General features: G+C 68.6%; 56 protein-coding genes and 2 pseudogenes (2 of these 58 running past the window's edge). 21 read left to right on the top strand and 37 right to left on the bottom strand.

All coding sequences use genetic code 11. The features are described from left to right. Positions 1-176, top strand: partial view of a nuclear transport factor 2 family protein gene (locus tag ACFVJ5_RS01310; RefSeq protein ID WP_379217922.1) — the 3' portion only. Its footprint begins 217 nt before the window's first position; 176 of the gene's 393 nt are visible here — the last part of the coding sequence; the start codon falls outside the window, past its left edge; the stop codon is at positions 174-176. A 45-nt stretch (positions 177-221) separates the two neighbouring features. On the opposite strand, the gene ACFVJ5_RS01305 is transcribed toward ACFVJ5_RS01310, so the two are convergent. Beyond that, complete coding sequence (locus ACFVJ5_RS01305; protein ID WP_379217921.1) at positions 222-815, bottom strand: TetR/AcrR family transcriptional regulator; 594 nt, start codon at positions 813-815, stop codon at positions 222-224. 81 nt (positions 816-896) lie between these two features. On the opposite strand from ACFVJ5_RS01305, the gene ACFVJ5_RS01300 reads away from it, so the two are divergent. Next, positions 897-1,742, top strand: a complete 846-nt coding sequence (locus tag ACFVJ5_RS01300; RefSeq protein WP_379217919.1) for an SDR family oxidoreductase — start codon at positions 897-899, stop codon at positions 1,740-1,742. A gap of 21 nt (positions 1,743-1,763) precedes the next feature. On the opposite strand, the gene ACFVJ5_RS01295 is transcribed toward ACFVJ5_RS01300, so the two are convergent. The 7 genes from ACFVJ5_RS01295 to ACFVJ5_RS01265 all read right to left on the bottom strand — a co-directional run bounded on the left by ACFVJ5_RS01295 (position 1,764) and on the right by ACFVJ5_RS01265 (position 8,830). Beyond that, positions 1,764-3,938, bottom strand: coding sequence for a primosomal protein N' (locus tag ACFVJ5_RS01295; protein WP_379217917.1), 2,175 nt, complete (start codon positions 3,936-3,938; stop codon positions 1,764-1,766). 62 nt (positions 3,939-4,000) lie between these two features. Then, positions 4,001-5,212, bottom strand: a complete 1,212-nt coding sequence (gene metK, locus ACFVJ5_RS01290) for a methionine adenosyltransferase (RefSeq protein ID WP_379217915.1) — start codon at positions 5,210-5,212, stop codon at positions 4,001-4,003. A 215-nt stretch (positions 5,213-5,427) separates the two neighbouring features. After that, on the bottom strand, positions 5,428-6,645 hold the full coding sequence (gene coaBC, locus ACFVJ5_RS01285) for a bifunctional phosphopantothenoylcysteine decarboxylase/phosphopantothenate--cysteine ligase CoaBC (RefSeq protein ID WP_379217913.1): 1,218 nt from the start codon (positions 6,643-6,645) through the stop codon (positions 5,428-5,430). Between the two features lie 28 nt (positions 6,646-6,673). Further along, entirely contained in the window at positions 6,674-6,952 is a 279-nt protein-coding gene (gene rpoZ / locus ACFVJ5_RS01280) for a DNA-directed RNA polymerase subunit omega (protein WP_056810542.1), read from the bottom strand. Positions 6,953-6,979: 27 nt separating this feature from the next. Further along, positions 6,980-7,564 carry a guanylate kinase gene (gene gmk / locus ACFVJ5_RS01275; protein WP_056810544.1) on the bottom strand — a complete coding sequence of 195 codons (585 nt, stop codon included), beginning with the start codon at positions 7,562-7,564 and terminating at the stop codon, positions 6,980-6,982. A 6-nt stretch (positions 7,565-7,570) separates the two neighbouring features. Next, positions 7,571-7,891, bottom strand: a complete 321-nt coding sequence (gene mihF / locus ACFVJ5_RS01270; protein ID WP_056815410.1) for an integration host factor, actinobacterial type — start codon at positions 7,889-7,891, stop codon at positions 7,571-7,573. Positions 7,892-8,239: 348 nt separating this feature from the next. Continuing rightward, positions 8,240-8,830, bottom strand: a complete 591-nt coding sequence (locus ACFVJ5_RS01265) for a TetR/AcrR family transcriptional regulator (protein WP_379217911.1) — start codon at positions 8,828-8,830, stop codon at positions 8,240-8,242. Positions 8,831-8,860: 30 nt separating this feature from the next. On the opposite strand from ACFVJ5_RS01265, the gene ACFVJ5_RS01260 reads away from it, so the two are divergent. Further along, the gene (locus tag ACFVJ5_RS01260) at positions 8,861-9,205 is read left to right on the top strand and encodes a DUF6463 family protein (RefSeq protein WP_379217909.1); all 345 of its coding nucleotides are present in this window, start codon (positions 8,861-8,863) and stop codon (positions 9,203-9,205) included. A 4-nt stretch (positions 9,206-9,209) separates the two neighbouring features. On the opposite strand, the gene ACFVJ5_RS01255 is transcribed toward ACFVJ5_RS01260, so the two are convergent. The 3 genes from ACFVJ5_RS01255 to ACFVJ5_RS01245 are packed head-to-tail and all read right to left on the bottom strand — an operon-like array spanning position 9,210 to position 11,628. Beyond that, positions 9,210-9,866 carry a response regulator gene (locus ACFVJ5_RS01255; RefSeq protein WP_378627026.1) on the bottom strand — a complete coding sequence of 219 codons (657 nt, stop codon included), beginning with the start codon at positions 9,864-9,866 and terminating at the stop codon, positions 9,210-9,212. Then, positions 9,857-10,981, bottom strand: a complete 1,125-nt coding sequence (locus tag ACFVJ5_RS01250) for a sensor histidine kinase (RefSeq protein ID WP_379217907.1) — start codon at positions 10,979-10,981, stop codon at positions 9,857-9,859. The genes ACFVJ5_RS01255 and ACFVJ5_RS01250 overlap by 10 nt, the downstream gene beginning before the upstream one ends. Beyond that, positions 10,978-11,628 (bottom strand): DedA family protein, encoded by a 651-nt coding sequence (locus ACFVJ5_RS01245; protein WP_379217905.1) that lies wholly within the window; start codon positions 11,626-11,628, stop codon positions 10,978-10,980. The genes ACFVJ5_RS01250 and ACFVJ5_RS01245 overlap by 4 nt, the downstream gene beginning before the upstream one ends. Positions 11,629-11,831: 203 nt before the next feature. Here ACFVJ5_RS01245 and ACFVJ5_RS01240 point away from each other — a divergent pair, with 203 nt between their 5' ends. Continuing rightward, positions 11,832-12,887 carry a serine hydrolase domain-containing protein gene (locus ACFVJ5_RS01240; RefSeq protein ID WP_379217903.1) on the top strand — a complete coding sequence of 352 codons (1,056 nt, stop codon included), beginning with the start codon at positions 11,832-11,834 and terminating at the stop codon, positions 12,885-12,887. Between the two features lie 81 nt (positions 12,888-12,968). On the opposite strand, the gene pyrF is transcribed toward ACFVJ5_RS01240, so the two are convergent. The 9 genes and pseudogenes from pyrF to ACFVJ5_RS01195 all read right to left on the bottom strand — a co-directional run. Then, on the bottom strand, positions 12,969-13,790 hold the full coding sequence (gene pyrF / locus ACFVJ5_RS01235; protein WP_379217902.1) for an orotidine-5'-phosphate decarboxylase: 822 nt from the start codon (positions 13,788-13,790) through the stop codon (positions 12,969-12,971). A 1-nt stretch (position 13,791) separates the two neighbouring features. Continuing rightward, on the bottom strand, positions 13,792-17,154 hold the full coding sequence (carB, locus tag ACFVJ5_RS01230) for a carbamoyl-phosphate synthase large subunit (protein WP_379217900.1): 3,363 nt from the start codon (positions 17,152-17,154) through the stop codon (positions 13,792-13,794). Continuing rightward, on the bottom strand, positions 17,154-18,269 hold the full coding sequence (gene carA / locus ACFVJ5_RS01225; RefSeq protein WP_379217898.1) for a glutamine-hydrolyzing carbamoyl-phosphate synthase small subunit: 1,116 nt from the start codon (positions 18,267-18,269) through the stop codon (positions 17,154-17,156). Before carA ends, carB begins: the two co-directional genes overlap by 1 nt. After that, entirely contained in the window at positions 18,266-18,781 is a 516-nt protein-coding gene (locus tag ACFVJ5_RS01220) for a transporter (protein WP_379217896.1), read from the bottom strand. The genes carA and ACFVJ5_RS01220 overlap by 4 nt, the downstream gene beginning before the upstream one ends. 12 nt (positions 18,782-18,793) lie before the next feature. Next, positions 18,794-20,092, bottom strand: a complete 1,299-nt coding sequence (locus ACFVJ5_RS01215; RefSeq protein WP_379217894.1) for a dihydroorotase — start codon at positions 20,090-20,092, stop codon at positions 18,794-18,796. Next, on the bottom strand, positions 20,089-21,042 hold the full coding sequence (locus ACFVJ5_RS01210) for an aspartate carbamoyltransferase catalytic subunit (RefSeq protein ID WP_379217892.1): 954 nt from the start codon (positions 21,040-21,042) through the stop codon (positions 20,089-20,091). The genes ACFVJ5_RS01215 and ACFVJ5_RS01210 overlap by 4 nt, the downstream gene beginning before the upstream one ends. Positions 21,043-21,118: 76 nt before the next feature. After that, the gene (pyrR, locus tag ACFVJ5_RS01205; protein ID WP_379217890.1) at positions 21,119-21,754 is read right to left on the bottom strand and encodes a bifunctional pyr operon transcriptional regulator/uracil phosphoribosyltransferase PyrR; all 636 of its coding nucleotides are present in this window, start codon (positions 21,752-21,754) and stop codon (positions 21,119-21,121) included. A gap of 308 nt (positions 21,755-22,062) precedes the next feature. After that, positions 22,063-22,221 (bottom strand): hypothetical protein, encoded by a 159-nt coding sequence (locus ACFVJ5_RS01200; protein WP_379219817.1) that lies wholly within the window; start codon positions 22,219-22,221, stop codon positions 22,063-22,065. 152 nt (positions 22,222-22,373) lie between these two features. Further along, a pseudogene (locus ACFVJ5_RS01195) lies at positions 22,374-22,664 on the bottom strand (class I SAM-dependent methyltransferase); the annotation flags it as partial. Here ACFVJ5_RS01195 and ACFVJ5_RS01190 point away from each other — a divergent pair. From ACFVJ5_RS01190 to ACFVJ5_RS01180, 3 genes are all read left to right on the top strand, one after another. Then, positions 22,603-22,926 carry a hypothetical protein gene (locus ACFVJ5_RS01190; protein WP_379219816.1) on the top strand — a complete coding sequence of 108 codons (324 nt, stop codon included), beginning with the start codon at positions 22,603-22,605 and terminating at the stop codon, positions 22,924-22,926. The pseudogene ACFVJ5_RS01195 and the gene ACFVJ5_RS01190 sit on opposite strands and share 62 nt — an antisense overlap. A 65-nt stretch (positions 22,927-22,991) precedes the next feature. Then, the gene (locus tag ACFVJ5_RS01185; RefSeq protein ID WP_379217888.1) at positions 22,992-23,594 is read left to right on the top strand and encodes a GNAT family N-acetyltransferase; all 603 of its coding nucleotides are present in this window, start codon (positions 22,992-22,994) and stop codon (positions 23,592-23,594) included. 176 nt (positions 23,595-23,770) lie between these two features. Continuing rightward, on the top strand, positions 23,771-24,061 hold the full coding sequence (locus ACFVJ5_RS01180) for a hypothetical protein (RefSeq protein WP_379217886.1): 291 nt from the start codon (positions 23,771-23,773) through the stop codon (positions 24,059-24,061). A gap of 179 nt (positions 24,062-24,240) precedes the next feature. Here the strand turns inward: ACFVJ5_RS01180 and ACFVJ5_RS01175 are convergent, their stop codons facing one another. The 5 genes from ACFVJ5_RS01175 to ACFVJ5_RS01155 all read right to left on the bottom strand — a co-directional run bounded on the left by ACFVJ5_RS01175 (position 24,241) and on the right by ACFVJ5_RS01155 (position 29,234). Continuing rightward, the gene (locus tag ACFVJ5_RS01175) at positions 24,241-24,510 is read right to left on the bottom strand and encodes a hypothetical protein (protein ID WP_379217884.1); all 270 of its coding nucleotides are present in this window, start codon (positions 24,508-24,510) and stop codon (positions 24,241-24,243) included. 65 nt (positions 24,511-24,575) lie between these two features. Further along, positions 24,576-25,487 (bottom strand): DMT family transporter, encoded by a 912-nt coding sequence (locus ACFVJ5_RS01170; protein WP_379217883.1) that lies wholly within the window; start codon positions 25,485-25,487, stop codon positions 24,576-24,578. A gap of 151 nt (positions 25,488-25,638) precedes the next feature. Then, positions 25,639-27,162 (bottom strand): FAD-dependent monooxygenase, encoded by a 1,524-nt coding sequence (locus tag ACFVJ5_RS01165; protein ID WP_379217881.1) that lies wholly within the window; start codon positions 27,160-27,162, stop codon positions 25,639-25,641. Positions 27,163-27,306: 144 nt separating this feature from the next. Beyond that, positions 27,307-28,641, bottom strand: coding sequence for a DoxX family protein (locus tag ACFVJ5_RS01160; RefSeq protein WP_379219739.1), 1,335 nt, complete (start codon positions 28,639-28,641; stop codon positions 27,307-27,309). Then, entirely contained in the window at positions 28,641-29,234 is a 594-nt protein-coding gene (locus tag ACFVJ5_RS01155; RefSeq protein WP_379217879.1) for a D-alanyl-D-alanine carboxypeptidase family protein, read from the bottom strand. Before ACFVJ5_RS01155 ends, ACFVJ5_RS01160 begins: the two co-directional genes overlap by 1 nt. Before the next feature lie 90 nt (positions 29,235-29,324). Between ACFVJ5_RS01155 and ACFVJ5_RS01150 the strand changes: the two genes are divergently transcribed. Both ACFVJ5_RS01150 and ACFVJ5_RS01145 read left to right on the top strand, forming a co-directional pair. Next, a complete protein-coding gene (locus ACFVJ5_RS01150; protein WP_379217877.1) occupies positions 29,325-29,999 on the top strand; it encodes a response regulator transcription factor in 675 nt (224 codons plus the stop codon). A gap of 10 nt (positions 30,000-30,009) precedes the next feature. Beyond that, complete coding sequence (locus ACFVJ5_RS01145; protein WP_379217875.1) at positions 30,010-31,095, top strand: sensor histidine kinase; 1,086 nt, start codon at positions 30,010-30,012, stop codon at positions 31,093-31,095. A gap of 22 nt (positions 31,096-31,117) precedes the next feature. Here ACFVJ5_RS01145 and ACFVJ5_RS01140 read toward each other — a convergent pair whose 3' ends face one another. After that, the gene (locus ACFVJ5_RS01140; protein WP_379217874.1) at positions 31,118-31,693 is read right to left on the bottom strand and encodes a TetR/AcrR family transcriptional regulator; all 576 of its coding nucleotides are present in this window, start codon (positions 31,691-31,693) and stop codon (positions 31,118-31,120) included. 99 nt (positions 31,694-31,792) lie between these two features. Here ACFVJ5_RS01140 and ACFVJ5_RS01135 point away from each other — a divergent pair, with 99 nt between their 5' ends. The 6 genes from ACFVJ5_RS01135 to ACFVJ5_RS01110 all read left to right on the top strand — a co-directional run bounded on the left by ACFVJ5_RS01135 (position 31,793) and on the right by ACFVJ5_RS01110 (position 38,668). Beyond that, positions 31,793-32,758 carry a zinc-binding alcohol dehydrogenase family protein gene (locus ACFVJ5_RS01135; RefSeq protein WP_379217872.1) on the top strand — a complete coding sequence of 322 codons (966 nt, stop codon included), beginning with the start codon at positions 31,793-31,795 and terminating at the stop codon, positions 32,756-32,758. A 94-nt stretch (positions 32,759-32,852) separates the two neighbouring features. Beyond that, positions 32,853-33,524 (top strand): HD domain-containing protein, encoded by a 672-nt coding sequence (locus ACFVJ5_RS01130; protein ID WP_379217870.1) that lies wholly within the window; start codon positions 32,853-32,855, stop codon positions 33,522-33,524. Positions 33,525-33,742: 218 nt separating this feature from the next. Continuing rightward, complete coding sequence (locus tag ACFVJ5_RS01125; RefSeq protein ID WP_379217868.1) at positions 33,743-34,180, top strand: VOC family protein; 438 nt, start codon at positions 33,743-33,745, stop codon at positions 34,178-34,180. 63 nt (positions 34,181-34,243) lie between these two features. After that, a complete protein-coding gene (locus ACFVJ5_RS01120; protein ID WP_379217866.1) occupies positions 34,244-34,867 on the top strand; it encodes an alpha-ketoglutarate-dependent dioxygenase AlkB in 624 nt (207 codons plus the stop codon). Between the two features lie 252 nt (positions 34,868-35,119). Then, positions 35,120-36,313: a serpin family protein gene (locus ACFVJ5_RS01115; RefSeq protein ID WP_379217865.1), complete on the top strand. Its 1,194-nt coding sequence runs from the start codon at positions 35,120-35,122 to the stop codon at positions 36,311-36,313. Positions 36,314-36,424: 111 nt separating this feature from the next. Next, a complete protein-coding gene (locus tag ACFVJ5_RS01110) occupies positions 36,425-38,668 on the top strand; it encodes an NERD domain-containing protein (protein WP_379217863.1) in 2,244 nt (747 codons plus the stop codon). 156 nt (positions 38,669-38,824) lie between these two features. Here ACFVJ5_RS01110 and ACFVJ5_RS01105 read toward each other — a convergent pair whose 3' ends face one another. The 5 genes from ACFVJ5_RS01105 to ACFVJ5_RS01085 form a co-directional block, all read right to left on the bottom strand. Continuing rightward, positions 38,825-39,838, bottom strand: coding sequence for a hypothetical protein (locus ACFVJ5_RS01105; RefSeq protein ID WP_379217861.1), 1,014 nt, complete (start codon positions 39,836-39,838; stop codon positions 38,825-38,827). A gap of 174 nt (positions 39,839-40,012) precedes the next feature. After that, on the bottom strand, positions 40,013-40,279 hold the full coding sequence (locus ACFVJ5_RS01100) for a YciI family protein (RefSeq protein WP_379217860.1): 267 nt from the start codon (positions 40,277-40,279) through the stop codon (positions 40,013-40,015). Positions 40,280-40,282: 3 nt separating this feature from the next. Further along, complete coding sequence (gene nusB / locus ACFVJ5_RS01095) at positions 40,283-40,801, bottom strand: transcription antitermination factor NusB (RefSeq protein ID WP_379217859.1); 519 nt, start codon at positions 40,799-40,801, stop codon at positions 40,283-40,285. 2 nt (positions 40,802-40,803) lie between these two features. Further along, positions 40,804-41,367, bottom strand: coding sequence for an elongation factor P (gene efp / locus ACFVJ5_RS01090; protein WP_067452307.1), 564 nt, complete (start codon positions 41,365-41,367; stop codon positions 40,804-40,806). A 64-nt stretch (positions 41,368-41,431) separates the two neighbouring features. Continuing rightward, positions 41,432-42,553, bottom strand: a complete 1,122-nt coding sequence (locus ACFVJ5_RS01085; protein ID WP_379217858.1) for a M24 family metallopeptidase — start codon at positions 42,551-42,553, stop codon at positions 41,432-41,434. 160 nt (positions 42,554-42,713) lie between these two features. On the opposite strand from ACFVJ5_RS01085, the gene ACFVJ5_RS01080 reads away from it, so the two are divergent. The 4 genes and pseudogenes from ACFVJ5_RS01080 to aroB all read left to right on the top strand — a co-directional run bounded on the left by ACFVJ5_RS01080 (position 42,714) and on the right by aroB (position 47,192). Then, on the top strand, positions 42,714-43,187 hold the full coding sequence (locus ACFVJ5_RS01080; RefSeq protein ID WP_379217856.1) for a prepilin peptidase: 474 nt from the start codon (positions 42,714-42,716) through the stop codon (positions 43,185-43,187). 182 nt (positions 43,188-43,369) lie between these two features. Beyond that, entirely contained in the window at positions 43,370-44,578 is a 1,209-nt protein-coding gene (gene aroC, locus ACFVJ5_RS01075; RefSeq protein ID WP_379219738.1) for a chorismate synthase, read from the top strand. A 56-nt stretch (positions 44,579-44,634) separates the two neighbouring features. Beyond that, a pseudogene (locus tag ACFVJ5_RS01070) lies at positions 44,635-45,189 on the top strand (shikimate kinase); the annotation flags it as partial. Between the two features lie 884 nt (positions 45,190-46,073). Further along, entirely contained in the window at positions 46,074-47,192 is a 1,119-nt protein-coding gene (gene aroB / locus ACFVJ5_RS01065; protein WP_101467074.1) for a 3-dehydroquinate synthase, read from the top strand. 100 nt (positions 47,193-47,292) lie between these two features. On the opposite strand, the gene ACFVJ5_RS01060 is transcribed toward aroB, so the two are convergent. The 5 genes from ACFVJ5_RS01060 to alaS all read right to left on the bottom strand — a co-directional run bounded on the left by ACFVJ5_RS01060 (position 47,293) and on the right by alaS (position 53,395). After that, positions 47,293-47,733: a B-4DMT family transporter gene (locus ACFVJ5_RS01060; RefSeq protein WP_379217854.1), complete on the bottom strand. Its 441-nt coding sequence runs from the start codon at positions 47,731-47,733 to the stop codon at positions 47,293-47,295. Between the two features lie 107 nt (positions 47,734-47,840). Then, entirely contained in the window at positions 47,841-48,659 is an 819-nt protein-coding gene (locus ACFVJ5_RS01055) for a shikimate dehydrogenase (RefSeq protein ID WP_379217852.1), read from the bottom strand. Position 48,660: 1 nt separating this feature from the next. After that, the gene (gene mltG / locus ACFVJ5_RS01050; RefSeq protein WP_379217850.1) at positions 48,661-50,187 is read right to left on the bottom strand and encodes an endolytic transglycosylase MltG; all 1,527 of its coding nucleotides are present in this window, start codon (positions 50,185-50,187) and stop codon (positions 48,661-48,663) included. Beyond that, entirely contained in the window at positions 50,184-50,732 is a 549-nt protein-coding gene (gene ruvX, locus ACFVJ5_RS01045; RefSeq protein ID WP_379217848.1) for a Holliday junction resolvase RuvX, read from the bottom strand. The genes mltG and ruvX overlap by 4 nt, the downstream gene beginning before the upstream one ends. Continuing rightward, positions 50,732-53,395 (bottom strand): alanine--tRNA ligase, encoded by a 2,664-nt coding sequence (gene alaS, locus ACFVJ5_RS01040; protein ID WP_379217847.1) that lies wholly within the window; start codon positions 53,393-53,395, stop codon positions 50,732-50,734. Before alaS ends, ruvX begins: the two co-directional genes overlap by 1 nt. A 96-nt stretch (positions 53,396-53,491) precedes the next feature. Between alaS and ACFVJ5_RS01035 the strand changes: the two genes are divergently transcribed. Beyond that, positions 53,492-54,211 carry a helix-turn-helix transcriptional regulator gene (locus tag ACFVJ5_RS01035; RefSeq protein WP_379217845.1) on the top strand — a complete coding sequence of 240 codons (720 nt, stop codon included), beginning with the start codon at positions 53,492-53,494 and terminating at the stop codon, positions 54,209-54,211. A gap of 56 nt (positions 54,212-54,267) precedes the next feature. Continuing rightward, the gene (locus ACFVJ5_RS01030) at positions 54,268-54,663 is read left to right on the top strand and encodes a nuclear transport factor 2 family protein (protein ID WP_379217843.1); all 396 of its coding nucleotides are present in this window, start codon (positions 54,268-54,270) and stop codon (positions 54,661-54,663) included. A 12-nt stretch (positions 54,664-54,675) separates the two neighbouring features. Here the strand turns inward: ACFVJ5_RS01030 and ACFVJ5_RS01025 are convergent, their stop codons facing one another. Further along, positions 54,676-56,039 carry the 3' portion of a replication-associated recombination protein A gene (locus ACFVJ5_RS01025; RefSeq protein ID WP_379217841.1) on the bottom strand. It continues 13 nt past the right edge of the window, so only the last 1,364 of its 1,377 coding nucleotides appear in the window; the start codon falls outside the window, past its right edge; its stop codon occupies positions 54,676-54,678.

Here is a 56,039-nt window from a genome sequence, read left to right as displayed (position 1 = left end):
TCGTCGACTCCGGTCGCGACCACATCGGCGACAAGCTCGCGATGCACTGGCTGGTCCGCATGCGCCCGGCCAACGGCACGCCTCGGGTCGCCGACCAGCGCGTCTTCCTGACCACCGCCGACGACGCGATCACCGGCATCGACCTGCTGTGCTCGGGTTGGCAGCCCACCGACTGACCCAGCACTACGGCGCCGACCGAACGCCCCGAGCCCGCGCAGGTGCTATCCGGGCTCCTGCGCCAGCTCGTCGATCCAACGTTCCAGCCGGGCGCCTTCGGTGACCATCAGCTGCGGGTCGCGGAAGGTGTTGGTGAGCAGCGAGATTCCCTGGTACGCGGCCACGAAGGCGACGGCCAGCTCGGCGGCGTCGGCGCGACCGAGGGCCACGAACTGTTCACGCGCCCACTCCACGAGCAGCCCGATCACGCGGGCGGGCTGTCCACCGAAGGCGTCCTCGCGCTTGTCGAGTTCGGCGGCGAGTGAACCGGTCGGGCAGCCGAAACGCGCCGCCATCTCACGTTGCTCGACCCAGCTGCGCACCATCGCCTTCAGCTTGTCGGCGGGCCCCGGCAGTTCGGCGAGTTCGGTGACGGCACCCGCCAGCACCTGCGCGTGCAACTCGATGACGGCGGCGATGAACTGATCCTTCGTCTTGAAGTAGTAGTAGACGTTGCCGACCGGGACGTCGGCCTCGCGCGCGATATCGGCGATCGTCGTCTTCTCGATGCCCTGCTCGTAGAACACGCGCATCGCCGCTTGCACCAAGCGTTCCCGCTTCCCGATCTTCGGGCTCAGCTGCGCGTCCGATTTAGTCATACAACTAACTATAGACAGAGTGCGGTCGGTCGGATACATTGGCGTCCAGCAAGTCAGTCAGCCAACTAACTAAGGATTCAGATGATCGTCGTCACCGGAGCAACCGGCAATATCGGCAGCACCCTGGTCGGACTACTCGTAGACGCGGGAGCGCAGGTCAGGGCGGTATCACGCGGCACCCGCCCCGTCGAACTGCCGGCAGGTGTCGAGCACACGGTCGCCGACCTGGGCGATCTCGACAGCCTCTCTTCCGCGCTACAGGGCGCTGACGCGCTGTTCCTGCTGATCACCGGCGAGCAGCTGATGACCGGCCCCGAGCCTGCCCTGCTGCTGAAAACCGCCGCGGACGCCGGCATCCGCCGAGTCGTCTTCGTCTCCTCGCAGGGCGCGGTCACCCGCCCACAGTCCGACGGCTACGCCCGAACCATCGCGTTCGAACAGGCTCTCGCCGAATCCGGCCTGGAGTGGACGGCGCTGCGCCCTGGCGCGTTCTTCTCCAACACCTTCGCGTGGATCGAACCGGTGCGCACCCAGCGCGTCATCCCGGCCCCGTTCGGCGATATCGGCCTGCCCGCGGTCGACCCGGCCGACATCGCCGCCGTCGCGTCCGTGGCACTGCGCGAAGACGGCCATCACGGCCGTGCCTACACCCTGACCGGGCCCGCCGTGATCACCCCGCGCGATCAGGCCGCGGCGGTGGCCGAAGCGATCGACTCCCCGATCACCTTCCGCGAACTCACCGTGGACGAGGCCAAGCAGAACATGCTGCGCTTCATGCCCGAGCCGGTCGCCGACCACACACTGACCATCCTCGGCATGCCCACAGCGGAAGAACAGCAGGTCAGCCCCGATATCGAGGATGTGCTCGGTCGACCGGCGACAACCTACGCGCAGTGGGCCAGGCGCAATCGGGCGATGTACGCCTGACCGAAACGCCGGGCGCCCTCGTCAGCCGATATCGACTGGGTCGATCTGCACGCGCAAGGGCGCATCGGAGCGGTGCGAACTACGGACGGCTTGGGCGGCGGTGAGGGCGCGAGCCAACGGAGCGCCGTCCGAGCGGGCCACCCGCAGCAGCATGCGTTCGACCTCGGCGGGAGAATCGGTGCCGGAGAACGGTTTACGGGCCGTCGGCGGAAGCGGTACCGGGCCGAGGATCTCGGTACCGTCGGGAAGTGTCGTGGCGTCGAGTAATTCCGCGATCGACGCGGTGGTGCCGTCGATGGCGGCGAGCCGGACCGCAGGCGGAAAGCCGACGTCCGCGCGAGCCTCCAGTTCGGCGGCGGCATGGTTGACGGGATCCCACCGAACCAGCGCCTGGACGGTGGCGAGGGACGGCTCGGCCATGACGATGACCTGGCCACGGGGGCGGACCAGGGCGGCCGCACCCATCCACCGGCGCAGGGTGTCCTCGCTCGCGCGCAGGTCGGCGCGACCGAGCAGCGCCCAGCCGTCGAGCAACAGCGCGACGCCGTAGCCACCGCGAACGAGGGGTTCCGCGCCGACGGTGGCGACGACCACCTGGGCGCCGGGTTCGACCGTGTCGAGCACTTCCCCACCGCCCGAAGTACGGATCGGGACGCCCGAGAACGCGCGCCCGAGCTCTTCGGCGGTGCGGGCCGCGCCGATCACCGTCGCTCGCAGCGCTCGCGCACCGCAGGCCTGACAGCGGAACGCGGCTTCGGTGATGCCGCACCACTTGCACTGCGGGCTCGCCGCTTCGCCATTGCCCGAATGCGGTAACGCCAACGGTCCGTTGCAGTGCCGGCAGCGCGCGGGGGTACGGCATTTCGCGCAGGCCAGCGATGGAACGTATCCTCGCCGCGGCACCTGGACCAGCACCGCCGCGTTCTCCTTGATCGCGGAGCGGGCGGCCGCGAACGCGACGCCGGGCATTCGCACCGAGCGGGCCAGCGCGTCGCGCTCCAGCGCGTAGTCGCTGTCGCCGGGCGCGCTGATCCGGGGCGTCACCTCGCGCAGCGTCTGACGATCGGCGAGAAGGTCTCGCGCCCACCCGGATTCGACCACCGCCTGGATTTCGGCCGTCCGCGCGAAACCGGCGGCGACGAACGCGGCGCCTGTCTCGTGCGCCCGCAACATCGCCACTTCGCGGGCGTGCGGATACGGGGAACGTGGCTCGGCGTAGGTGTCGTCGCCGTCGTCCCAGATCGCGATGAGCCCGAGGTCCCGTGCCGGCGCGAAGACGGCCGCGCGCGTCCCCACCACAATCCGCGCCTGCCCGCGCAACACCGCCAGCCAGCGCCGATACCGCGCCGCGGGCCCCAACCCGGCCGACAGCCCGACAGCCGAATCACCGACCAGCGCAACACATTCGGCGAGCAACCGATCGAGATCCCGCTGGTCCGGCACCATCAACACCGCACTGCGACCGTCGGCCACCACCGTCGCCGCCAACTCCGCCAGCCGCGCCGCCCAGTCCTCCCCCGGCAACGCCTGCCACGCCGCCCGCACACCCTTACCCTGCGCCAGCGCGCCGACGAACCCCCTGCCGTGCGCATACCGGCCCCAGGCCGACGCGTCGACCTCGATGCGCGATTCCGCCGCGGCCGAGCCGTTCGCACCGGTGGAGCCGTCCATACCAGTGGAGCTGTCCGCGTCAGCCGGGCGCGAAAGCTGCTCACCATCAACAGCTTCCGGTGCCGAGTCGCCCACGGCGCCCGCACCTTGCTCAGCGGCGAGGGGCGGGTCTTCCGGCGAGGACGTCGAATCATCGGCGATATCGACAACTCCAGCCGCCGAACGCGTCGGCTTCTTCACGACATCGGCCTTCTTCGCACCGCCGGTTTCGGTGCGGGCGTGGCGCGGAGGGATGGCGAGACGCAGGACATCAGCGCGCGTTCCCGCATAGCGGGCGGCGACGGCGGTGGCCAGGCGCAGAATTTCCGGGGTGAGGACGCGTTCCGCGGAGACGACTCGTTCGAGCGGCATCATCTTGCCGTTGTGATCGCTGCGCGGGAGACGTTCGAGCAGATATCCGTCGACGAGGCGACCGGCGAAACGCACGCGCACGCGCACGCCGGGCTGCGCGATCTCGTCCAGTTCAGGAGGGACGAGGTAGTCGAAGTCGCGGTCGAGGTGGGCAGGCGAAAGCAGCGGGAGCACCCTCGCGATGGGGTGTCCCGCTGCTGTCGATGTTTCGCCCGCTGCCACGCGGTCCGTGGGTATTACAGGCCGACGGCCGCGCGCAGCTTGTCGGCGCGGTCCGTGTGCTCCCAGGGCAGGTCGACATCGGTGCGGCCGAAGTGCCCGTAGGCCGCGGTCGGCGCGTAGATCGGGCGCAGCAGGTCGAGATCGCGGATGATCGCGCCCGGACGCAGGTCGAAGACCTCGGAGATGGCGGTGGAGATCTTGGTCGGGTCGATCTTCTCCGTGCCGAAGGTCTCGACGAACAGACCGACCGGGGCCGACTTGCCGATCGCGTACGCGACCTGCACCTCGACGCGATCCGCCAGGCCCGCGGCCACGACGTTCTTGGCGACCCAGCGCATGGCGTAGGCGGCCGAGCGGTCGACCTTCGACGGATCCTTGCCGGAGAACGCGCCGCCACCGTGGCGAGCCATGCCGCCGTAGGTGTCGACGATGATCTTGCGGCCGGTCAGGCCCGCGTCACCCATCGGGCCACCGAGGACGAACTTGCCGGTGGGGTTCACCAGCAGCCGGATGTCGGAGGTGTCGAGGCTGGGCAGGTTCAGATCGCCGATGACGGCGTCGACGACCTTCTCGCGGATATCGGGAGCCAGCAGGTTGTCCAGGTCGATATCGGCGGCGTGCTGGGTGGAGATGACGACCGTGTCCAGACGAACCGGGCGGTCACCGTCGTATTCGATGGTGACCTGGGTCTTGCCGTCGGGACGCAGGTAGGGCAGCACGCCCGACTTGCGGACCTCGGTGAGCTTGCGCGAGAGCCGGTGCGCGAGCGCGATCGGCAGCGGCATCAGCTCGGGCGTGTCGGTGGTCGCGTAACCGAACATCAGGCCCTGGTCGCCGGCGCCCTGGCGCTCGATCGCATCGTCGGAACCGCCGACGCGCGCCTCGTGCGAGGTGTCGACGCCCTGGGCGATATCGGGCGACTGGGCACCGATCGCGATGTTGACACCGCAGGAATTGCCGTCGAATCCCTTTGCGGAGGAGTCGTATCCGATCTCGAGGACCTTCTCGCGCACGATCCGCGGGATGTCGGCGTAGGCGGAGGTGGTGACCTCGCCCGCGACATGGACCTGCCCGGTGGTGACCATGGTTTCCACCGCGACCCGGCTGCTCGGGTCCTCCGCGAGCAATGCGTCGAGGATGGAATCGCTGATCGCGTCACAGATCTTGTCCGGATGACCCTCGGTCACGGACTCACTGGTGAATAGCCGACTACCTGTCGTACGCACAGTTATTCCCTCTCCCTCAACGGGTTACTCGTTCGGCTTGTGACGGTAACTTCTCGGTGTTACCGCGCAACCCTTCTCATCAAGACTATTCCAAACCACCGACATGGTGGCGAGTAAGTACCAAGCCACACCGCGAACATGTGCACGGGCGGTAGACTGCACGACCCTCGTTGCCGCGCAACCGTTTTCACGCGAAATCGACGCGAACTCCCCGGTCAGCGCAGCAGCGGAACCAGCGCGTCGAGCACCCGGCTGGCCAGCAGCGCCTTCGATCCGTGATCGAGGGCAGCTTCGGTGCCGTCGGCACCGAGCAACCAGCCGTCGTTGGTGTCGACCTCGAACGCCTTGCCCTCGCCGACCGCGTTGACCACGAGCAGATCGCAGCCCTTGCGGGCCAGCTTCGCGCGGGCGTGGGTGAGCACGTCGCCGTTGTCGTCACCGGTCTCGGCGGCGAAACCGACGATCGCGGTACCGGCGAGCCGTCCCTCGGTGCGGGCGTCGACCAAGCCGGCGAGGATGTCCTCGTTCTTGGTCAGCGGAATCACGTCGGGTTCGTCGGCGCCCTTCTTGATCTTCGCTGCGGCCACATGGGTCGGACGGAAATCGGCGACCGCGGCCGCCATGATCACCGCGTCGGCGCCGAGTGCGTGCTTGTCGACCGCGGTCTTGAGCTGGTCGGCGGTGGTGATGTGGACCAGTTCGACCGCGGCGGGCGGCGCGAGCTCGATCGTGTTGCCCGCGATCAGCGTCACCTGGGCACCGCGCTGGGCGGCGACCCTGGCCAGGGCGTAGCCCTGCTTGCCGGAGCTGCGGTTGCCGAGGAAGCGCACCGGGTCGAGGGGTTCCCTCGTACCACCGGCGGTGATCACCACGCGGCGACCGGTCAGGTCGCGGGGCAGCGCGTCGGCACGTTCGAGCAGCAGCGAGGCCAGACCGAAGATCTCCTCCGGTTCGGGCAGCCGTCCCGGACCCGTATCGGTGCCGGTGAGCCGACCCGACGCGGGTTCCATCACGTTGGCGCCGTGCGCGCGGAGCGTCGCGACATTGGCCACCGTCGCCGGATGCTCCCACATCTCGGTGTGCATCGCGGGCGCGAACAGCACCGGACATCGAGCCGTCAGCAAGGTGGCGGTGAGCAGATCGTCGGCGCGCCCCTGTGCGGCGCGCGCCATCAGATCCGCGGTGGCGGGGGCGATGACGACGAGATCGGCCTCCTGGCCGATCCGGACATGCGGCACCTCGGGCACGTCGGCGAACACCGTGGTGTGCACCGGCTGACCGGACAGCGCCTCGAAGGTCGCCTTTCCGACGAACTGGAGAGCCGACTCGGTGGGAATAACCCGCACCTGGTGTCCGGTCTCGGTGAAACGGCGAACGAGGGCACACGCCTTGTAGGCGGCGATGCCCCCGCCGACCCCGACGACGATCCGCATGGTCTTTACGCCTCCGGACTAGAGATTGTCACTCGCCCTCGGTGTGTTCGAGCAGGTCGGAGTGGATTTCGCGCATGGCGACCGACAGCGGCTTCTCCTGCAGACCCGGCTCGACGAGCGGGCCGACGTACTCGAGGATGCCGTCACCGAGCTGGTTGTAGTAATCGTTGATCTGACGGGCGCGCTTGGCCGCGTAGATCACGAGGGCGTACTTGGAGGACGTGCGCTCGAGCAGCTCGTCGATCGGGGGGTTGGTGAGGCCGATCGGAGTGTCGTACGCGGGTACTGCGGTGATGTCCGTGCTCACTAGGGGTGGCTCCTGCGGGTTAGTGGGTCAAGAACTCGAATTTGTGCTAACGAACAACGATACCAACTGCTCACAAGCGGTCGTTACCTCGCTGTTCACGATGACCGTGTCGAACTCGTCACAGGCCGCCAATTCGACCCGGGCCGTCTCGAGCCTGCGCTCGATCACCTCGGGCGTCTCGGTGCCGCGCGAACGCAACCGCGAGACCAGTTCTTCCCAGCTCGGCGGGGCGAGAAACACCAGCAGTGCTTCCGGCATCGCCTGCCGGACCGACCGTGCACCGGCCAGGTCGACTTCGATCAGTACTGAAAGTCCGCTCGCCAGCGCTTCTCGCACCGGGGCGGCGGGGGTGCCCGATCGCTGCAACCCCCCATGGATGTCTGCCCATTCGAGCAGTTCGTCCGCCGCGATCATGGCGTCGAACTCGACTCGGGAAACGAAGCGGTAATCGAGACCGTCGACCTCGCCGGGACGGGGGTCCCTGGTGGTGGCCGACACACTGAAAACCAGTTCGGGCAGGCGTTCCCGCACGCACCGCACGACCGTGGATTTACCCACGGCCGAGGGGCCGACCAGTACTACCAGCCGGCCCTTCCGCGTGTTTTTGTCCACCAGACTTTAGGCGTCGAAGTCGAAGCGGGTGAGCAGCGCTGCGCGCTGCCGGGCACCGAGACCACGGAGACGACGCGTAGGCGCGATCTCCAGCTCGGTCATGATCTCCGCCGCCTTGACCTTGCCCACCTTCGGCAGAGCCTCGAGCAGCGCAGAAACCTTCATCTTGCCGAGAATCTCATCGGACTCGGCATCGGTGAGGACCTGCTTCAGGTTCGTTCCACCGCGCTTCAGGCGCTCCTTGAGCTCTGCCCGAGCGCGGCGAGCGGCAGCCGCCTTCTCCAGAGCAGCGGCGCGCTGCTCATCAGTCAGCTGGGGAAGGGCCACGGGTTCCTCCGTCTCATCGTTCATTGCCAGATCTACCGCCGGTTACCCGGACGGTCTGTGCGACCGTACCCACGGTGCGCGCCGATTGCGAACCCGACCCCCAGGTCAGGGCAGGATTACGCATGCCGTATGGCGCGCGCGGACCCGATGCGGTGACCGCTGATTCCGCCGTCTCGATCGTACAGCCGAATTGCTTAAATGCATCCTCACCTGCGGTTATACCGATATGGGCGATGATAGCCACCAGGTAGCGTGAGTGCCGGGCGCCGCCCTGGCAAACCCGGTGGCGCGCGACCAGCGGGTTTCCTGAAAAAGCCCGCGTGTCGCCCGATTTCGCACAGCGTGTCGTCACGATCGGGCCCGAAACCGGTCGAGAACCGCACCCGACGCGGTCGCTACGACGTCGTCGATCCAGTCCGGAATCGGGGCGGCGCGGGCGATGTAATCGCGGACCAGACCGTACGGAATCGCCTTCACGGCGGCGCCCGCGATGGCCAGCGAGCGGTCGTCGGCGACCCCGAATTCGGTCACCGCGGCAGTCAGCAGCGCGGCGTTCATCTCGTCGTTGACACCGGCGATGGCGGCCCGCAGATCCTCGGTACCGACCTCGAGCAGTTCGTCACGATGGAACATCTTCATCGCCCGCGCCTCGGTCGGGTGCGCGCGGCAATAGCGCGGCAGAAACGTGGCGGCGGCCAGCAGCGGCGTGGGGCCGGTCAGTGCCGCGATGAAGCCCTCGTGGAATCGGCGGATCGACCGCAGCCACAGGCGGGCGAGCAGTTCGTCACGTGAGGCGAAACGCACATAGATCGACCCGGAGTGCACGCCGGCGGCCCTGGTGATCGCCGTGATGGTGGGCCGGGTGATCGCGGGGTCGGCGAGCAGATCGCGCGCCGCGTCGAGCACCTGCTCATCGGTGAAAAGGCGGGGTCTTGCCACCGGATCAGCCTAGTGGCACAGTTTATGAATATGGATTCAAGAACAAGATTTCCACTCGCCGGAACCCTCCTGACATTCATCGGCACGGTGCACACCGCGCTCGGCGTCGCCGTGTTCGCCGCCGGCGATCAGGACGTGGAGCTCACCTTCTGGTTCACCGAGTTCGGCGTGGTCAGCATCGGTTTCGGCCTCGCGATGATCGCGCTGGAGCGCGCACTGGGGTACGTGCCCGGCACGGTGCTGCTCGTGCTCGGCGTCGCCACGGTGTTCGGGCTCGCGTTCATGCCGCTGTCGGGGTTCGTCACGGTGCTGCTGCCGCTCGGTGTCGGCGCGTTCGGCTGGTGGCGGGCCAGGAACGCGCGGGCGGCGGCCTGAGCGGTCAGCCCTGCGCCGCACCCGCCCGCAGGTGCTGCAGGATGGCGAGCACCCGCCGGTTGTGCGCCTCACCGACCGGCAGATCCAGCTTGGTGAAGATCGCGTTGATGTGTTTCTCGACCGCGCTGCGGGTGACGTAGAGCTGTCCGCAGATCGCCGCGTTGCTCAGACCCTGCGCCATGAGTTCGAGCACTTCGCGTTCGCGCTCGGTGAGCCGGTGCAGCGGCGAGTCGGCGCGATTGTGCAGCAGGAGTTGGCGAACCACCTCCGGGTCGAAGGCGGTGCCGCCCGCGCCCACCCGGTCGACGGCATCGAGGAACGAGCCGATCGCGGCGACCCGGTCCTTGAGCAGGTAGCCGATGCCGCCGGTGCCGGTGAGGAACTCCGCCGCGTGCCTGCGCTCGACGTACTGTGACAGCACCAGGACGGCGACCCCCGGCTGGTCGCGACGGATTTCCAGGGCCGCTCTGATCCCCTCGTCGACGTGGTCGGGCGGCATCCGCACATCGGCGATGACCAGGTCGGGCGGGCGCACCCGCACGGCGGCGAGCAGTTCGGTCCCGGTGCCGACGGAGTCCACGATCTCGTGTCCCTCCGCGGTGAGCAGCTGGGCCAGGCTCTCGCGCAGCAGCGCGGAGTCCTCGGCCAGGGTTATCCGCACGGAACCTCCACAGTGATGATCGTCGGGCCGCCCAGCGGGCTGTCCACCGCCATGGTGCCGTCCAGCGCGGTGACGCGGGTGGCGATGCCGGTCAGGCCGTGCCCGGTGGGGTCGGCGCCGCCCTGTCCGTCGTCGTGTACCCACAGGCGCACGGTCGGGCCCGCACGCTGAACGCCGACCTCGATGGCCGTGGCGCCGGAATGCTTGATGGCGTTGGTGATCGCCTCGCTGGCGGTGAAGTAGCAGGCCGATTCGACCGGGCGGGGTGCGCGTTCGTCGAGGTCGACGGTCAGTCGAGTCGGAATCGGGGTTCGGTCGGTGAGGGCTTCGAGGGCGGCGCGCAGGCCGTCGCGGTCGAGCATGGCCGGGTAGATCCGCCAGGAGACCTCGCGCAGTTCGTCGAGGATGTGCCCGGTCTCGGCGATCGCGCGCCGGCGCAGGTCGGCGCGCCCGTCCTCGTCGGCCGCGCGATCCATCCGGCCGAGCAGGATCGACAACGCGACCACCCGCTGCTGCACACCATCGTGCAGATCACGTTCGATCCGGCGACGTTCGTCGTCGATCACCTCGACCACCTCGGCGCGGGTGGTGGTGAGCTGGGCGACCCGCCGCGCCAGTTCGTCCGGTCCTGGGCGGGTGCTCCGCCGCAGGCACCAGGCTTCGGCACGCACCACTCCGAGCAAGCCCTGCACGGCCAGGAAACAGAGCACCGCGCCGGGAAGTGCCAGCACGGTGACCGTCGCCCAGGTGACCTGCCCGGGTTCGGTCGCGTCGATGATCGGCACCGCGGCGCCGGTGCAGGCGCCGTAGACCACGGCCACCGCGACGACGACACCCAGCCCCGACAGGGCCAGCACCAGCGCACCGAGCACGCCGACCAGTGCGCGGGCAGCCAGGTACCCCGCGGCGCGCGGTCCACTCGGCACGCCGTGCGACCGCACGCCGAGCAACCGGGTGAGGCGCCGGTGCTCGCCCTGGGCGATCCGGTCGGTGAGGTTCGCCGCGATCGGCACGGCGAGGACACCGAGCAGGTCGAGCGGCACCGTGAGCACGCCGAGCAGATAACCCGCGACCGGGGCGGCGACGCGTGACGACCGCGCCGAGGAGGTGCTCATCGCCCAATTCTCGCGTGCGCCTGCCGCTGACGCACCCGCCGCACGACGAACACGGTCGCGGCCACGAGGACGGCGGCGATCACGGCCTTCTGCAGGATGCCCGCACAGGTCTCGACGACGTGCCAGTTCTCGCCGAGGAAGTAGCCCGCGAGCACGAAGATCGCGTTCCACACCAGGCTGCCCGCCGTGGTCAGCAGCGTGAACCGGCCGAGGGGCATGCGTTCGACACCTGCGGGAATCGAGATCAGGCTGCGGAAGATGGGGATCATCCGACCGAAGAAGACCGCTTTGTCGCCGTGGCGGGCGAACCAGTCCTCGGTGCGGTCCAGGTCGGACACGCGGACCAGGGGTAGCCCTTCGACGATGCGGCGCAGGCGGTCACGGCCGAGCGCGGCGCCGAGTCCGTAGAGGGCGAGCGCGCCGACGACCGAGCCGAGGGTGGTCCACAGCAGGACCTCGGCCAGGCTGAATCGGCCGAGACCGGCGGTGAAGCCCGCCAGTGGCAGGATCACCTCGCTGGGCAGCGGCGGGAAGAGGTTCTCGAGTGCGATCGCGAGGCCGGCGCCGAAGCCTCCGAGCTGTTCCATCAACTGGACGGCCCAGCCCGCGATGCCGGTCAGTTCGGTCGAATTCCCTGTCGTATCCATGTTTTCGACGCTAAGGAGCCCAGGCGCGGTGATCAGTAGCGTCAACCACCCGGTCGACGCGGTACGACCGCAGTCGGGGGGTGGGGTTTTCCACACCCCCCTCGCGGGGCGTACACCATCGCAACGGTCCGAACAGCTACTTAGCGTCGAAAGCTATGCGACAGAAACTCTTTCGGGCCACAGTGGTCATGGTGGGCACCGTTGTGACAGCCACATTGGTGGCCGCTCTCGTCCTCGTGACGGCACGGTGGCGGGTCGTCGGGGATACGGTCGAGGCCGCGGCGCGCTGGAACGACACCGACGTGGTGGTGCGGGTCTCCGACGGCGAGCGGCTGCGCGAATGGCACCACGAAGGCAGCGCCGCCGGGCAGACGAGTACACCGGGACCGCACAGCAGGTTCCGGATCGGCAGCATCACCAAGACCTTCGTCGCCACCGTGGTGCTGCAACTGGTCGATGAGGGCAGAGTCGAGCTCGACGGCCCGATCGCCGCGCAGCTGCCGGAGCCGATCACCGGCGGTGACCGGATCACGGTGCGGCAGTTGATGAATCACACCAGCGGGCTCTACGACTACATGAAGGAGCCGGGCATGTCGACGAACCGGTGGCGCGGCGACGACCGTTTCCGCGCGTACGCGCCGCGCGATCTGCTCGCCACCGCGATGCGCCACGACCCCTATTTCGCACCGGGCGCCCGCTTCCGGTATTCGAACACCAACTACATCGCGCTCGGCCTGCTGATCGAGCACGTGACCGGGCACCGCTACGGCGACGAGATCCGCGACCGTCTCCTCACTCCGCTGCGGTTGACCGCCACCACCGTGCCCGGCGACGACCCTCGCATTCCCGCGCCCGCCCTCACCGCGCACCGTGCCATCGACGGTGCCGGCGGCGTGGACGTGAGCGAGATGAACCCCTCACTGGACTGGGCCGCTGGCGAAATGATCTCCACCACAGCCGATCTCGACGCATTCTTCGCCGCACTGCTCGGTGGACGCCTACTGAGCCCGGCGTCGTTGGACCGGATGCGGGAGACAGTCCCGATGGGCATGGGTTTCCACTACGGCCTAGGCCTACAGCGTTTCGACCCTCCGTGTGGCGCCGACCTCTGGGGGCACGGCGGTGAACTGCTCGGCTACGTCTCGTACGCGTTCCGTTCGACCGACGGACGGTCGCTGACGATGGTTCTCGGCTCGGCGGCGTCGTCGGACGCACTGTCGCTGTTCGCCACGGTCACCGCGACCTACTGCCTCGCCTGACGGAGTTCTCCTCTGGCAGTGGGACGCGGCAACGACGAGGCCGGGGCAGCGTGTCGCTACCCCGGCCCGCCATGGCGTTCATCAGCGCTGCAGGAAGGCGAACTCCTCTTGCAGCTGAGCCGTTTTGTCGCACAGCGCCGTCACCGACGGGCCCACGTTGAGAACCTCGCGCGACACCGCGGGGACGGCGGCGGCGAAGTTCGCCTCGGTGACCAGGGCGCGGATGGAGTCCGCTCCCCCGCCCTGCGCGCCGACACCGGGCATCAGGATCGGGCCGTTGAGGGCCGACAGGTCGGGCGCCTCGGTGAGCGTCGCACCGACGACCACGCCGACGGAGCCGAAACCGGACCCGGCATTGCGAGCCGCGGCCTCGTCGACCATCGTCTGCGCGATGGTGCGCCCGTCCGCGGCGGTGATCCGCTGCAGTTGCGCCCCTTCGGGATTCGAGGTCGCCGAAAGCACGAACACCCCACGGTGATTGTCCTTCGCCAGGCTCAGAGCCGGATCGAGGGAGCCGAATCCGAGGTACGGCGACACCGTCACGGCGTCCGAACTCAGTGGTCCGTCGCCGAGCCAAGCATGCGCGTAGGCATCCATGGTGGAGCCGATGTCGCCCCGCTTGGCATCGGCCAGCACCAGGGTGCCCGAGGCCCGCAGCACCGAGATGGTGCGCTCGAGCACCGCGATGCCGCCGGAACCGTAGGTCTCGAAGAACGCGACCTGCGGCTTCACCAGAGCGACGCGACCGTCGAAGGCCTCGACGCAGATCTCGGCGAACGCCTCGAGCCCGTCGACGTCTTCGGTGAGCCCCCACGCCCGCAGCAGCGCGGGGTGGGGGTCGATGCCGACGCACACGGGTCCGAACTGCCGCATGGCGTGCTGCAATCGGTGACCGAATGTCATGTCAGCCACGCAGTTTCGAGTGCAGTTCCTGCAGCGAGCGCACCCCGATACCGCCGTTGATGCCGGCCTCGATGCCCTGCACCGCGGCCGCCGCGCCCTGCACGGTGGTGATGCACGGGATGTTCGCGCCCACCGCGGCGGTGCGGATCTCGTAGCCGTCCACGCGGGGGCCCGAGTTGCCGTAGGGGGTGTTGAACACGATGTCGATCTCGCCGTCGCGGATCTGCTCCACGATCGAGGCCTCCGGCATGCCGGTGGCCGGATCGGTGGATTCCGGATCGGAGTGCTTGCGTGCCTGTTCGCAGGGAATGCCGTTGCGGCGCAGGGTTTCCGCGGTGCCCTCGGTGGCGAGGATGCGGAAGCCCAGGTCGTGCAGGCGCTTGATCGGGAACACCATGGCGCGCTTGTCGCGGTTGGCGATCGAGACGAACACGGTGCCCTCGGTCGGCAGCGAGCCGTAGGCGGCGGCCTGGCTCTTGGCGAAGGCGGTGCCGAAGTCGGCGTCGATGCCCATGACCTCACCGGTGGACTTCATCTCCGGGGAGAGCAACGAGTCGATGCCGGAGCCGTCGGCGCGACGGAACCGGTGGAAGGGCAGCACGGCTTCCTTCACCGCGACCGGCGCGTCCAGCGGCACGTGACCGCCGTCGCCCTCGAGCGGCAGCATGCCTTCCTTGCGCAGGTCGGCGATGGTGGCGCCGAGCATGACGCGCGCGCAGGCCTTTGCGAGGGGTACGGCGGTGGCCTTGGAGACGAACGGAACCGTCCGGCTCGCCCGGGGATTGGCTTCCAGGACGTAGAGCACGTCGTCCTTGAGGGCGTACTGCACGTTGAGCAGGCCCTTGACGCCGATGCCCTTGGCCAGCGCGATGGTGGAGCGACGCACGGCCTCGATGTCGCTGCGGCCCAAGGTGATCGGGGGCAGCGCGCAGGCGGAGTCACCGGAGTGGATACCGGCCTCCTCGATGTGTTCCATCACGCCGCCGAGGTAGACCTCGTCGCCGTCGCACAGCGCGTCGACGTCGATCTCGATGGCGTCTTCGAGGAAGCGGTCGACCAGCACCGGGTGGTCCGGGTTCAGTTCGGTGGCGCGGGAGATGTAGCCCTCGAGGGACTGCTCGTCGTAGACGATCTCCATGCCGCGCCCGCCCAGCACGTAGGACGGGCGGACCAGCACCGGATAGCCGATCTCGTTCGCGATCTTCTTGGCCTGGGCCACCGTGGTGGCGGTGCCGTACTTGGGCGCGGGCAGTCCGGCGGCGACGAGCACGTCACCGAATTCGCCACGGTCCTCGGCCAGGTCGATCGCGGCCGCGGAGGTACCGACCACGGGCACGCCCGCGTCGGTGAGCCGCTGCGCCAGGCCCAGCGGGGTCTGGCCGCCGAGCTGCACGATCACACCGGCGACGGTGCCCGACTCGGCTTCGGCGTTGTACACCTCGAGGACGTCCTCGAAGGTGAGCGGCTCGAAGTAGAGACGATCGGCGGTGTCGTAGTCGGTGGAGACGGTCTCGGGGTTGCAGTTGACCATCACGGTCTCGTACCCGGCGGCCGACAGGGTCTGTGCCGCGTGCACACACGAGTAGTCGAACTCGATGCCCTGACCGATGCGGTTCGGGCCCGAGCCCAGGATGATGACCTTCTCGCGCTCACGCTGCGGCGCGACCTCGGACTCCGCGCCGGGATCCAGCTCGTAGGTGCTGTAGTGGTACGGGGTCTTGGCCTCGAACTCCGCGGCGCAGGTGTCGACGGTCTTGTAGACCGGGCGTACCTGGAGGCGGTGACGCAGCGAGCGCACGCCCGCCTCGCCCGCCAGCTCGGGGCGCAGTGCCGCCAGCTGACGGTCCGACAGGCCGTAGTGCTTGGCGCGACGCAGCAGATCCTCGTCGAGGACGGGCGCGTCGAGAACTTCCAGACGCAGCTCGACCAGGCCGAGCACCTCGGCGACGAACCACGGGTCGACACCGGAGGCCAGCGCGACCTCTTCGATGCTCGCGCCGTAGCGCAGCGCCCGTTCGACCTGGTAGATGCGACCTTCGGTCGGCACGCGCAGGTCGGCGAGGATGGCCTCGATCGCCTCGCGCACCGACGCCGGATCGCTCGGATCCGCCGGGGCCCACTGGCCGTCGTCGGTGGTCCAGAAGCTGGCGGCCTTGGTCTCGAGCGAGCGCAGTACCTTGCCGAGGGCCTCGGAGAAGTTGCGACCCATCGACATCGCCTCGCCCACCGACTTCATGGTGGTGGTCAGCGTGGCGTCGGCGCCGGGGAACTTCTCGAACGCGAACCGCGGCGCCTTCACCACGACGTAGTCCAGCGTCGGCTCGAACGATGCCGGGGTCTCGCCGGTGATGTCGTTGACGATCTCGTCGAGGGTGTAGCCGATGGCCAGCTTGGCGGCGATCTTGGCGATCGGGAAGCCGGTGGCCTTCGACGCCAGCGCCGAGGAGCGCGAGACGCGGGGGTTCATCTCGATGACGATCAGGCGACCGTCGGCCGGATCCACCGCGAACTGGATGTTGCAGCCACCGGTGTCGACGCCGACCTCGCGCAGGATCGCGATGCCGAGATCGCGCATCTTCTGGTACTCGCGGTCGGTGAGGGTCATCGCGGGGGCGACGGTGACCGAGTCACCGGTGTGCACACCCATCGGGTCGACGTTCTCGATCGAGCAGACGATGACCACGTTGTCGTTGCGGTCGCGCATGAGCTCGAGCTCGAACTCCTTCCAACCGAGGATGGACTCCTCGATCAGGACGTTCGCGGTCGGCGAGGCGGACAGGCCGCCACCGGCGATGCGGTCGAGGTCTTCCTCGTTGTAGGCCATGCCGGAGCCGAGCCCGCCCATGGTGAACGAGGGGCGCACGACCACGGGGTAACCGAGGTCGGCGACGGTCTCGCGGACTTCGTCCATGGTGTAACAGACGGCGCTGCGGGCACTCTCGCCGCCGACCTTGGCGACGATGTCCTTGAACTTCTGCCGGTCCTCACCGCGCTGGATGGCGTCGAAGTCGGCGCCGATCAGCTCGACGTTGTACTTCTGCAGCACACCGTTCTCGTGCAGCGCGACCGCGGTGTTGAGCGCGGTCTGTCCACCGAGGGTGGCCAGGATCGCGTCGGGGCGTTCCTTCTCGATGACCTTCTCGACGAACTCCGGGGTGATCGGCTCGACGTAGGTGGCGTCGGCGAACTCCGGGTCGGTCATGATGGTCGCCGGGTTGGAGTTCACCAGCGAAACGCGCAGTCCCTCGGACCGCAGCACCCGGCACGCCTGGGTACCGGAGTAGTCGAATTCGCACGCCTGGCCGATCACGATCGGGCCAGAGCCGATCACCAGGATGTGCTTCAGATCCTCGCGGCGAGGCATCAGGCTCCTTCCATGAGACCGGCGAAACGGTCGAACAGATATGCGGCGTCGTGCGGGCCTGCGGCGGCCTCGGGGTGGTACTGCACCGAGAAGGCGCGGCCGTCGATCAGCCGGACCCCTTCGACGGTGCCGTCGTTGGCGCAGATGTGGGAGACCTCGGCCTTGCCGAATGGGGTGTCGAACACCTCGCCGCGCTCGCCTTCGAGGGCGAAGCCGTGGTTCTGGGCGGTGATGGACACGCGGCCGGTGCCCTCTTCGATCACCGGGATGTTGATGCCGCGGTGGCCGAACTTCATCTTGTAGGTCTTGCGACCCAGTGCCCGGCCCAGGATCTGGTTGCCGAAGCAGATGCCGAACAGCGGGATTCCGCGCTCGAGCACGCCCTGGGTGAGCGCGATGGCGCCGGTCTGGGTGGCCGGGTCGCCGGGACCGTTGGACAGGAACACGCCGTTGGGGTTCAGCGCGAGGATGTCGTCGAGGGAGGTGTTCGACGGCACCACGTGGGTGCGCACACCGCGCTCGGCGAACATGCGCGGGGTGTTGGTCTTGATGCCCAGGTCGACCGCGACGACGGTGAACTTATGGTCGCCCACCGGTTCGATCGTGTACATCGCGTCGGTGCTGACCTCTTCGGCGAGGTCGGCGCCCAGCATCGAGGCCTGGCCGTTCACCCTCGCGAGGAGTTCCTCGTCGTTGGCCAGCGCGGCGCCGGAGAAGATGCCCGCCTTCATCGAACCGCGGCTGCGCAGGTGGCGGACCACCGCGCGGGTGTCGATGCCCGCGATGCCGACCACGTCCTGGCGGTCGAGCTCGTCGGTCAGCGTGCCGGTGGCGCGCCAGTTGGAGGAGACCCGCGAGGGGTCGCGCACGGCGTACCCGGCGACCCAGATCTTGCCGGACTCGTCGTCCTCGTCGTTCCAGCCGGTGTTGCCGATCTGCGGGGCCGTGGCCACCACGATCTGGCGGGCGTAGCTGGGGTCGGTCAGGGTTTCCTGGTACCCGGTCATCGCCGTGCAGAACACGGCCTCACCGAGTGTCTGTCCCTCGGCGCCGAAGGCGGTACCGCGGAATACGCGGCCGTCCTCGAGCACCAAGGCTGCCTTCACTGTGCTCATTCATCGTCTCCCGTCGTCACCCTGGTCGAATCCGCGGCCCCAGCTGTCCAGGCCGGGTACACCGTCTTGTCGTCGCCCCGGAATCCGGTATCTATCTCGGTTCCGGTCGGCAGTGTCCAGCGAATTACCAGCACACCATCTTCTGTCATCACTTTGCCCGCGTGTCCGCGCTCGGTACGCACGGCTGTCACCGATTCCTGCGGAATCCAGATCACCGTGGCGCCGTCGCGTTCGAGCAGAATCCCGCGTTCGAACCGCGTCAGTTCGGCGGTCGCCCGGAATCCCAGGTCACCGACCGCGATCCGGTCCTGCCAACTGGGCGCGATGGTGCTGCCCAGGTACATGCCGGTGGTCGGTTCCAGTAGTTGTGCGCCCAGTTCGGCCGGCACCGTCGGCAGTTCGCCGATGCGTGCCTGCTGTCGCGTGGCCTTCTTCTGCCATGCCCGGTACATCAGCCACAGGCACACAATGAAAAATGCCAGCAGCCCGACTACCCACAGCGTTCTTTCCACGTCCTGGCCTCCCTAGATCCCGACCGCCTTGCCCTCGCGGGCAGTTACCCGGCCGCGCAGCACGGTGGCTGTGACCTCGGCCGGGAACGTCATGTCCTCGAACGGTGTGTTGTTCGAGATACTCGCCAGTTCGGCGCCGCGCACCGTCCACTCGGCGTCGGGGTCGATCAGCGTGAGGTTGGCGGGCTCGCCGACCGCGATCGGGCGGCCGTGGTCGTCGAGACCGACGATCGCGGCGGGCTTCTCGCTCATCACCTTCGCGACGCCGCGCCAGTCGAGCAGGCCGGGCTGGACCATCGTCTGCACGATGATCGACAGCGCCGTCTCCAGGCCGAGCATGCCGGGGCGGGCGGCCGCGAATTCGCAGCACTTGTCCTGTTCGGCGTGCGGAGCGTGGTCGGTGGCGACACAGTCGATGATGCCGTCGGCCAGGGCCTGGCGCAGGGCTGCCACGTCGGTGGATTCGCGCAGTGGCGGGTTCACCTTGTTGACCGCGTCGTAGGTCTCCAGACGCGAGTCGTCGAGGAGCAGATGGTGCGGGGTGACCTCGGCGGTGATCGAGATGCCCTGGGACTTGGCCCATTTCACCAGCTCGACGGTGCCTGCGGTGGAGGCGTGGCAGATGTGCACGCGGGCGTTCGCGTCGCGGGCCAGCAGTGCGTCACGCGCGACGATCGACTCCTCGGCGGCGCGCGGCCAGCCGTGCAGTCCCAGGCGCGCGGCGTTGGGGCCTTCGTGCGCGATGGCGTTCTTGGTCAGGCGCGGTTCCTCGGCATGCTGGGCGATGAGCACGCCCAGGGAGTTCGCGTATTCGAGGGCGCGTCGCATGATCAGCGGGTCGTCGACGCAGTGACCGTCGTCGGAGAACATCCTGACCTGGCCGATACCGGCGGCCATGGTGCCCATCTCGGCGAGCTGCTTGCCCTGCAGACCGACCGTCACGGCACCGACCGGGAACACGTCGACGAGGCCGACTTCCTGGCCGCGACGCCACACGTGGTCGGTGATGACGACCGAGTCGGCGACCGGGCTGGTGTTGGCCATCGCGAACACCGCGGTGTAACCGCCCAGCGCGGCGGCGGCGGAACCGGTTTCGATGGTCTCGGTGTCTTCGCGGCCGGGTTCGCGCAGGTGCGTGTGCAGGTCGACGAAGCCGGGCAGCAGGATCTGGCCGTTGCCCTCGATCACCTCGGCGTCGTCGGACGCCGTGAGGCCGGTGCCGATGTCGGCGATGAGGGTGTCGCGCACCAGGACGTCGACGGGGTCGCCTTCGCCGTAGGGCTTGACGTTCTTGATCAGCAGCTCACTCATACCGTTTCCTCCTGGCCCACGAGCAGCCGGAACAACACGGCCATCCGCATGTGCACTCCGTTCGAGACCTGCTGCAGCACAGCCGATTTCGGCGAATCCGCGACCGCCGAGGCGATTTCCATGCCGCGCAGCATCGGGCCGGGATGCAGGACCACCGCGTCGTCGCCGAGCAGCGCGAGCCTGCGCTCGGACAGTCCGTAGTTGATCGAATATTCGCGGGCCGATGGGAAGAACCCGCCGTTCATCCGCTCCGCCTGCACGCGCAACATCATCACCGCGTCGGCACCGGGCAGTTCCGCGTCCAGCGAGGACGAGACCCGGCAGGGCCAGGCCTCCACGCCGACCGGCAGCAGCGTGCGCGGCGCGACCAGGACCACCTCGGCACCGAGAGTGTTGAGCAGGGAGACGTTCGAGCGCGCGACCCGGCTGTGCAGGATGTCGCCGACCAGCACGATCCGCTTACCCTCGATGTCGCCGAGGCGCTGGCGCAGGGTAAGTGCGTCGAGCAGGGCCTGGGTGGGGTGCTGGTGGGTGCCGTCGCCCGCGTTGATGATCGACGGGGCGACGCGGTTCTCCTCACGCGCCCACTGCTCCATCCAGCGCGCGATCTGGTGCGCGGCACCCGAGGCCGGGTGGCGCACGATCAGCGCGTCGGCGCCCGCCGCGTGCAGGGTGAGGGCGGTGTCGCGCAGCGATTCACCTTTGGAGACAGAGGAACTCGACGCGCTCACGTTGATCACGTCGGCGCTCATCCACTTGCCCGCGACCTCGAAGGACACGCGGGTACGGGTGGAGTTCTCGTAGAACACCGTCATCACGGTGCGCCCGCGCAGGGTCGGCAGCTTCTTCACCTCGCGGCCCAGCAGGGCCTGTTCGAAGCGCTCGGCTTCGTCGAGGAGTTCGGTGGCGGTGCCGCGATCCAGGTCGGCGACCGTCAGCAAGTGCTTCACGCCTCCACCTCGCTGACGCTCAGCTCCGGCGTGAACCACTGGGTGGCTGTGTTCATGGTTCGGTCGCTACGCTCCCTCACTGCTCTTGACCTTCCTGATGCAGATACACGCCGTCACGGCCGTCGTGCTCGACCATCAGCACCGAGATGTCCTCGGCGCGGGAGGTCGGCACGTTCTTGCCCACGTAGTCGGCGCGGATCGGCAGCTCGCGGTGGCCGCGGTCGATGAGGACCGCCAGCTGCACCGCGCGGGGGCGGCCCAGGTCGCGCAGCCCGTCGAGGGCGGAGCGGACCGTCCGGCCCGAGAACAGCACGTCGTCGACGAGGACGACCAGCGAGTTCTCGATACCGCCGTCGGGCACCGAGGTGCGTTCGAGCGGGCGGTGCGGGCGAGAGCGCAGGTCGTCGCGGTACAGCGTGATGTCGAGGGAGCCGAGTGCGGGGCGCACACCGGAGAATTCCTCGATCTTGTCCGCCAGCCGATTGGCCAGGGTGGTGCCGCGCGTCGGGATTCCCATGAGAACCACCCGCGGTGCGTCGGCGTCGCCGGAATCCAGGGCGGTCTTCTCGATGATCTGATGCGCGATCCGCGCTACGGTCCTGGTGACGTCCGATGGCGACAACAGCTCGCGACCGGCTGCCACCCACTCCGGGGTGTGCCGCTGCGATGTTTCACCCGCGCCGGTTCTGGCCGCCCGTTCGGGCACAGCCATGCCGACCTCCTTCCCCGCCTCACCGGACGGTCCGTTAAAGGATGCCTAACTCGCCCGTCAGCCTATCAGCGCCGCGAGATGCCTTTGACCAGGTAGGCCCACCTGTGAGCGCCACCACGGAGCACCGGTGGGCGACCGCTGCCGTGTCGGTGATCACAGGCACGCCGAAAGTGCAGCGAGCGCGCATGTTTCACCCCCACGCCGCCGTGTGGCGACCGCCCCGAGGCGAGCGGTCGGTGATCGCGTTCACGTCGCCGTGACGACCTCGACAACCGCCGCCGCCTCGACGCGGCATGGTTCACCTTCCGTCACACCCGCTCGGCGAGCACGACGCCGACCTTCGGGTCGTTCACCGCCACGTCTCTGCCGAGGGGAACGATCATGTCGTCCCAGGCGCGGAACCGGATGTGCCAGCCGTGCTCGACGAGCCACTGCTCCCCCGGGCGCCCGGCCTCCAGCGGCGGCATCCGCACGTCGTCACCGGAGACGAGTCGACGCAGTTCGGCGGCGTAGGGCGCAGCGTCGGGATCGACCGCGAACCGGCTGAGACCGAATCGGCTGCGGGCGCGGACAGCGTCGTCAGCATCGCCACCGTGCGGAGATGATCTTCGGGTGGGAGGTACAGGAGCGCACCCTCGTCGATCCAGTGGGTCGGCAGCTCTGGCCGAAATCCCTTTTCGCGCAGGGGAACAGCCCAGTCGGTGCGCAGGTCGATCGGTAGGACGTGTCGTTGTGTCGTCGGCGTGGCTCGCGCTGCGCGCAGTACCGGCTCCTTGAAGGCGAACAGCTCGGGCAGGTCCAGCTCGTAGACGGTGACGTCGGCGGGCAGACCCATCCGGAACGCGCGGGTGTCCAGGCCCGCGCCGAGTAGAACGATCTGGCGCGATCCGGCGGCGACGGCCTCGGCCACCCGATCGTCGAGGTTCTGGCACGAGAACCAGCCCGCGTTCCGCGACCTCGGTTTCGGTGCGGGCCTGCGCTACCAATTCCGCGTGCTCGCCGACCTCATGACCGCGCCCGACGCCGCCGCGCTGGACATCTATCACGCGCGGCAAGCGCTGCTCGCGATCAGCTGGAGCTTGTCGATGATGGGCGATCTCGAACTGACCGACGACCAGATGCACACCGCCGCAATGGATATAGCGATCGATATCCTTGCCAGGATCCGCTGACCGCGCGTCGCCGAGACGTCGGAAAATGCGTTGCCCTGGAGCCTCTGGGTCCGCAATCATCGATCATGACCATCAGCACCAGCGCTCATCCCGGGTCGACTCCCCCGGTGCGGATCGATCTGGGCGATCTGGTGCTGCGCCGGTGGCGCCCCGGTGATCTGACCCGCCAGTTCGCCGCGCTGAGCGCCTCACACGCACACCTCCACCCGTGGATGTCGTGGGCCGAGCAGCCGCCGACGCTCGCCGGGCAACGCCGTTCCCTGCAGACCTCGACCGCGCACTGGCCGACGCCCGACGGCGGCTACCTCTACGGGATCTTCACCGCGAGAGGCGAGGTGGCGGGCGGCATCGGGCTCCACGACAGGATCGACCCGGCCGCCCTGGAGATCGGCTACTGGTGCCATATCGCCCACACCGGCCGGGGAATCATCACGCGCGCCGCCCACGCCCTGACCACCGCCGCGCTCGCCCTCCCCCATATCGGTCGCGTCGAAATCCATTGCGACGCGGCCAATGTCCGCAGTGCGGCTGTACCTCGGCGGCTCGGCTACGAGCTGGTCAGCACTGCCCCACGCCAGCGCACGGCGCCCGCCGACTCCGGGATCGGCATGATCTGGGCGACCGTCGACGCCCCCGGCGGGCTGACGAGGTCGCTTGTCGCTCGATGACCCCCGGACTAGACTGTGACGCGCACCACATCGCGACGGCGGATACATGCCGCCGCGCAGAGCGATCGTGATCCGATCGGAGCGCCGGATCACGGTGTTCGATCGCGACCCCCCGCTCGCCGGGTCGGGCCCGAAGTCACTCCAACACCGCTCGACCGCGCAAGGAGATGACCGTCATGGCGGTTGCCGTCGAACTCGAATTCACCGGCTCGACCCTCGAACAGTACGACCAGGCCCTCGAGAAGATGGGCTTCAAGCACGGCGGCTCCGGCGGCCCCGGCCTGATGTTCCATCTGGTCAGGAAGACCGACACCGGATTCCACGTCACCGACGTCTGGGAAACCTCCGAGCAATTCCAGAGCTTCGCCGAATCCACCCTCGGCCCCATCGGCATGGAAGTAGGCATGCCCAACCAGCCCACCATCGAAGTCCACGAAATCTACAACTACCTGGCTCAGGGAAACTGACGCGCTACACGGCCGAGTAGCGTCGAACGGGCGGGCCCGGAGATGACCTGCGGCTCAGGCCATGTGGGCGCGCAGGGCCTGGGGGAACCAGGTGAAGATCGGGGCCAGGTCGGGTTGGTCGGGCCAAGCGTTCACGGTGCCGAGTAGCCGCCAACAGCGTTGTACGCGGGGGTCGTCGGCTACGTCGAGTCGTTCGAGGATCCAGCGGCGGAGTGCGGTGTCGCCGGGGCTGTCGAAGGTGGTGGCGTAGCGGGCGGTGAGGACATCGACGATGGGGGTCGCACAGCCGGGGGTTGTGGGGGGATGCCCGCGGCGATGGCGTCACCGACGAGAGCGCGGACGGCTTCGGCGAGGTCGTGGTGCAGGCCGGTGGTGTCGGCCGCGGCGCGTTCGCGGGTCTGGTAGTCGGCCGTGCGCCGGACGGCGTCACGGGAGTCGCTGTCCTGCACCGGTTTCGCAGCCTGTCGGAGCACCATCGCGGAGCAGGCGTCGCCGGCACGATCGGGTCGAACGGTCACAGCGGCGCGGGCGGTTCCGGCGCGGCCTGGCGGGTGGGCAGCGCGCTGATCGTCAAGGCCAGCATGACCAGTGCGATGCCCGCGAGTTCCAGCACGGTGGGTCGTTGCGCGAGGGCGATCGCGCCGACGACGGTCGCGGTCGCAGGCAGCAGCGCGAGCAGCAAGGCGAAACGCGCACGGCCCACGGCGGTCAGCACCACCTGGTCCAGCGCGTACGGCACCGCGCTCGACAGCACGCCGACGCCGAGACCGAGCAGCCAGGTCCGCGGGTCGGCGAATACCGCGGCATCGATCGCCAGCTGCGGGATCAGCACGAACGGCGCCAGCAACACCGCCGCGGCCGCCATCCCGACGGCGAGGGAATCCTGGCCGTCGCCCGTATCGGCAACGCGTTTGCCCACCAGGATGTAGGCCGCCCACAGCACCGCCGAGGCGAGCGCGAAACCCACACCGACCGGCTCGACGTCGAGTTGCACACCGGCCAGCAACACCACCCCGACCGCCACCAGCGCCACGGCGAGCAGGTCGCGCGCCCGTCGCGAGCCGAGCGTCGCGACGGCGACCGGACCGAGGAATTCGATGGCGACGGCGGTGCCGAGCGGGATGCGCGCGATGGCCTCGTAGAACACGATGTTCATCGACACGGTGACGATGCCGAACCCCGCTGCCGTCGCGATGCCCCGCCGTGTCCAGCGGGTCCGCCACGGCCGCCGCCAGGCCAGCAACGCGACCCCCGCCGCCGCGGCCCGCAACCAGGCGACAGTGGACGGCTCGGTGGTGTCGAACAGGAAGACGCCGAGTGCCGCACCCACATATTGCGAGGTCGCCGCGATGATGAACACCATCGGCACCGACCAGCCGGGTAGCGCGCGCGTCGCCGGCCGTTCGGTTGTCGAGATCGAGTTCATCCCAGGAGTAATCCACAGACGGGCCCGGATTTCAACGCGAACCGGCCCAGGATCGAATGATCGAGGGCCGGTTCGCAATATCGGTGACAATGCGTCACGTGGCACTGCCGGAAGGTCGACGCCGGTCGCCGCGGAGTTCGCGTTCGCGCGATTACCGGACGCCGAACCACCTGGTCAGCGCCGCGCGCAGTTCAGCCGCGGCGGTGTCCGATGGCTCGTCGATCGTCGCCGCCCAGGCGATATGGCCGTCGGGGCGGATCAGGAGAGCGTCGGCGGGACGATCGCCGGTCTTGGCCGCGTGGATGTCGACGCGCTGCGCCCACTCCCCGACGATCTCACGCAGATCGGCACGGTCGGCCAGGTCGAGGAAGACCGGTCGCGCGGCGCGCATGATCTCGGCGACGGTGGTGGTGCCCTGGTCGGTGTGCAGGCTCAGGTCGGGAGCGAAAGTGCCGGTGAGCGACGGGGTTCCGGGTGTCGAGTAGCGCAGATCGGTGCCCGCGACGAGGGCTCCCATGCGGCGCAGCGCGGGGTCGTCGGAGAGCAGTTCCTGGAATACCGCGCGCAGCGCCTGGGCGGCGGGGTCCTGACCCTGGCGCAGTGCCGCCTGGGCGCGGGTCTGCAGCAGCGCGCGACCACCGGCGAAGTGGCGTTCGGCGTGGTAGGTGTCGAGCAGGTCGGCCGGTGCCCAACCGTGGATGTCCGCGGCCAGCTTCCAGGCCAGGTTCACCGAATCGGTCATGCCGAGATTCATCGCGGCGCCGGTGGCGGGCAGCAGGTGGGCCGCGTCACCGGCCAGGAAAACCCTGCCCACCCGGTAGTTTTCGGCCTGTCGATCCTGGAACTGGTAGCGCGACAAGCGAGTCGGTGCGCCGAGCGGAACCTCCGCGCCCAGCACGCGCCGGACGCTGTGGCCGAGTTCGGCCATGGTCAGTGGTTCGTCGTTGTCGTATTCGGCGTCGTCGTTCTCGGTGGTCTGGAAGAACATCACGCGGTCCTCGGAGCTGACCTGTCCCAGCGCGAACACCCCGTTGTCGGTATGGGTGAAGCCCGGATCGATCCGGCCGAAGCCGGGCACGTCGATACCGCCGTCGTCGAGCACGGTCACCGACTCGTGCACGGCGACCACGGCCAACCGGTTGACCTCCGGATAGGTGCTGCCGGGGAACCCGATTCCCGCCAGTTCGCGAATCCGGCTGCGGCCGCCGTCGCAGCCGACCAGGTAGCGGGCGCGCACCCGGTACGGTCCGTCCGGCCCGTTCACTTCCGCGATCACCGCGTCGTCGTCCTGGGTCACCGCGACCACCTCGTGTCCGCGCCGGATCTCGGCACCGAGGTCGACGGCGTCCTCGGCGAGCAGTTCCTCGACCCGCGCCTGCGGAATCACCATGGCGTGCATCGGGGTTTCGTCGAGGCCGGTGAAGTCCAGGTACACCCCACCGAAGGGGAAGATCGGCTTCGGACTCGGGTCGCCGCTGACCGCCGTCATCCGGTCGAACAGCCCCCGATAGCGCAGCACATCCAGAATCCGCCCGCCGAGACCGCTGGCCTTCTGCGCGGTGCCCGGCTGGTCACGACGTTCGAGCACCAACGGCCGCACCCCGGTCCGGCCCAGTTCCCCCGCGAGCATCAATCCGGCAGGCCCAGCGCCGACAACGATCACGTCGGTGGTCATCTCTTGCATCTTGTCACTCCCGAATGTGGCTGGTCCCTGCATTGCCCAGCGATTCTGCAGCACCACCGGGGCCTTGCCGCAAGCCCCGGGGTCAGCTATAAGTTAGAAGGGGCAACGAGTGAGCCGGCCGCCGTCAGGTGGTTGCTAGCGGAAGTACACATAGTCCTGGACCCAGTGGAATCCGCGGCTGCGCAAGGTGAAGGTGTCGGGGTCCTTGCGTTCCAGGGCGATCGTGATCGGACGGTCGTGCAGTGTTCCGCGCAGGAGCAGTCGGTCCGGGGTCGGTTTTTCCGGCGACAGTGTCGCGAACGGTGGCCCGGGGTCGACCACGCCCATGGCGTTCGTCGAGGTGAGCTCCACTTGCCCGTCGGGGCGGAAGTGGGCGCGCGCGGGTACCAGTTCGCCGTTCATCCGCTGGTAGGCCGCTTGCTGCGGGTCATCGAAAACCAGTCGCTGCCACCGTGTCTCGTCGGTGGTCAGCGGCGGGATCGGCTGCCCGTCGACGGTGAAATCCCGCACCTCCCAGATTCCGTACAGCGCGGATTCGGGGCTCGCGGCACCGTATTGTTCGTGCCAGACCACCCAGCGGTCGTAGCCGCTCCCCAGCGCGACCCACAGGCCCAACGCCGCCACCACCCAGATCGCGAGGCGGTTCTTCCTGGCGTCGGTGAACAGCGAGGGTTGGGTCAGTGGCGCGCAGGCGCGTTCCCGCACGAAGACATCGGTCAGGCGGCGCAGGTACGGAGCGAGCAGGAACACGCTGATCAGCAGCAGGTGCGCGGCGAGCAGTTTCTCCGGTATGTCGAACGTCATGTTCAGCAGCAGAATTTGCGCGGTGCTCGCCAGCGTCAACGCGGCGCCGAGCACCGCGGTCCTGGAGACGAACAGCAGCAGCCCCGCCACCACTTCCACCCCACCGAGAGCCATCTCGTAGGGATACGAGCTGCCGACCTGCAGCCACAACACCGAGGCGGGGCTCATCTCGCCGTACGGCCGTAACAGCTGAGCCAGGCCGGGGGCGGGCATCTGGGTGGGTATCAGTTTGGCGAACCCGAATCCGATCATCTGACCGCCCAGGCACAGCCGCAACAACAGCGAGAACCAGGCGAGCACGCGCGCGGGCACCCGACGACGGTCCACGGCCGTCCACACCGCGGTGCCCACCGCCGCGACGACCAGCAGACAGAACACCAGCACCCAGACGGCGGTTTGGTCGCCCGCTCCGGAGTCCTGGTGCAGCTCCGCCTCGACCCCGAAGACCGCTCTACCGACCGGCCCGGTGACGGGGTCGGTGATCGGCATGTTCCACGGCCCCGGGTACTCGCGGATCCACCTGCCGAGGATGCCGAGCAGCGCGAACGGGATATAGGTCAGCAGTAGGCAGAGCAGGCCGAAATAGATGATGGAGAATCGGAGCACGATCTGGGTCAGCGCAGGCCGACCGGTCCGTGCTGCGACGGGGGCCGACGCTGTCGTGATCACTGCTGCATCCTCGGGTCGTGGGTCGGGTCGGCGTACAGGGACGGGCAGCCGAGCTCCCCCGCGTCGGAGCGAAGTTCGTAATGCCAGGGTTCGTTCGCGTAGATCTGGCACAACCCGTAGGCGGCGCCGTGCGCGGCCAGCCATGCCGCGCCGCCGGTCGGTCCGATATCGACCGCCTCGCCCGCTACGTGAGCGGACGTGGAGGGGGTTGCCACCCACCGAGCGGCTTCGGTTTCCGAGCCGTACTTCGAGACTGCCTCGCGCAGTAGTTGTTCCTGGTATTCCGGTGACCGCCAGCCGCTGTTGACGACGAGCTCGACTCCGTCGTCCGCGGCATCGGCGGCAGCGGTGCGCAGGGCGGCGAGCAGATCGGGGTCGAGGTTGCCCACGGACGGATTCTCGTCGTCGAAGAGCGTCGCGCCGGGCGGACCGCGGTGGCCGCCGACAAAGGTGTCGATGGATCGTACGACCGAGTACACGGTCGGCAGCGACTGGTAAACGAGGACACCGACAGACGCCGCACTGACGATGACAACGGCGGCGAGGGCAGTCGATCGGAGACGGCGAATCGCCGGTTCACGGTGGTTCATGCCCCTCAGTCAAGGCAGCATGGTGTTGCCGACGCGTATGCGGTTTCGGATACGCCGACGATATCCCCCGGCTGGGAGAATCGAGCGTCTATGCGTGTACTGATCGTCGAGGACGAACCCTATCTGGCGGACGCCATCCGCGATGGCCTGCGCCTGGACGCGATCGCCGCCGACATCGCGGGTGACGGCGATACCGCGCTGGAACTACTGAGCGTCAACACCTACGACATCGCGGTCCTGGACCGCGATATCCCGGGACCTTCCGGCGACGAGATCGCCGAACACATCGTCGCCTCCGGTAGCGGTCTGCCGATCCTGATGCTCACCGCCGCCGATCGGCTCGACGACAAGGCGAGCGGTTTCGGGCTCGGCGCGGACGACTACCTCACCAAGCCGTTCGAACTCCGCGAACTCGTCCTCCGGCTCAGAGCGCTCGACCGCAGGCGCGCGCACAACCGGCCGCCGGTGCGCGAGATCGCCGGGCTGCGTCTGGACGTGTTCCGCCGCGAGGTCTACCGCGACGGGCGCTACATCGCTCTGACCCGGAAGCAGTTCGCGGTGCTCGAAGTGCTCATCGCCGCCGAAGGCGGAGTCGTGAGTGCCGAGGAACTCCTGGAGCGGGCGTGGGACGAGAACGCGGACCCGTTCACCAACGCGGTGCGCATCACCGTTTCAGCGCTCCGCAAACGCCTGGGCGAACCGTGGGTCATCGCCACCGTGCCCGGTGTCGGGTATCGCATCAGCGACGGGCGAGACCGTGGGTAGGGCACCCGGATTGAGTGTTCGACTCAAACTCACCCTCAGCTACGCCGGCTTCATCATGGTCGTGGGTTCCCTGCTGATCGCCGCCGTGGGTGTCTACTACCTGTGGTACCTCCCCGAGGGTTGGATCTACACCCGCAGCGGCGATTTCTGGATCAATCGCGGCATGCTGCTGCGCTCCTTCGCTCCGTTCGTGACCGTTGTGATGGTTTTCCTGCTGGCGATCGGTCTGGTGGGCGGATGGTTTCTCGCCGGCTGGATGCTCACCCCGCTGGCCCGCATCACCGCCGCCACCCGCGCGGCCGCGAACGGCTCACTCGCCCACCGGATCCGGCTGCCCGGCCACAGCGACGAGTTCCGCGAACTCGCCGACGCCTTCGACATCATGCTCGCGCGGCTGGAAGCACACGTCACCGAACAGCAGCGATTCGCCGCCAACGCCTCCCACGAACTGCGCACGCCGCTGGCGATCACCCAGACCCTGCTCGACGTGGCCCGCCACGACCGCACCCGCGACACCGGCGAATTGGTCGACCGTCTCCACGCCGTCAACACCAGAGCGATCGACCTCACCGAGGCATTGCTCCTGCTCAGCCGCGCCGATCAAAGGTCTTTCACCCGAGAACACGTCGACCTTTCCCTGCTCGCGGAAGAAGCCACCGAAACGCTGCTCGCCCTCGCCGAAGAACACGGCGTGATCCTGGAGACCGCCGGCGAGGTGACTCCCGCTATCGGCTCACACGCCCTCCTGTTGCAGCTGACGACGAACCTCGTGCACAACGCGATCGTCCACAACCTGCCGGCACGCGGCATCGTGTGGGTCACGACCGGACTGCGCCCCGAGACGGTGGTGCTCACCGTCGAGAACACAGGCCGGGTCCTCGACCCCCTGGTGGTTTCCACACTGGTCGAGCCGTTTCAGCGCGGCACCGAACGCGTTCGCACCGACCACGCGGGGATCGGCCTGGGCCTGGCGATCGTCAACAGCATCACCGCGGCACACGCCGGAACCCTCGCACTCGATCCCCGGCCGTCCGGCGGACTCCGCGTCACCGTGCAGCTTCCGCGTCGGCCGTTCCCGCCGACAGCACGGCGGTGACGGGCCCGACCCGGCAGAACGTTCAGGGAGTCCGCAGCACCGAACGAACCAATTCCGCTACCGCCGAGCGCAAACGGTCGACCTCGCCCGCCCTGGCCAGTTGCTGAGCGAGCTCCCCGCCGACCGTCGACAACAACAGCGCGCCCACGGTGTCGGCGTCGATATCGGGACGGACCTCGCGCAGGAGCGTGCCGATGTGCTGCGCCCAGAACGTGTGGAACTCGGCGCTGCGCGGATGTGGCGGCATCGCCTGATAGGCCGCGATCAGTTCCACGTCGTCGGTGATCATGCTCGTCATCGCGTCGAAGAAGGCGAGTAGCCGCTCGGTCGCCGGCGCGCCCGGTCCCAGTGGCGGTGGGCCGCTCGACACCGCCGCCATCAACGCGACGGCACCCTCGGCGACGAGCTCGTAGAGCAGGCCCGCGCGGCTGCCGAATCGGTGGAAGATGGTGCCCTTTCCGACGCCCGCCGCCGCGGCCACCCGATCCATCGTCACCCCGGCCGCGCCGTGCTCGGCCAGCAGCGCGGCGGTGGCATCGAGGATCGCTCGACGGTTGCGCGCGGCATCGGCGCGTTCGGTGGGACGTCGGTCGGTCATCGCACCCGCTTTCTCGGCACCCGCCGATCCGTTGACAAGTTGACCGACGGTCCATATCGTTCGAGATATCTGGACCGACAGTCAACTTATGGAGTTCTGATGCAGGCAATCGTAATGACCGAGACCGGCGCGCCCGACGTTCTGGTAGCGCGCGAGGTCGGCGAACCTCGCCCGGGCGACGGACAGGTCGCCCTCCGGACCGACGTGGTGCCGGTGCTCTACCCGGAGACCAAGGTTCGCGCGGGCGCGTTTCCGTTTCCCGCACCACTGCCCGAGGTCTTCGGATTCCAGGCGGCGGGCACGGTGATCGATATCGGCGCGGGCGTCGATCGGGAACTACTCGGCGCCCGGGTGGTCGCGTCGACCAGCGGTTTCGGCTCCTACGCCGAACTCGTTGTCGCCGAGGCCGATTCGGTGACACCGATCCCGGCCGACCTGACCACCGAGCACGCCGCCGCAATCCTGATGCCGGGGTCGGTGGCACTGGCGCTGATGCGGATCGCGGGTGTCGCGGCGGGCGAGACCGTCCTGGTCGAAGCGGCGGCTACCGGCGTCGGCAGCTGCCTCACCCAGCTGTGCGCGGCCGCGGGCGTGCGCGTCATCGGCACCGCGGGCGGGGAACAGAAGGCCCGGCTCGCACGCGAGAGCGGGGCGCACGAGGTGCTCGATCACACCGTGCCCGACTGGGCGGACCAACTGTCCGATCTCCTCGCGGACGGCACGGTCGACGTCGTGTTCGATTCCATCGGGGGCGCATCGCTGACACCACTGCTCGACCTGATCACGCCACTGCGTGGCCGAATCCTCAGCTACGGCTGGCTCGACGGCGCACCCGCACAGCTGAGCGTCACCGAGCTGATCCTGCGCGGGCTCACGCTCACCGGCTGCGCGGGCACCGCCTGGCTCGGCGAAGTCGCCCGGCAGCGACCGGCGGCACTCACGGCGACAGCACAGGGTCTGCTGACACCCGTGATCGACTCGATCCTCCCCCTCGCCGACGCCGCGCAGGCGCACCGAATACTGGAGGGCCGGATCGCTCTCGGCACCGTGCTGTTGCGGCCATAAACCTTCAGCCTCCTTGAAACTCGGCGTATGCTTCAACCAACCTGAAGATTGGTGGGCGTCACGCAACCCGGGCACACCGATAGGAGCAAACCTCATGTCACAGACCACATTCGGCCTCGACTCGCTGGCACTACCGTCCACGCCACTGGCGATCGAAACCCACCGACTGATCAACGAGGCCCTCGAAACACCGGTGTGCCATCACAGCATTCGCGGGTTCCTGTTCGGACGCGCCCACGCCGCCGAGCAGGGCCTGCGGCCCGGCGCGGACTACGACGAGGAGCTCATGTACCTCATCTGCGCGCTGCACGACATCGGACTGTCCGAACGTGCCGATGGCACACAGCGATTCGAGATCGACGGCGCGGATTTCGCGGCCGAGTTCCTCGAAGCACAGGGCATCGACGATGAGCGCGTCGACATCATCTGGGACGCCATCGCCGCGCACACGACCGGCCTCAGCGACTCACCCGTGTACCGCCGTCGCCGACCCGCCGCCATCTGGATCGCGGTCACCGGCATCGGTCTCGACGTCGGCGGCGGGCCCGAGGACCTGCCCCCGGGTTTCGCGGACCTGGTCCACGCCTCCTATCCGCGCCTCGGCGGCACGCGGGCGCTCACCGACATCATCGAACGTCAGGCGGTCGCCGATCCGCGCAAGGCACCGCCGGGCTCGCTGCCGGGCGAGATCCTCCGGCTGCGTCATCCGGAATTGGTGCCGTACACGTGGGACACGGTTCTCGACACGAGCGGCTGGCAGGACTGAGCCCGCTGTCGGGTTCGGCGCCTGGTCGGCCGGCAGCGCCTCGGCGGACCGCGGGCGGATCGGACTTCCGACGCGTCGCGATGCTCTGTGCGACAAGATCTGGCGATTCATGCGCCGGGGATGTCGAGAACGCTCGGGCGGCTCCGTCCCAGGGGCACGAGAGCCGAACGGGCCTCGCAACGACGAGCGTCAGCGCGTCCGAATCCGAGGAGAACATCATGACGGTCCACCGGATGGATCATGTCGGCATCGTGGTCGAAGATCTCGCGGCTGCTGTCGCGTTCTTCGTCGAGCTGGGCCTGGAACCGGAGGGCGAAGCGACAGTCGGGGGCCGATGGGCCGACGACCTGCTCGGATTGGACGGCGTTCGAGCCGACATCGCCTTCTTTCGGACGCCGGACGGTCACAGCCGGGTCGAACTCTCGACATTCCGCTCGCCGACGACCACCCTTGCCCCGCCGAATGCGCCGGTGAACATCCCCGGCATCCCGCGCCTGACGTTCGTCGTCGACGATGTCGAGGACGTCCTCGACCGCCTGCGCGCCCATGGCGCCGAACTCGTGGGCACGGTCGCCCGCTTCGAAGACATCTGCCGCTACGCCTACGTGCGCGGCCCCGAGGGCGTCCTCATCGGGCTGGTCGAGGAACTCCGCTGAGCGACACTCGCACCACGAGCCATCTATCGAACATACATTCGAACACGTTGTAGACTGGCGCTCATGTCGCTGCCCCTGCAAGGTTCACTGTTCGACGGTGATGCGATTGCCCTGGGTTCGATCGAGGCGATCCGGCGCACCCCACTCGACGCGACCAGCTGGGTCGATGTGCTGCCCGGCTGGCTGAGCGGCGCGAGCCAGCTGTTCGATCGGCTGGCCGAACGCGTCCCCTGGCACGCCGAACGCAGGCCGATGTACGACCGGGTGGTGGACGTGCCGCGACTGGTGTCGTTCTTCGGGGAGAACGATCCGCTCCCCGATCACATTCTGGTCGATGCGCGGGCGGCATTGACCGCGCATTACGCGGCGGAACTCGGTGAACCGTTCCGCACGGCCGGGCTGTGTTTCTATCGCGACGGCCGTGACAGCGTCGCCTGGCACGGCGACACGATCGGCCGCGGCGCCACCCACGACACGATGGTCGCCATCGTGTCGGTGGGTGCGCCGCGCGCCCTGCTGCTCCGGCCGCGCGACGGTGGCGCGAGCGTACGATTCACGGCCGGGCACGGGGATCTCCTGGTGATGGGCGGGGCGTGTCAGCGCGCCTGGGAACACGCCGTCCCCAAGACCGCCCGCCCCGTCGGTCCCCGCATCAGCATCCAGTTCCGCCCCCGCGGCGTCCGGTGATCCGACCACCCCTTTTGTGCTGATTCCGTCGAAATACTCTCTGTTGCTCGGTAATTCACCGACCGTCGACAGGACGGAGCAGCTGTGAGCCGAGCGAGGGCGACATCGACGCCGAACGGGAGCGTCAGGATTCGATCATGCGACAGCGTCGCCGTCACGCGGGCCAGGGACTCTGCCTGGGTGGGGGTCGTGCGGGGCTGACGGAATTCGGTGGCGTGGCGGATTGTCGGGGGCTGGTCGTAGGATCCGGGGATGGGGAGTTCACTTCTGCCGCATGTGCGGGCATCGAATGCGCTGACGGGACGGTGGTGCGCGACGTTCGAGGGCGGGGACGCGGTGGTGTCGGGGGCCGGATTGTGGCCATTACTCGCCGTGTTGGCGGGAGCCGCTTCCGGACGGGCGAGGGATGAGCTCGCCGCGGCGGTGGGGGTTCCGGCGGAGCAGGCCCATTCGGCGGGGCTGGATATGCTGAAATCGCTGGATACTTCGCGGGAGGTGTCGACGGCGATCGGGGTGTGGGTTCGGCCGGAGCTGACCCTGCGCGAGGAGTGGATTCGCAGTATGCCCACCGGGACGGTCGGTGAGCTGGGCGATCCGGCGGCGCTGGATGCGTGGGCGAACGAGCAGACCCGGGGGTTGATCAAGAAGTTTCCGGTACCGATCACCTCGGACACGGCGCTCGCGCTGGCGACCGCGCTGATGGCACGCACCCGCTGGGTGACGGCGTTCGACGAGATCCTCTACACACCGGAAACCGGTCCGTGGCAAGGACATCGGGGACCCGGCTTGTACCGCACGAGCCATCCCGACGGCAGTGTGTCGGTACTCGACGACGAAGTGACCCGGGTGATCGTCACCGGCAAGGGCGAACTCGACGTGCACCTGCTGATCGGCACGAATCCACGACACGGTGTGGCCACCGGCCTCGCAGCTCTGGACGGGGCCGTCGATGTGCGGACAGAACTGCCTGTCGGCACGACGGCGCCCTGTCTGTCGGTGAGTCGACGGGAGACCTTTGGCGGTGGCGACTCCGTGGTGCTGACCATGCCGCCGTTCGAGGTGGAGAACAAGCACAACCTCGCTCGCCATGCGGCGATGTTCGGCCTGTCCACCTCGATGAACGTTCCCGGTTCCCATTTCGCCGGCCTCGCAGCGGATCCGCTGGCGCTGGGTGCCGCGGGCCAGGACGTCATCGCACGCTTCGACGCCGAAGGCTTCGAAGCGGCTGCCGTCACGGCCGTGGCAATGCGCCTCGGCAGCATTCCGCAGAAGACGTGGTCGACGATCACGTCGGTGAACGTCGACCGCCCCTTCGGATTCCTCGCGGTAGACCGGCCCACCGGCCTCGTCTTGGTGGCAGGTCAGATCACGAAGCCGCCGGTGGAATGGGTTCGGCCGGTCGGTGCGGAACCGGCGCGGAGCCGAAACCCGGGGCCGCCGTGGTGAGATCGGTAATCGACATTGCCGAAGCCGTTGCTCAGCAACAGGATTCGGTTTCGATACGGCTAGTGGAGGCCGTATCCTGGTAGAAGTCCGCAGTCAGGTGCACAGGGGGTCGTGGTGATCGTCGTTGTCGCGGACGAGAGCGAACTCGAAGGCGCGGAACAGATCGTCGGCGCGGCGCTCCGTGACCAGGCGTTTCGGGCGGGCGGCGTCGCCGTATTCCGCTGTCACGTACCGGAGAGCCGGGGCGGGTCGGTCGAGGTCGACGCATTGGTGTGCACGCCGCAGAGCGTGACCATCGTGGAGGTGAAGGGATTCACCGCCCGTCAGGAAGGCACCCTCGCCACCCCTCCGAACGGGCCGTGGACCATCGACGGCGAACCGGCCGCGCTCTATCACGCCGTCCGGGTGCCCAACCCGTTCGTCCAGGTCCGCCGACAGGTGTTCGCGGCCAAGAGCTTGCTGCAGCAGTCGGGGATCTTCGGCTGGGTGAACGCGGTGATCGCACTGGTCGCCCAGCCCGGCGCCGAGATCACCATCGAGGAAACCAGAATCGCCGACGGGTACCGGGCGGTGCTGATCGATCGCGATGACGCCGGCGCGCTGCACGACTATTTCCAGGCCGAGAGCGGGCGCACGGTCCGGCTCAGCATCGACGATGTCACCCGGGTGTTCGGTGCGTTGAACCTGGGTCATCTGTTGCCCTCCCCCGATGAGCTCACAGCACAGGGCTTTCCGGCCGCTCTCGACCCGGCGACCACTTCCCGACCCCTCGCCCCGACCGCTGTGGAGCTCGGCTCCCCTTCGGGGACAGCTGATTCCGAGACCGCACCGAATTCCCCTGCGGCGTCGACCGGTTCGACTCGAGCGTCTACACCCGCCTTTCTCGCCGCGATCGACAGGCTCGCCCATCGACCCCCTACCGCCGCTCGTCCCGAGGAGCCGACGCCGATCCCCACTGGAAACGAAACGGAATCACCTTCTTCGAGTGACGATTTCACCGGCGCGCAGGCCGACGAGTCCGACGACGCGGCGTTATCGGCCACAGCGATCGGACAACTCGACGAGCCGGCGCCCGGCGCCGAACAGGTGACGGACGAGACTTCACCCCCCGACATCGCCGAGGAAGACTCGCCCCAGGACGACACCCCTGAGCATGATCCGACCACTGAGGGTGCTGCTCCGGACAGCGAAAATGCCACACGCACCGAACCTTTCGACGACGACACGATCGACCTTGACGAACCCGCGCGCGGCGAAGCAGCCCAATCATCGGACGGTGAGTCCGAAAGCACTGTCTCGCTGAGCAAATCCGTCGCCGGCAATGAATCGGGCGCGATCGACGATCCGCCGACTGATGGCATCGAACCCACGCCCGGGGACGAGGTAGCCGCTGCCAGCACACCTGCTGATACCGACGAAGGCCCGACTGTCGGCTCGGCTCCCGCGGTGGGCGCAGCGGTCGGGACGGCGGCCGCGTTGGGCGCGGCTGCCGTGGTCGGTGCCGCCGGGTCGGCCCACGGGACCGAATCGCGGAGTACCCCTGCGCAGGCGTACACCCCCGCCGTCGCACCTTCGTATCGATCCCCGGAACCCCCAGCGCCCCAGCAACACCCGGAGCACTGGTCCGATTGGGTCGAACGTGACCGAACAACGCGACAGCCGACGCTGTCGGAGAGGTGGCGGTCGTGGCGTCGCGGGAACGGCCCGTCACTGCTCGAGCGGTGGCACAACCGTCCAGTACGGGAGCGCAGTACGCCCAGACGGAGCCTGCGGGTCGGACCTGGTGTCGCATTGCTGCTGTTCATCACACTGTTCGGAGCCGGGTTCTTCGCGATCGCGGCGGTGCAGGCGAGCCGATTCGAGATGTCGGACTACGACCGGATGTGTGGCGAGGACAAGAAGCCGTTCCCGAACGCCGCGCCCTATGAACGCGACGGCGCACGCCCGATCTATCTGTCCGGTGACCTCACGACCATGGTCCACCCGGACGATCCGACCGCGTGGAACCCGGACGACCCGTCGACGGTGCAGCTCATCGCCTGCATGAAGCGGCTGGAACTGCGCGACCTCGTCCAGACCTGCCAGTACGCCCCCTCCCCCGGCGCGCCGGTGGGACGCACCGTCAACCTCTTCCGCGCTACCTACGAGATCGCCGTTTACGAGCTCCACACCGGGCGCGAGGTCGCCAAGGCCACCATGCTCGGCGAACGCTATTCCGACAACCCGGCCAACACCGACCAGGACCGCTGCCGCGCCGCCGCCGACGCCCCCGACTACCTCGGCCGCCGCCTCGGCCAACCGTCGACAGCCCAGCTCACCGGCTTCCTCGCCCCCCTGGTCCACGCCCCCCGCTGAACCCGCTTGACCTCGAGCGCACTCGAGGTAGCAGGATTCACCTCGTGCCCCGAGCACACCCGACACCGCGCCTACCCAGCGCCGGTAGCGCCTCCGCCGGTTTCCTCGTACACCCACCGGCGGAGGCCGTCGGGCTCATCCCGGGGCATCGCGCAGCTATGGTGCCGGGGAGCCCGGTTCCGCGGTCGCCTGCGCGCTCGATGCCGACTCACCGGCAGGCTGGTCGCCGATCACCTGCTCAGTGGCGCCGAGTTGCAGTGCGCGAGCGAGTTTCACCTGAGCTCGCCGCAGGTCCTGGCCGACGATCTGCAAGGTATGCGGTTCCGCGAGGCCGCGCTCACGGATCAGTTCGGTCACGTTTTCCAGACGCAGCAGCGAGGCCTCGAGATAACCCTGCAGGACGGCGATTCGATCGGCGGGGACTGTCTGAACAGTCCTGCTCGCCAGCGATTCCAGGTCGCGCTGTGCCTTGAGGGTGTCGGAGGTGAGCACCGCGAAAACGCCCCAGAGGTCGTCGACCGCAACGCCCGCGATCTGAGCGCGCAGCGACTCGTACGACTCGTTGCGGCGTGCCGAGGCTTCTCTGACGTCGCGCAGCGCATCGTTGAGGTGCGATTTCATCGCGTCCGGAATGCGATAGACCTGATTGACCTCGGCTGTTCCGATTCGCTCGGCGACCCGGCTCACGATCGCCAGCGCGTCGTCGATATCGGTGAGCGCCACACGCAGCAGGGGCGCGGTCGCGTGAAACCGTGGATCCATCGCCTGCAGATCGTAGAACTCGTTGATCCGCTTGCCCGCCACCGCGATGTCGCGGCTGAGCAGTGCGATGTTCTCGTGTAGCCCCATGGCGTGCAGTCGCTGACCGACGGCGAAATCCAGTGCCGCAGCGACATTGGGGTCGCTCGGTTCGTGGATGTGGTGGACTGCCGACGCGATCCCCGAACGAGAGAACGCCTTGGTGAAGAAGATCGTGCTGATCGACAAGGACAGACCGAGCAGGAAATCCGGTTCGGCCTTGAAGACGTGGCCGATGTTCCCCCGTGCCGAAATCAAGCTTGCGCCGATCATCACAAGACCCAGTGCGGCCCAGAGATATTGCGCCCTCGTCATGTGCCAGCTGCTCAGCGCCTGGTTGTCGCCCATCTTCTCCCCCACTGCAGCGGTCATGCGCGACCACGGCTATCTCACTACGCATCCTCCTGTACGACAGCGTGATTCGCACCCCCGATCACGAAACTGCCGCCGCGTCCCGCCGAGACGGGTGGCATGCGAGACCGATCGCTGCCGGTAAACGACAACAGCCGCACGTTCACTCGGAACGTGCGGCTGCGAGAACGGGATTCACGCCGAAACGGTGATTTCCCATTCGTGGATCGTCAGGTCCGAGGCGCCGGTGGTGTGCAGCGGGTCGGAGTGGGCGATTGTCGTTGCGGCGGTGAGGCTTTCAGCCAGGATGACATAGGCGCCGCCGCTGCCGTCGGTGAAGCCGCCGCTTTCCTGGAGCTGACCCTCAGCGAGCAGTTCCTGCAGGAAGGTGCGGTGTGGTTCGATCACCGAGGCGTCGAACGCCGGGGTGCGTTCGGCCATCACCAGGTACTTGCGCGCCACTCCTCAGTCCTCCGACTCGCCGCGCGCGGCCTTCGTGGCAGCCGTTGCGGCCGCGGCCGCGCGGACCTGCGGCGCCACCTGCACGACCTGGCCGAGCACGCCGTTCACGAACGACGGGGAGTCGTCGGTGGACAGTTCCTTGGCCAGCTCGACAGCCTCGTCGACCGCGACGACCGGGGGCACGTCGGTGGCGTGGAACAGTTCCCACACCGCGATCCGCAGAATGGCCCGGTCGACCGCGGGCAGCCGCTGCAGGGTCCAGTCCTGGAGGTAGCCCTCGATGGTGCCGTCGACCCGGTCGAGGTCGTCGGCGACGCCCTCGACGAGGGTGGTGGTGTAGGCGTGCACGGGGGCCACGCTCTGATCGCGGGTCGCCAGCTCAGCGCGATCCGAGAGCAGCACGGAGACGTCGACATCGCGCGCCTCCGCCTCGAACAGCAGGTCCACGGCCCGGCGGCGCGCCTTGTGGCGCGCGCCGAGCTTCTTGAACGAGCCCTTCTTGTCTGCTGGGGAGTCGGTCACGATCAGCCGTTGACGCGGCCGAGGTAGCTGCCGTCGCGCGAGTCGATTTTCAGCTTGTCACCGGTGTTGATGAACAGCGGAACGGCAACCTCGGCGCCGGTTTCCAGGGTGGCGGGCTTGGTGCCGCCGGTGGAGCGGTCGCCCTGCAGGCCGATGTCGGTGTGCTGCACGACCAGCTCGATGGTGACGGGGAGCTCCACGAACAGCGGCGCGTCCTCGTGCACGGCGACCTGCACGCCCATGTTCTCCAGCAGGAAGCGGGCACCGTCACCGATGGTGGCCTCCGGGATGGAGATCTGGTCGTAGGTGTCACCGTCCATGAAGATGTAGTCGGTGCCGTCGTGGTACAGGTAGGTCATGTCGCGACGGTCGACGGTCGCGGTCTCGACCTTGACACCCGCGTTGAAGGTCTTGTCGACGACCTTGCCGGACACGACGTTCTTCAGCTTGGTCCGCACGAACGCGGGGCCTTTGCCCGGCTTCACGTGCTGGAATTCGATGATCTGCTGGAGCTGACCGTCGATCTTCAGCACAAGGCCGTTCTTGAAGTCGCTGGTGTCCGCCACTGTCCTCGGATCTCCTCGTTCGTAATATTGCGTACTGGGGGTTACTGCGTTCTGCGCGCCGACGTCAGTCGACGACGATCAAGTCCTTGCTGGTGCGGGTGAGCAGTTCCGGGCCCGCTTCGCGCACCACGAGCGTGTCCTCGATCCGGACCCCGCCGCGGCCGGGAAGGTATACACCAGGTTCGACGGTCACCGCCACACCAGCCAGAAGTGTACCGGTACTCGTTTTCGCCACTCCGGGTGCTTCATGGATCTGCAGCCCGACGCCGTGACCGAGACCGTGCACGAACTGCGGGCCGTACCCCGCTTCTTCGATGATCGTGCGGGCCGCCGCGTCGACCTCGCTGGTCCGCGCGCCGGGTTCGAGGGCCTCGGTTCCCGCGCGTTGCGAGCGGGCGACCAGTTCGTAGATCTCGCGCTGCCAGTCGGCGGGGTTGCCCAGGACCAGGGTGCGGGTCATGTCGGAGTGGTAGCCGTTGACCACCGCGCCGAAATCGAACTTCACGAAGTCACCGGTGGCCAGGACGGTGCCGGTCGGCCGGTGGTGCGGAATGGCCGAATTGGCGCCGGCGGCGACGATCGTCTCGAAGGAGATCGCATCGGCACCGTGCTCGAACATCGCCCATTCGAGGTCGCGGGCGACCTGTCGCTCGGTGCGGCCCGGCCGCAGCAGACCCCGCTCGAGCAGGGTGGCCAATGCCTTGTCGGCGGCCGTGCACGCCGCGCCGAGCTGGTCGACCTCGTAGGGGTCCTTGACCATGCGCAGCTGTTCGACCAGGCCCGAGGTGGGGACGAGTTGCAGCCCGGTGCGCAACTCCTGGAACGCGGTGTGCTGATCGACGGTCACCACATGGCTCTCGAAGCCGACGCGACCGAGCTGCCATTCCCCGGTCAGCTCGAGAACGCGGCGCGCGGTGGCCCGGCAGATCTCGGCCTGCAGATCGGGGACCTGTTCGGCGACCTGAGCGGAGTAGCGGCCGTCGGTGCCGATGACGGTGCGGTCCTCGGCGCCGCGCATATCCCACGAATGCACCAGCACAACGGCATTGGATCCGGTGAAGCCGGTCAGGTAGCGGATGTTGACCAGATCGGTCACCAGCAACGCGTCGACGCCGTTTTCCACCAGCAGGCTCCGCAGGGCACCGCGCCGGGCCGCGTAATCGGGAGCCGTGTAGTCAGCACACATGGGTCAACGCTACCGCCCGGGGGGCGACACGTCGGCACGCGATACTCCGGATTCCGTGCGGCGGGCAAGGTGGATACGGCTTTGTTCACATGCGCGGACGTTGTCCACATTCTCGGGTACGGCCAAGTTTCGGCGGTCGCGGCGCAGCACGATCGATCCCATGACCACTGCCGCGTTCTGTTGCCTCATCGCCTGGTGCCTGCTGCTGGGCGTCATCGACATCCATGCCCGTCGCCTTCCCAACGCGCTGACCGGCGTGGGTGCGGCCGCGGTGTTCCTGTTCGCCTTCTGGACAGGGGAATTGGAGACCGCGGTGATCGGCGCCGCGCTGTTGACGATGCCGTACCTGATCACCCACCTGCTCTCCCCGGCGGCGCTCGGCGCTGGTGATGTGAAGCTCGCGGTTGCGCTCGGGGCTGCCGCGGCGATCGCCGGACCACCCGCCTGGGTGTGGGCCGCGCTGGCCGCACCACTGCTCACCGCCGCGGCCGCGGTGGTGCTGCTCGGCGGTGATCGGCTGCGTACGGTGCTGGGTCGTGGTTCGCGGCAAGGGCGCGCGGCACCGGCACGGCGGCTGGTGCCACACGGCCCCGCGATGTGCCTGGCCACCATCACCGCGATGGCACTGGCATGAGCGCCGGCGCGACGCGCCGAGACGATTCCGGTGACGGGGTGTTGTCGGCGGTCCGGAGCAGGCCGGTTCGGCCGGATCAGGGCGGCGGCCGCCACCGCGCGGCCCGGCTCGGCGGCGACGTGCCGCTCGTCACGTCGGCCCGCATTCCCGACTACACGTGTCGACATGGGAAGATAGTCGGCGTGTTGCGCTGGATAACTGCCGGAGAATCCCATGGTCCCGCTCTCGTCGCCCTCCTGGAAGGGATGGTCGCCGGAGTCGAGGTGACATCGGACGATGTCTCCGCACAGCTCGCCCGCCGCCGGCTCGGTTACGGGCGCGGCGCCCGGATGAAATTCGAGGCCGACAAGGTCACCCTGGTCGGTGGCGTGCGCCACGGCCGCACCATGGGTGGTCCGATCGCGATCGAGATCGCCAACTCCGAGTGGCCCAAGTGGACCGAAGTGATGTCGGCCGATCCGATCGACGAGACCGAGCTCGCGGGAATGGCGCGCAACGCGCCGCTGACCCGCCCGCGCCCCGGTCACGCCGACTACTCCGGGATGCTCAAGTACGGCTTCGACGATGCCCGCCCGGTGCTCGAGCGGGCCAGCGCCCGGGAGACCGCGGCCCGGGTCGCCGCGGGCACTCTCGCGCGCAACTTCCTGCGTCAGGCCTTCGGTGTCGAGGTCGTCTCGCATGTGGTGTCGATCGGCGCCGCCGCCAACACCACCGGTGTCACGCCGGGCCCGGCCGATCTCGACGCGATCGACGCCAGCCCCGTGCGGGCGTTCGACGCCGACGCCGAGGCGGCCATGATCGCCGAGATCGAAGCGGCCAAGAAGGACGGCGACACCCTCGGCGGCGTCGTCGAGGTGATCGTGGACGGCCTGCCCATCGGGCTCGGCTCGTTCGTCAGTGGTGAACAGCGTCTGGATTCGCGCCTGGCCGCCGCCCTCATGGGCATCCAGGCGATCAAGGGTGTCGAGGTGGGCGACGGGTTCGAGACCGCGCGCCGACGCGGCAGCCTGGCCCACGACGAGATGCGGCCCGGCCCTGACGGCGTCCTGCGCTCGACCAACCGCGCGGGTGGCCTCGAGGGCGGCATGACCAACGGCGAGGCACTGCGGGTGCGCGCCGCGATGAAGCCGATCTCGACCGTGCCGCGCGCGCTGTCGACGGTCGACATGTCCAGCGGCGAGGAAGCCGTCGCCATCCACCAGCGCTCCGACGTGTGCGCGGTGCCCGCCGCGGCCGTGGTCGCGGAGTCGATGGTGGCGCTGGTGCTGGCGCAGGCCGCGCTGGAGAAGTTCGGCGGCGACTCGCTGGCCGAGACCGTCGACAACATCACCAGTTACGTCAAGCGGATCGGTAGCCGCCCACACGTGCCCGCGGACAGCCGTATCCCGTGACCGAGCAGGGGCAGGAGGGGACCGCGCCGGAGAGCGACGCGGGCCCCTCACCGGCGATCGTCGAGCCCGGAGCTCCTGACACCAGCGACAACCGGACCGCACCGTCGGCACGCGTGGTGCTGGTCGGGCTGCCCGGCTCGGGGAAGTCGACCATCGGGCGCAAGCTGGCCAGGGAACTCGGGGTGGAGCTCTACGACACCGACGCGGGGATCGAGGCCGATACCGGCCGTACCATTCCCGATATCTTCGCCACCGACGGTGAGAAGGAGTTCCGGCGGATCGAGGAAGAGGTGGTGCGCCGCGCCGTGCTCGAGCACGACGGCGTGGTTTCCCTCGGCGGCGGTTCGGTGCTGTCCGAACGGACCAGGGATCTGCTGCGGGACGCTCTCGTCGTCTACCTGGAAATCAGTGTGTCCGAAGGGGTTCGGCGTACCGGCGCGAGCAGTACCCGTCCACTGCTCAACGGTGTCGACCCCGCTGCCAAGTACCGGGATCTGATGCGCGAGCGTCGCCCGCTCTACCGCGAGATCGCCTCCGTGCGCGTGCGGACCGATGGGCGGAGTCCGGGTCGGGTGGTGCGGATGATCCTGGCCAAGCTCGGTCTCGAATCGGTGCGCACCGATCTGCCGTCTCCACGTGTGAACGCCGGAAACACCTCGCCCGCTTCGGGTTCGGTCACCGGCAGGCCCGGAACGGGCAGCAATCGGTCCAAGAACCGGCGACGTGCCAGGGCGCGCGCCGCCGCCGCGCGCCGAAGCGGTGCCGACCAGACGGGTGTGGCGGCCGTCGAACGTCGCGACGCCCCGGATGATCAGAATCGTTCGGGGGCAACACAATCCGCGACCGATCGGACGGCAGTCGACGACACCACCGGCGCCACTCGCACGGCGGGTGCGGCGCAGGGTGAGTCGCGCACGACCGCCGGTCGACGGTCCCGGCGTAGCAGGTCGCGCCGAGGCGGTGCGCGGATCCGGCCGGCAACCACCGTTGCCACCCGGGAAACCGGCGGCACGGTGGCCGAGAGCCCGGAAAGCCGCGCGAGCTCGAAATTAGAGGGCCGCGCGGGTACAGCCGAAAACCCGCCGGGCAACCGCACTACCGACGCAAGCCAGCCAGGCAACCGCGCTGCCGGCGCCGGGGGGCGGGCGGGCAACCGCAGCACGCCGGGTAGTCGAGTGGGCGGCCGCAGCCCGGTCGCGGGAAGTCAGGCGGCCGGTCGCAATGCCGGTCGCGGCAGGCGGGCGGCGAGCCGCGAGGCAGGCGCCCCGACGCGGGCCGGCCAGCGCGGTGGCGAGTCTGCCGGACCGTCGAGTACGACCACCGCAGATCCTTCGGCGGAAAGCCGGACCGGGGCACCGCAACAGGTGCAGCGGGCCGGACCATCCGGTGACGCGGATCGTGGGACCGGCGCCAACGAACGCCGACGACGCGGGCAACCGCGGCGACGCGGCGGACGACGCAATAACAATGACCAGAAAGAATCGGAGCAGCGCACGTGACAGAGCCGAACATCATCCAGGTTCGCACCGCCGACCCGTACCCGGTGATCATCGGCCGCGGGCTGCTCGGCGATCTCGTCGAAGCGGTCAACGCGGGCAATGCCGTGCGGACGGTGGCGATCTTCCATCAGCCGCCGCTGGCCGAAACCGCTGAGGCGGTGCGTAAAGCACTGGCCGACACCGGGATCGACGCGCATCGCATCGAGATCCCCGACGCCGAGGACGGCAAGGAACTGGCCGTGGCCGGGTTCTGCTGGGAGGTACTCGGCCGGATCGGTCTGACCCGCAACGACGCCATCGTGAGTCTCGGCGGCGGCGCCGCCACCGACCTGGCCGGCTTCGTCGCCGCCACCTGGATGCGCGGGGTGCGCATCGTGCACGTGCCGACCACGCTGCTGGCGATGGTCGACGCGGCGGTCGGCGGCAAGACCGGCATCAACACCGAGGCGGGCAAGAACCTCGTCGGCAGCTTCCACGAGCCCAGCGCCGTGCTGGTCGACCTCGCGACCCTGGAAACGGTGCCGCGCAACGAGATCGTGGCGGGCATGGCCGAGATCATCAAGGCCGGTTTCATCGCCGACCCGGTGATCCTCGACCTCATCGAGGCCGATCCCGAGGCTGCCCTCGACCCCACCGGCGATGTGCTGCCCGAACTGATCCGCCGCGCCATCCAGGTCAAGGCCGACGTGGTCGCCGCCGATCTCAAGGAATCGAGCCTGCGCGAGATCCTGAACTACGGCCACACCCTCGGCCATGCCGTGGAGCGCCGCGAGCGTTACCGCTGGCGTCACGGCGCCGCGGTGTCCGTCGGCCTGGTCTTCGCCGCCGAACTCGGCCGCCTGGCCGGCCGTCTCGACGACGCCACCGCCGATCGGCACCGCACCATCCTGGAAAGCGTCGGCCTGCCCGTCTCCTATGACGGCGATGCGCTCCCCCACCTGATGGACGCGATGCAGACCGACAAGAAGACCCGTTCCGGTGTGCTGCGTTTCGTGATCCTGGACGGCCTGGCCAAGCCCGGCCGCCTCGAAGGCCCCGATCCGTCGCTACTGGCCGCTGCTTACTCGGCCATCGCCCGCGACACCACCCCTGGCACGTCGCCGATCATGCTCTGAGATCCGAGCTCTGGCACTGTTCGCGCCCCGACACCGTGTCGGGGCGCGACAGGAGGATCTACCTCGCGGCCGGTTCCGTTGCCGGGGAGAACGACTCCGCTCAGCTCGCGGTGGCGAATTCGGGTTCCGCGCGAGTGGCGGATTCGCTCGAACGGCGCGACCGTGAGTAGCCGAAGGCGACACCCGCCAGCGCGGGCAGGAAGATCAGCAGCAGGATGAACGATGCCGCGGAGGTCAGTTCGTAGAGGATCCCGGCGTCACCGAGTTCGATCCCGGGCACCTGATCGAGGACCCAGCACACGGCCGAGCTGGCCAGGCCTGCGCCGAACCCGGCAGCCAACCAGCGGACAGTGAGGCCGTCGGCGCCCGTGCGGCCGTCGCGCACGCCCCAGACGACAACCACGGCGACGATGGCGAGCAGACAGGCCGCCCGCCAGAAGGTGCCGTACGTGGGCCAGGAGGCCATGGCGAGGCCGAGCAAAACGCGCAGGGCGACGACCAGCGCGCCGAGGACGGTGGCTCGTAACACCCAAGCGGTCATGAAGAACACCTTAGCGGGCCAAAACTAGAACCGGTGTCAATTCGACGGATCGGTCGGTGACGTCGAAAATTCGCACTGCACTCGGCGGTGGTCACCGGAGCCGTCGTCTACTGCTGCGGAAGGGACGCTTCCAGCGCGGCGGCCATCGCCGCACGCGGCGCAGGCTGGCCGGTGAACAGTTCGACCTGTCCGTATGCCTGATTCAGCAACATCTGCAGGCCGCTGACCACCGTGTGACCGGCCGCCTCGACCGCCGTCGCGAGGGGAGTCGGCCACGGGTTGTAGATGGCGTCGAGCACGACCGGCGCCGCTGCTACCGCTGGTGCGATCGCCGCGGCCGCCTCGGCGGGCACCGTGCTCACCACCGCACCGGCTGACGCGCACGCCGCGCGCACCTGCTCCGTATCGAGCGGCACGACCGTGGCCCACATACCGAGCCGGTCGGCCAATTCCAGTGCGCTGCGTGCCCGTCCGGCATCGCGGGCGATCACCGTGACCTTCTTCGCCCCGAGTTCGGACAGGGCAAGCAACGCGGGCCTGGCCGTTCCCCCGGCACCGAGCACGACGGCCTCGTCGATCGTCGAGACGCCACCACCGCGCAGCGCACCGAGTACGCCGTCGACATCGGTGCAGTCCGCCGACCACCCGGCATCGACGCGCACGAGGGTATTGGCCGAGCCGACCAGCACCGCGCGTTCGGTGCGCTCGGTGGCCACCGCCAGCGCCGCTTCCTTGCCCGGCATCGTCACCGACAGCCCGACCCACTCCGGGCCCAGCTCACCGACGAGCCCCGGCAGCCGCGCGGCGTCGCATTCGATCCGCTCATAGCTCCAGTCCAGGCCCAGCGCGCGGTAGGCGGCCAGGTGCAGCTGGGGTGAGCGTGAATGCGCGATCGGCTGACCGAGAACAGCGGCCTTGCGACCCATCTCAGCGCCCACTGTCGAGAATGCCGCTCTGCTCGGCCTTCACGATATTGCGCAGGTGCTCGGAGTAGCTCTCGGTGAACAGGGTGGTGCCCTTCTTGTCGATCGTGACGAAGTACAGCCACTTGCCCGGCTCGGGATTCTCCATCGCCTGCAGGGCTTTGAGCGAGGGCGCGGAGATCGGGTTGGCAGGCAGGCCCGACATCGCGTAGGTGTTCCACGGCGTGACGGTGTTGCGGTCGGAGTCGGTGGTGGCGACCTCGGTCTCCTCCAGCGAATAGTTCACCGTCGAGTCGAACTGCAACGGCTGGTCGATCCGCAGCCGGTTGACGATGACGCGCGCGACCTTCGGCATGTCCGGCGCCAGCGCCTCGCGTTCGACCAACGACGCCGCGATCAACGTCTGGTAGGGGTTGAGCTGGGTTTCGGCGCCCGAACGCAACAACCCGGTGGACTCGTAGAGCGCCGCGCTCGCGGTGATCAGCTGACGCAGGATCTGCACCGGCCCACCGCTGGGATCGAAATCCAGCGTGCCCGCGGAGATCAGCCCGTCGAGCTGCCTGCGCCGGTCGGGAGCGGCCGCGACCGACGCCTTGGCCCAGTCGGGCACGCCGAGCGCGGCCAGGTCGGCACCGGCGCCCGCGGCATCGAGCTGCTCATAGGTGACGCACTTGGCGGCGGAACCGGTACCGAGGCAACTGGCGGCGGCGATCTTGGTGTAGATGCCTTCCGTGGGGGCGCCGGTGTGGACATCGCGCCGGTTGTGCAGCTGACGTCCCTCGGAGATCACGACGTTGCCGACGCGCGAGTCCTTCGACACCAGCGAGGTCACCGCGTGTGCGGCGGGACTGTTCTTCTGGACTGCGTAGAACCCGGGCTGCACACTGTTCATGTTCGAATTACGCACGGCCGCTTCGTAGAACGCTTCCGAACTGGCGACGACACCCTTTTCTTTCATGGTGTCGGCGATCTGGGTGGCGGTATCACCGGAATGCACCTGGACCACCACGAGCTCACCCGGTGGGCCCGCGAAATCCTCGGCGGGCGCGAGGCTGCCCATCAGTTTGTACCCGGCGAAACCGGCGGCGGAGACGAACAGCACGACGAACACGGCCGCGATCACCCACATATTGCGGCGGCGCTTCTTACGCTCGGCCGCCTTGCGCGAGGCGATCCGGGATTTGGCGCGTCCTCCCGGCTTGTTCCGACCCGGCGGCTTGTTCCGACCGGACGCCGCACCGGGGCGGCCACGCTCGGCCGACGCGGCGCGCTGCCCGACGCGACGCGGCGGGGCGACCGGCTCCGGCTCGGGTTCCGGTTCGAGAACGTCTTCCAGGACCTGGTCGTCGTAGATCTCGTCCTCGTAGCGCGGGATGACGTCGGTGCCGTCCTCGTCCCACTCGCCGCGATCCGGCGCCGCGTCCTCGCGCACCGTGCGGGCATCGAGCCCCCAGTCGTCGCGGCGGGGGTAGCGCCGATCAGCTTCCCGAGCCCGGTAGCGTTCCTCGGCTCTGGTCCATCGGTCGGTCATGCATCGTCTCCGACCCTCGCCGTATCTGCTGCGTCCTTCAACACCGAACTCCGCTCGTCCAACCATCCTTGCAGAATCGACACGGCTGCCGCCTGATCGATCATCTGCCGCTGGCCACGTGCGCGAACTCCACTGTCGCGCAGCGCACGTGCAGCAGACACCGTAGTCAAACGTTCGTCGGAAAGGCGTATCGGAATCGGGTCGATCACGCGGCGCAACTGCTTGGCAAACTTACGCGCGATGGCGGCCGCGGTGCCGTTTTCGCCGCGCAGCGTGCGTGGCAGACCGATGATCACCTCGACCGCTTCGTATTCCCGCACAATGTCGGCAATTCTTGCGATATCGGCGGGTGGACCTCCGCGCCCACCAGATTTGGCGCGCGCGACGGTCTCGACGGGGGTGGCGAGGATGCCGTCGGGGTCGCTCGAGGCGACTCCGATGCGCACGCTACCGACGTCGATCGCGATCCGGCGGCCCCGGCCCGGGTCGGTCTCCGGGTCGGGGCGGTCGGCGGATTCCTCGCTGGACGAACCAGGGGTGGTCATCAGCCGGCGAGTTCGGCCACCCGGGCACGGACCGCGGTCAAACCGGCCGGGATACCCGACGGATCCGAGCCCGCGCCCTGCGCCATCTCCGGCTTGCCGCCACCACGCCCGGCGATACTCGGCCCGAAGGCCGCGACCAGATCGCCCGACTTGAAGCCGAGATCCTGGGCGGCCTTGTTCACGGTCACCACGAACGGCGCCTTGCCCTCGACATTGCCGAGCAGCACGACCACCGCGGCCTCGCTGCCGAGACGGCCACGGATATCGGTGGCCAGCGTCCGCAGGTCACCGGCCGACACGCCCTCCGGCGCCGCGGCGGCCACCAGGCGCACCGCACCGACCCGCTCGGCCTGTTCGGCGAACGTGCCCGCCGAGGACAGCACCGCGGCGATCTTGGTGCGCTCCAGTTCCTTCTCGGCCACCTTGAGCCGCTCCACGAGCTGCTCCACACGCCCGGGCACCTCGTCGGAGGGTACCTTCAGCGACGACGCGACACCGGCCAGCAGCGCCCGCTCCTTGGCCAGGTACTTGTAGGAGTCGAGGCCGACGAAGGCCTCGATTCGACGCACGCCGGAACCGACCGAGGCCTCACCGAGCAGGGTGATCGGGCCGATCTGCGAGGAGTGCTCCACGTGGGTGCCGCCGCACAGCTCCATCGAGAACGGGCCGCCGATCTCCACGACGCGCACCTCGTCGCCGTAGTTCTCGCCGAACAGCGCCATCGCGCCCATCTTCTTGGCGTTGGGCAGATCGGTGACGAAGGTGTTCACCGGGAAGTCCGAGCCGACAGCGTCATTGGAGACGGCCTCGATATCGGCCTTCTGCTGCTCCGACAGCGCGCCCTGCCAGTTGAAGTCGAAACGCAGGTAGCCGGGCTTGTTCAGCGAACCCGCCTGCACGGCGTTGGGGCCCAGGATCTGACGCAAGGCGGCGTGCACCATGTGCGTGCCGGAGTGGCCCTGGGTGGCGCCGCGACGCCAGGCCGGATCCGCTTGGGCGAGAACGACATCGCCCTCGGTGATCTGCCCCGCCTCGACGGTGGCCTTGTGGACCCAGACCTTCTTGGCGATCTTCTGCACATCGTTGACCTGGAGCTTCAGCCCCGAGGCGGTGATGGTGCCGCGGTCGGCGATCTGACCACCGGACTCGGCGTACATCGGGCTGCGATCGAGGATGACCTCGATGTCCTGGCCTGCCGTGGCCACCGGGACGCGCACGCCGTCGGCGATCAGGGCCAGCACAGTGGCCTCGGAGGTCAGCTCGTCGAAACCGGTGAACTCGGTGGCGCCACGGTCGACCAGTTCCTTGTAGACGGTGAGGTCGGCGTGCGCGTGCTTGCGAGCCTGGGCGTCGTCCTTGGCGCGCTTGCGCTGCTCGGCCATGAGCGAGCGGAAACCGTCCTCGTCGACGGAAAGGCCTGCCTCGGCGGCCATTTCAAGGGTGAGGTCGATCGGGAAGCCGTAGGTGTCGTGCAGGGCGAACGCGTCGGAACCGGTGATCTGCTTGCCGCCCTTGGACTTCACCGCGGTGGCGGCGTTGTCGAACAGGGTCTCGCCGGTGTTGAGGGTCTTGAGGAACGCCATCTCCTCGCCGACCGACACCGTCTCGATGCGCGAGAAGTCGGTGGCCAGTTCGGGGTAGGACGGCGCCATCAGGTCGGTGACGACCCTGATCAGCTCGGCCATCACCGGCTTCTCGGCGCCGAGCAGGCGCGCCGAACGCACGATGCGGCGCAGCAGGCGGCGCAGCACGTAGCCGCGGCCGTCGTTGCCGGGGTTCACGCCGTCGGCGATGAGCATCGCGGCGGTACGGGCGTGGTCGGCGATCACGCGGAAGCGCACGTCGTCGGTGTGGTCGACGCCGTAGGAACGACCGGTGAGTTCCTCGGCCTTGTCGATGATCGGGCGCATCAGGTCGGTCTCGTAGACGTTGTCCACGCCCTGGAGCAGGAACGCGACGCGCTCGACGCCCATGCCGGTGTCGATGTTCTGCTTGGGCAGCGGGCCGAGGATCTCGAAGTTGTCCTTGGAGATGCCCGCGCCGCGCTCGTTCTGCATGAACACGAGATTCCAGATCTCGATGTAGCGGTCCTCGTCGGCCTCGGGGCCGCCCTCGACGCCGTACTCGGGGCCGCGGTCGTAGTAGATCTCCGAACACGGGCCGCACGGGCCGGGGATGCCCATCGACCAGTAGTTGTCGGCCATGCCGCGACGCTGGATGCGGTCGGCGGGCACGCCCATCTCGAGCCACATCCGCTCGGCCTCGTCGTCGTCGAGGTAGACGGTGACCCACAGGCGCTCGGGGTCGAAGCCGTAGCCGCCGTCTTCGACGCTGTCGGTGAGCAGCGTCCAGGCCAGCGTGATGGCCTCACGCTTGAAGTAGTCGCCGAAGCTGAAGTTGCCCGCCATCTGGAAGAACGTGTTGTGGCGAGTGGTGATGCCGACGTTCTCGATGTCGAGGGTGCGCACGCACTTCTGCACGCTGGTCGCGGTGGCGTACGGCGGGGTCTGCTGACCGAGGAAATACGGAACGAACTGGACCATGCCTGCGTTGACGAACAGCAGGTTGGGGTCGGCCAGGATCAGCGAAGCACTGGGGACCTCGGTGTGTCCGGCACGGACGAAATGGTCCAGGAACCGTCGTCGAATCTCGTGGGTCTGCACAAATACCCAGCCTACCGGGCCGGTGCGCGTTGTTTTGAATCGACCGGGGTGGTCCACGCCACGCCGCCGAGACGGCGGATCGACGACAATCGCGTCGTGACGAAAACCGAGCGGCTCTACGCACTCGCCGAGGAACTGCGGGCCTACAGCCCGCGGCCACGGACCGCCCGCCAGCTCGCTGCCCGCTTCGAGGTGTCGACCCGCACGATCGAACGCGATCTGGCCGCATTGGCGCAGGCCGGGGTACCGATCATGACGGTACCGGGGCGCGCGGGCGGGTACGCGCTCGATCGACATCGGACGCTCGCTCCGGTGAGTCTGACCACCGCCGAGGCCACCGCCCTCGCGGTGGCGTTGCCCCGGTTGGCGGGCACGCCGTTCGCGGCGGCGGCGGCTTCGGCGGTGCACAAGATCGTGGCGGTGCTGCCCGAACAGGACCGGGTGCGCGCCACCGCGCTGGTGGAGCGGATCCGGTTCCTGCCGGTGGATCCGGCGAGAGCGGTCTCGCCCGCGATTCTCGACGCGGTGATCCGGCGGCGGGTGCTGCGCTTGGACTACGCCGACCGCGAGGGCGTGACCACCTCGCGAGAAGTGGAACCGCTGGCGTTCCTGGCAGGCGATGCGTGGTTTCTGTACGCGTGGTGCCGGATGCGGGCGGGACTGCGGGGGTTTCGACTCGATCGGGTGCTTGCCGCCGACGTACTGGACGAGGCGAGTCCCGAACGCGAGGTGGACCTGTCGACGATTCCGACGGGCTTCGGCACGCTCATCGATGTGACCGCGATCACCGACACACCGTTGTCGCGCAACGACTGAATTCTGGATGACGCAGGCCGCCGCACCCGCCGCGGCCCGACTCGAAGGAGCAGTCCATGACAACCACGACAGTCACCGCCGATCAGCTCGCCGCGACCTGGACCGAGCTGTGGAACGGCAGCACCGAACTCGCGACGGCACTGCTCACCGACGACTTCAGCATCCGTTTCGCCTCGCCGACCCGCGACATCACCGACGCGCTGCGCGGTCCTGCGGCGTTCGCCTCGTTCGTCACCGAATACCGGGCGCAGCGACCGGACGTCGGGTTCGTCGTCGATTCCGTCGCGGTCGGTGGTCTCGATGCCACCGGAACCGGAACATTCGCTGTCCGTTGGCACTCAGCGCACGCCGAGATTCCCGCGCACGGCGGGATCGACGTCTTCGAGACGGTCGGCGGGCGACTGCGCAGGGTGTGGTCGGTCGGTGGCGCCGGTCCGTTCACGCTCGACTGACCGCGCCCCGCCTCACTTGCCGCGGATGATGCGGCGCAGCTTCTCCAGACGCGGGGCGATCGTGCGTTCGTTGCCGTGGTCGGTGGGCAGGTAGTAGTCGGTACCGACCAGTTCGTCGGGTGGGTACTGCTGGGCCACGACGCCCTCGCGGTACTTGTGCGGGAACTTGTAGCCCTGGGCGTTGCCCAGCAGGGCGGCGCCCGCGTAGTGACCGTCGCGCAGGTACGGCGGGACCGCACCGGCCTTGCCGCGCGAGACATCGGCCATCGCCGTGCCGATCGCGGTGGTCACCGCGCCGGATTTGGGGGCCGTCGCGAGGTGGATGGTGGCCTGCGCCAGGGCGAGTTTGCATTCGGGAAGGCCGACCTGTTGGACGACCTGGGCAGCCGCGGTCGCGGTCTGCAGGGCCATCGGGTCGGCCATGCCGATGTCCTCGCTCGCGTGGATCATCAAGCGGCGCGCGATGAAGCGGGGGTCCTCGCCGGCGGCGAGCATGCGCGCCAGGTAGTGCACCGCCGCGTCGACATCGGAGCCACGAATGGACTTGATGAACGCGCTGATCACGTCGTAGTGCTGATCGCCGGCCCGGTCGTAGCGAACGGCGGCCTTGTCGACGGTGGCCTCGACCGTTTCCAGGTCGACGGCGCCCTCGGTCGCCGACTCGGCCGACGCCTCCAACGCGGTGAGCGCGCGGCGAGCATCGCCGCCCGCGATCCGGACGATGTGCTCGATCGCCTCGTCGCTGACGGTGTAGGCGTCGGCGAGGCCGCGCGGGTCGCTGATCGCGCGAGCGAGAACGGCGCGGATGTCGTCGGGAGTGAGCGGTTGCAGTTGCAGGACCAGCGAGCGCGACAGCAGCGGGGAGACAACGGAGAACGAGGGGTTCTCGGTGGTCGCGCCGACCAGCAGCACGACCCGGTTCTCGACCGCGGCCAGCAACGCATCCTGCTGGGTCTTGGAGAAGCGGTGGATCTCGTCGATGAACAGCACGGTCTGCTCGCCCGCGGCGAGCCGGCGGCGGGCCAGGTCGATCACCGCCCGCACCTCCTTGACGCCGGCCGAGAGTGCCGACAGCGCTTCGAACCGCCGGCCGGTCGCCTGCGAGAGCAGCGAGGCCAGCGTGGTTTTTCCGGTTCCGGGTGGGCCGTAGAGCAGCACCGATGCCGCGCCCGACCCTTCGACGAGCCGGCGCAACGGAGACCCGGGACCGAGCAGATGCGTCTGGCCGATCACCTCGTCCAGGTTCTCGGGGCGCATGCGGACGGCGAGCGGCGCGCCCGAGTCGCGACGGAACACCGCGTCGGCGCCGGTTTCGGCGGACGCGTGGTCGCCGGGCACGTCGAAAAGGCTGTCGCTCACGTTGAGCAGGGTACCGA

It is taken from the genome of Nocardia sp. NPDC127606 (assembly GCF_042671725.1).
GTDB lineage: Bacteria > Actinomycetota > Actinomycetes > Mycobacteriales > Mycobacteriaceae > Nocardia.
The sequence above is the reverse complement of the archived record's forward strand: the minus strand, read 5'-3'. Positions and strand labels throughout refer to the sequence as shown.

What these genes read in the sequence shown, in the direction of transcription:
- ACFVJ5_RS01200 (WP_379219817.1), bottom strand. Translation starts at nt 22,221, where the DNA reads ATGCCGCCGCTGGAGGCCGGGCGCCCGGGGGAGCAGTGGCTCGTCGAG.
- ACFVJ5_RS01185 (WP_379217888.1), top strand. Translation starts at nt 22,992, where the DNA reads ATGACCATCAGCACCAGCGCTCATCCCGGGTCGACTCCCCCGGTGCGG.
- carB (WP_379217900.1), bottom strand. Translation starts at nt 17,154, where the DNA reads ATGCCTCGCCGCGAGGATCTGAAGCACATCCTGGTGATCGGCTCTGGC.
- ruvX (WP_379217848.1), bottom strand. Translation starts at nt 50,732, where the DNA reads ATGACCACCCCTGGTTCGTCCAGCGAGGAATCCGCCGACCGCCCCGAC.
- ACFVJ5_RS01060 (WP_379217854.1), bottom strand. Translation starts at nt 47,733, where the DNA reads ATGACCGCTTGGGTGTTACGAGCCACCGTCCTCGGCGCGCTGGTCGTC.
- pyrF (WP_379217902.1), bottom strand. Translation starts at nt 13,790, where the DNA reads ATGACATTCGGTCACCGATTGCAGCACGCCATGCGGCAGTTCGGACCC.
- ACFVJ5_RS01135 (WP_379217872.1), top strand. Translation starts at nt 31,793, where the DNA reads ATGCAGGCAATCGTAATGACCGAGACCGGCGCGCCCGACGTTCTGGTA.
- ACFVJ5_RS01140 (WP_379217874.1), bottom strand. Translation starts at nt 31,693, where the DNA reads ATGACCGACCGACGTCCCACCGAACGCGCCGATGCCGCGCGCAACCGT.
- ACFVJ5_RS01085 (WP_379217858.1), bottom strand. Translation starts at nt 42,553, where the DNA reads ATGTGTGCTGACTACACGGCTCCCGATTACGCGGCCCGGCGCGGTGCC.
- ACFVJ5_RS01260 (WP_379217909.1), top strand. Translation starts at nt 8,861, where the DNA reads ATGGATTCAAGAACAAGATTTCCACTCGCCGGAACCCTCCTGACATTC.
- ACFVJ5_RS01130 (WP_379217870.1), top strand. Translation starts at nt 32,853, where the DNA reads ATGTCACAGACCACATTCGGCCTCGACTCGCTGGCACTACCGTCCACG.
- pyrR (WP_379217890.1), bottom strand. Translation starts at nt 21,754, where the DNA reads ATGGCTGTGCCCGAACGGGCGGCCAGAACCGGCGCGGGTGAAACATCG.
- ACFVJ5_RS01305 (WP_379217921.1), bottom strand. Translation starts at nt 815, where the DNA reads ATGACTAAATCGGACGCGCAGCTGAGCCCGAAGATCGGGAAGCGGGAA.
- coaBC (WP_379217913.1), bottom strand. Translation starts at nt 6,645, where the DNA reads ATGCGGATCGTCGTCGGGGTCGGCGGGGGCATCGCCGCCTACAAGGCG.
- ACFVJ5_RS01055 (WP_379217852.1), bottom strand. Translation starts at nt 48,659, where the DNA reads ATGGGTCGCAAGGCCGCTGTTCTCGGTCAGCCGATCGCGCATTCACGC.
- ACFVJ5_RS01250 (WP_379217907.1), bottom strand. Translation starts at nt 10,981, where the DNA reads ATGAGCACCTCCTCGGCGCGGTCGTCACGCGTCGCCGCCCCGGTCGCG.
- ACFVJ5_RS01170 (WP_379217883.1), bottom strand. Translation starts at nt 25,487, where the DNA reads ATGAACTCGATCTCGACAACCGAACGGCCGGCGACGCGCGCGCTACCC.
- ACFVJ5_RS01215 (WP_379217894.1), bottom strand. Translation starts at nt 20,092, where the DNA reads ATGAGTGAGCTGCTGATCAAGAACGTCAAGCCCTACGGCGAAGGCGAC.
- ACFVJ5_RS01115 (WP_379217865.1), top strand. Translation starts at nt 35,120, where the DNA reads ATGGGGAGTTCACTTCTGCCGCATGTGCGGGCATCGAATGCGCTGACG.
- ACFVJ5_RS01245 (WP_379217905.1), bottom strand. Translation starts at nt 11,628, where the DNA reads ATGGATACGACAGGGAATTCGACCGAACTGACCGGCATCGCGGGCTGG.
- mltG (WP_379217850.1), bottom strand. Translation starts at nt 50,187, where the DNA reads ATGACCGACCGATGGACCAGAGCCGAGGAACGCTACCGGGCTCGGGAA.
- ACFVJ5_RS01300 (WP_379217919.1), top strand. Translation starts at nt 897, where the DNA reads ATGATCGTCGTCACCGGAGCAACCGGCAATATCGGCAGCACCCTGGTC.
- ACFVJ5_RS01105 (WP_379217861.1), bottom strand. Translation starts at nt 39,838, where the DNA reads ATGACCGCTGCAGTGGGGGAGAAGATGGGCGACAACCAGGCGCTGAGC.
- ACFVJ5_RS01125 (WP_379217868.1), top strand. Translation starts at nt 33,743, where the DNA reads ATGACGGTCCACCGGATGGATCATGTCGGCATCGTGGTCGAAGATCTC.
- carA (WP_379217898.1), bottom strand. Translation starts at nt 18,269, where the DNA reads ATGAGCACAGTGAAGGCAGCCTTGGTGCTCGAGGACGGCCGCGTATTC.
- ACFVJ5_RS01120 (WP_379217866.1), top strand. Translation starts at nt 34,244, where the DNA reads ATGTCGCTGCCCCTGCAAGGTTCACTGTTCGACGGTGATGCGATTGCC.
- ACFVJ5_RS01165 (WP_379217881.1), bottom strand. Translation starts at nt 27,162, where the DNA reads ATGACCACCGACGTGATCGTTGTCGGCGCTGGGCCTGCCGGATTGATG.
- ACFVJ5_RS01180 (WP_379217886.1), top strand. Translation starts at nt 23,771, where the DNA reads ATGGCGGTTGCCGTCGAACTCGAATTCACCGGCTCGACCCTCGAACAG.
- ACFVJ5_RS01030 (WP_379217843.1), top strand. Translation starts at nt 54,268, where the DNA reads ATGACAACCACGACAGTCACCGCCGATCAGCTCGCCGCGACCTGGACC.
- ACFVJ5_RS01150 (WP_379217877.1), top strand. Translation starts at nt 29,325, where the DNA reads ATGCGTGTACTGATCGTCGAGGACGAACCCTATCTGGCGGACGCCATC.
- ACFVJ5_RS01080 (WP_379217856.1), top strand. Translation starts at nt 42,714, where the DNA reads ATGACCACTGCCGCGTTCTGTTGCCTCATCGCCTGGTGCCTGCTGCTG.
- ACFVJ5_RS01155 (WP_379217879.1), bottom strand. Translation starts at nt 29,234, where the DNA reads ATGAACCACCGTGAACCGGCGATTCGCCGTCTCCGATCGACTGCCCTC.